Raw genomic sequence first — 56,201 nt, forward strand, 5'->3', positions numbered from 1 at the left:
GGTGCGTCGACCACCTACCTGACCGGCTCGCTGACCGAGTTGGTCCGGCGTCGTGGGGGGGGCCCCCCCCCGGGGGGGGCCGGGGGGGGGGGGGGCCGGCGGGGGGGGGGGGGGGGGGGGGGGGGGGGGGGGGGGCGGGCCCCCCCCCCCCCACCCCCGGGCATCACCTGTTCTGCTTCTCCTGGCACGGCACGCAGAAGCGGGCGTGCGGAAGGATGTCGAGCCGCTCCGCCGGGATGCTCTGGCCGCACTTCTGGCAGGCACCGTAGGTGCCGTCGCTGATCCGGCTCAGCGCACCGGTGATCTGCTCGATGTTCTGGCGGGTGGCCACCAACAGCGCGGCCTGGTTGTGGGCCTCGCCGGGGTCGCCGGTGTCCGCGTTGAGCTCGGTCAGTTCCCGCAGCCGAGCCGTCTGGGTGGCGAAGTCGTCCGCCAGGGACGCTCGCACATCGGCCAGCCAACTCTGGTCGGGAGTACGACGATGATCGACGCTCATGGTCTGCCTTTCAAGGGGAATGGGCGTGAAAAACAAAAAGGGCCGAAGCTTGGATAGCTTCGCCCTGGGGGTCGTTCGGGGTGTGGAACGACTCCGCAGGTGGGCCTCGGCCGGTTTGCATCGGGCTCGACATTGTGTGCGTGGGCGCCGGGTGCGGCGCGCGGACAACCGGCACCCGCAGGTCGGCCTCGACGCGTGTCACCGTCGGCACCTGGACAGCACCGTCCACCGCCACCTGGGTGGCGGCGGGCGAGCGGAAGGTCACCGGCGGCATGCCCCCACCATAGAGCGGTGTTGCGCTAAATCCAACGTCCGCGGTGGGACCTCATTCCGGCCACGAACTGCCGCTTTTCGCCGCAATAGGGCCGTTGCCCGAACCCGGTGGGCACCCTTCGATATCGCAGCGAGGTCATCTTTTCGCGTCCTAGACTGCGGTCCGTGGCGGGGTCTTTACCCTGCCAACCGGGGGGAGAGAATGCCATGCAATCTCGGTCGACGCCGTCCGGGTCTCCGTCGACAACGCAACAGCCCGACAAAACTTCCGGTGGCGCCAACCGCGACATGCCACCGGAATTGGGTACGGATGCTGTCGGCATATTTGAAGGCCGGACCTTCATGTTGTCCAATCCCGCCGGAAACGTACCGGCGGATTCCATCGCTGGTCTCGTACACGACGACACCCGTTACATCAGCCGATGGGAGCTGACCCTCGACGGGAATGCTCCACTCGTCCTCAGCGCGAACCCTGTCGATCCGTACTCGGCGGCGTTTTTCCTCGCGAACCCTGAGGTCGACGGCCTGGCGGCGAACCGGGTCGGCGTGCGACGGGAACGATTCGTCGGCGACGGCATGTACGAGCGGTTCGCGGTGCAATATTTTGGCGTCGAGCCGGTCTCCGTGCGTCTGCGGTTGGAGGTCGGCGCGGACTTCGCTGATCTCTTCGAGATCAAGGGGGCGGGGCGGAGCAGGCTGGGCGACATTCGGCGGACCCACCGGTCAGACGGCTCCACGCTGTGTTTCTCTTACCAGAATTCGCACTGGTCGGCCGTCACGACGGTCGAGGCCGAGCCGCGTGCCGATCGGGTCGAGGGCGACGCACTGGTCTGGGACGTACACCTGGGACGAGGCCAGACCTGGGGTTGTGAGCTGCGGGTGCTGCTGAACTGTCGGGGGAAGGACTACCAGCCGACCAACCGCACCTTCGGCGAGGAGCATGACCCCGGCGCCGACGACGCCGCCTGGCGGTGGAGGGAGAACAAGCCGCACCTGAACGCCGAATCAGACCTGTTGCGCAGCGTCTACCACAAGTCGGCCACCGATCTGGTGTCGATGCGGATCGCCAAGGAGATCCGGGGCGAGCAGGTCGTTCTGCTGGCCGCCGGCATGCCCTGGTTCCTGGCGGTCTTCGGGCGGGACACCCTGATCACCGCCTACCAGAGTGTCAGCTGCGGACCCGACGTCGCCCGGGGTGCGCTGGTCACTCTCGCCGCGCACCAGGGCAGCACCGTCGACGACTTCAGCGACGAGGAACCGGGAAAGATCCTGCACGAGTTCCGCTCCGGTGAGCTGACGCAGCTCGGCATCATGCCGTACGGCCCGTGCTTCGGCGCGGCCGACACCACCCAGCTGTGGCTCATTCTGCTGAACGAGTACTGGCGGTGGACGGGCGACGACGCCTTGGTCCAGCGGTTGCGTCCGAACGCCGACGCGGCTCTGCGGTGGATCGACAACTTCGGAGACCGCGACGGCGACGGTTACGTCGAGTACGCCACCCGCTCCCCCGAACGTATGCGCAACCACTGCTGGCGCGACTCACCGGACGGGGTCCAGTTCGCCGACAGCAGGCTCCCCACCCTGCCGATCGCCACCTGTGAGATCCAGGGCTACACCTATGACGCGAAGCTCCGCGCCGCGCAACTCGCCGACGGGCCCTGGACCGACCGCGCACTGGCGCGACGTCTGCGTACCGAAGCCGCCGAGCTGCGCGAGCGGTTCAACCGCGACTACTGGCTGCCCGAGCGCGGCGGCTACTACGCGATCGGCCTCGACGCCGACAAGCGCCCCATCGACTCGATGACCTCGAACATGGGTCACCTGCTGTGGAGCGGTATCGTCCCGCCGGACCGCGCCGCCACGGTGGCCCGCCAGTTGATGTCCGACGCGATGTTCTCCGGCTGGGGTGTCCGGACCCTGTCCACCGACGACGTGGGGTACAACCCCATCGGTTACCACCTCGGGACGGTGTGGCCACACGACAACTCGATCATCGCCGCCGGACTCGCCCGGTACGGCCACCGCGACGCGGCGAACCGCATCGCGATGGCGATGCTGGAGGCTGCCGCCCACTTCGAATACCGCCTGCCCGAAGCCATCTCCGGGTACGACCGCTCGCTCGGCCGGCGACCCGTGCCGTACCCCACCGCCTGCAATCCCCAGGCCTGGGCCAGCGGGGCACCCCTGCTGTTCCTGCGGACGATGCTCGGGCTCGACGTCGACGACGGGGTCCTCGCCACCGATCCGCATGTCCCCGAGGCGCTGGGGAACATCCGGCTGACCGGGGTCGCCGTCCACGGCGCCCGTGAGACTGTCGAGGCCCCCGCGTCACGGTCGCGCTCCTCGGCCTGAACGACGCGCCTCCTCCTTCGGCCCGGTGGTGGGTCCGGCCGCGGGCGGTGGTGACGGGTCGAGTCAGCCCGGGGCGAGGAGGCAGAACTCGTTGCCTTCCGGGTCGGTGAGCACCCGCCACGGGACGCCCAGGTCGATGGCGGTCGCGCCGAGACTGCGCAGCCTGGCCGCCTCGGCCTCCGGGTCGTCACCGGGGTACGGGCGGACGTCGAGATGGACGCGGTTCCACCCGCTCTTCACGTCGGGTGTACGGACGAACTCCAGGTAGGGGCCGACGCCCTTGGCGGAGCGCAGTCTCGCCCCCTGGTCGGTCACCTCGTGCAGGGTCCAGTCCGTGGCCTCGCTCCAGAACCGGGCCATGGCGCGCGGATCCGCGCAGTCCACCACCACGGCGGCGATCGGTCCGGTGTCCCGGTAGAGCGGCCGGGGGTCCAGCACGCAGAACTCGTTGCCCTCCGGGTCGGCCATGACCGTCCACGGCACGTCGCCCTGGCCCACGTCGGCAGTCGTTGCGCCGAGATCCTTCAGGCGCGCGACCACCTGCGCCTGGTGGGCCGCCGAGGTGGTGGCGAGGTCCACGTGCACGCGGTTCTTCACCGTCTTGGGTTCCGGGGAGACGATGAGGTCGACGCAGACAGCGACGGGATCGGGGTAGACGAAGCCCTCGGGTTCGAGGTTGGTCACGCCAGGTCCCTCACTGGAGACGTCCCAGCCGAGCGCCTGCGCCCAGAAGGCACCCAGCGCGGAGTCGTCCCGAGCCTTCATGTTGATCTGAACAAGCCGTGTCGCCATGCGGCGATGCTAGGGCGTGCCTCGACGTCTCGCTAACCGCCCTGGCCGCCTGCCTGCTCTACCGTCCCGCGCTCGTCCGGAGGCTGCTCCTTCGTCAGGTGGAGAAGCCATCCCTCGCCGGTGCGGATGAGCGCGTATCGCCGGCGGCCGGTGCGGCCGTGCAACGTGAACAGCATCCGGCGGTCGGTGCGATCGTGCTCCTCCCAGGTGCCGATGTCGGCGATCGACTTGTCGACGTCCTCGTAGGTGAGGTGGTCGAGGTCGTGGTCGGGTACGGCGATCGCGAGCCGGTTGTCGCTGGGGCTGTCCGGCAGACCGCGAGGCACCGCCCACGAGCGCAGTACACCGTCCTCCTCGAGCCGCAGATCGAAATGCGGCCGTGGTTTGCGGTGGTCGTGCAGGACGAAGGCGGGTGCCACCCTTCCCATTGTCTGCGTCTGCCGGCCCTTCCGCCCGGCAACGCGACTGCCTGACGAAGCGACGGGATTTTTGCATGGCACGCATATTTGCGCGCCACGCAATTAGTGCTAACGTAGTGGTATGACGGGGCTGCGGGAGCGCAAGAAGGCCGAGACGCGGGCGGCGCTCGGTTGGGCTGCGATCCACCTCACCGCGGAGCGCGGCTACGACAACGTCCGCGTCGAGGACATCGCCGAGGCGGCCGGTGTCTCCCCGCGCACCTTCAACAACTACTTCTCCAGCAAGGCCGAGGCAATCGCCTCCCGCCACCTCGACCGCAGCCTGCGCACCGCCGCCGCGCTGCGCGAACGGCCCGCCGACGAGCCGCTCTGGGTGGCGCTCACCCAGGCCTCGCTGGAGCAGTTCACGCGCGGCCCCGAGGTCGAGGCGATGCCCTCCCCCACCCACGCCCGGTGGGTTGCCGGCGTACGCACCATGCTCGCCGAACCCGCGCTACAGGGCGAACGCCTACGCGCCACCGCCCTCGCCGAGGCCGAGCTTGCCGCCGCAGTCGCCGAGCGCACCGGCACCGACCTCGCCACCGACATGTATCCGAGGCTCGTCGCGGCCGCCGCCAGCGCCGCCGTCGCCGTCGCCATGCAGCACTATCTCGACAGCGCCGACCCACCCGCCCCGATCGAACGCCTCATCACCGACGCCTTCACCCAGGTGGCCGCCGGCCTCCCGGCCCCACCCCGCTGAAGCTCCGCCCTCGCGCAAGACACCACCTCACCCACGTCTCCAGCCGCGTCAGACTCCCGCGGCGGGCCGGCCACGTGCCGCGCCTGCCGTGGCGATGACGCACACACCCCGAAGGGACCATGACCATGATCAATGTCGTCATCGTCGGAGCCGGCCCCAACGGCCTCATGCTCGCCTGCGAACTGGCCCTCGCCGGCGTGCACCCCGTCGTCCTCGAACGCCACGCCGCACCCACCGGCGAGTCTCGCGCCAACGGCCTCGTGGGCCAGGTCGTCCGCCTGCTCGACCGGCGCGGCCTCTACGCGCGGCTCAGCGGTGAGAGCACCCCGCCGATTCCCCAACCGGCCTTCACCTTCGGCGCGTTCCCGCTGGATCTCACGGTGCTCGCGGAGAACCCGCACTACGTGCTCGGCGTGCCGCAAGCCCAGCTCGAGGCCGGTCTCGCCGTCCGAGCCGCCGAGCTCGGAGTCGACCTGCGCCGCGGACACGAGGTCGTCGACCTCCGCCAGCGTCCCGACGTGGTCGAGGTCCATCTCGCCGACGGTACGCAGCTCACCAGTCGTTTCGTCGTCGGAGCCGACGGCGGCCGCAGCGCGGTGCGCCGCCTCGCCGGCATCGACTTTCCCGGTGTCACCAACGACCGGTCGATCTCCCGCACCGCCACGGTGACCGTGCCTTCGTCATCCCTCGACCCCGAGACAGGCGGCCTGCGCGTCCCCGGCCACGGCGTCGTCCCGCCGTTCCAGCACACGCGCACCGCGCGTGGGCTGATCGCCTGGGCCCCGTTCCCCGGCCGCCCGGCGATCCTGAGCACGACGGAGTGGCCCGACACGCCAACGAACGACGAGACCCCGATGAACCTGGCGGAGTTCCGTGCCAGCGTCGCCCGGGTGCTCGGCGCCGACATCCCCCTCGGCGCGCCTGACGGCGCCGGCCTGCTGCGGCGGCTGACCGGCCGCAACACCCGCATCGCCGCCCGCTACCGCGCCGGCCGGGTGCTGCTCGTTGGCGACGCCGCGCACGTGCACCCCGCGATGGGCGGCCCCGGCCTGAACCTGGGCCTGCAGGACGCGGTCAACCTGGGTTGGAAGCTCGCCGCCACGGTGCGCGGCTGGGCACCGCAGGGCCTGCTCGACACGTACGAAAGCGAGCGTCGCCCCGTCGCCGAACGGGTCGTCATGTCCACCCAGGCGCAGTCGGCGCTCATCGGCCCCGGCGACGAGATCACCGGCTTGCGGGAACTCTTCGCCGAACTGCTGCGCAAGCCGGAGGTGACCGGGCACATCGCGGCGCTGATGTCCGGTTCGGACATCCGCTACCCCGCCGACCCCACCGACCCGTTGGCCGGCCGCTGCGCCCCAGACGTGGTCGTACACACCGACCACGGCGCGACACGCCTGGCCGAGCTGACCCGCACCGCCCGGCCGCTGCTGCTGGACTCCACGGGTGCCTACGCCGGGATCGCGGCACCATGGCTAGACCGGGTCGACGTGGTCACCGGCTCACTGCAGGGCACCACGGCGACCGCGATGCTCGTACGCCCCGACTGCTTCATCGCCTGGTCCGCCGGGGACGCCGCTACGCTGCGCGCCTCACTCACCCACCACTTCGGCCTTCCACGATGACCACGAAAACCACCCACCATTGTCAGCGCGCTCAGCGGATGCACTCACCCTTGGGTGTCCGTGGCCGGCAATGGGGCGCGGCCAGTAAGGTACGTCGATGGGCAAGCGCTCGACCCGATCCATGATCGGTGACCGTGCCTCTGTGATCACGTTGGTCCACGGCACGTTCGCACGCGACGCCCCGTGGACCAGGCCGGACAGCGCCTTGAGCACGTCGCTGCGGCAGGCCGGCTGCCACGTCACCCGGTTCGCGTGGTCGGGTCGCAACTCTCATCGGGCGCGAATCGCCGCCGCGCACGGCCTGGCCGAGCACCTGCGGCAGCAGCTCACCGAGCATCCTCGCGCCCGACACTGGGTGATCGCGCACAGCCACGGCGGGAATGTCGCGCTGCACGCCGCCGACCAGGTGCGTACCGCGCAGGGCCGCGCGCCGGTCACCACAGTGACCCTGGCGACGCCGTTCCTGCACGCGCGCTCTCGCAGCATCACCGGTTGGCCGCTGTTCGTCATCGTGCTGTTCAGCGTGCTGCTGCTCTGGTCGGCTTCGGCGACAGCAGTGACCGATCCGCGCTCGCTCGCCGACGCGGCGCTGGTCCTCGGCGGCGGTGTGTTCGCGGCCATCCTGGCCCTGTGCGCCGTCGGCGCGGTCCTGCACCGGCGATCCCTGGGGCCGGGCTGGCGGAGCCGGCTCATCGGCGCGGTTCACGCACCCACGGCTCGGCCCGACGAGATCGTTGTCATCCGGGCCGCCGGCGATGAGGCATCCGGGTTGCTCGCGGCCGGCCAGTTCGTCGGCTGGCTGAGCGCGGCAGCGACCCGACTGCTGACCAACCTGTGGTTCTGGACCATCCTCATCGGGCTGCCGCAGCTCGCGGTTGTGGTGGCCACTCTCGTGGGGCACGGCGGGCGGATGGCGTTCAACCTGCTGATCTACGGGTTCACCGCACCCGGCCTCGTGGTGGTTGCCGTGGTGACGGCGATGGCCGGCTCGGCGGTGGTGTTCGGCATCGACGGCCCGTTCGCCGGTCTGGTCGCGTCCTGCTCGGCCGAGGCAGCCCCGCCCGGCACGGCGACGCTGCTGCAGCTTGAGCCTCGCGCCAGCGCCACCAGGCGTGGCCTCGCGCACTCCAGCCTCTACGACGATGAGCAGGTCATCCGCCACATCCTGTCCGCCGTCCGCCCGTCGCCGCACAACTGACCGAGGGCGCCACTTCAGCGGCCGTTTGGGTCGTACGCCTTCCAGTCCTCGACCGGAGTGAGCGGAACCGGCGCGGGCCGCTCCACCACCGTCGTCAGCTCGATCCGCTGGCCTTCCGTCGCCGAGCGGAGCAGGCTGGTCATCGTTTCGAGTACGTGCAGTGCGACGTCGCCGTCAGCGCGCGGCGGACGCTGATCGTCGGCTCTGACGAGGTCGATCAGGCCGATGCCCCGGGAACCCTTGGCGTAACCGGCCCGCGGTTCGAGAGCGCGCCATTCGGTGCCGCCGAGCGCGAAGAGGCGGACCTCACCGTCGAAGTAGTTCGGATCGGGTACGGCGAGAGTGCCGGCCTCCCCGTGGACTTCGATCGGCGCGGCCGTCGTCCGGACGCCGTCGAAGCTCGTCGTGATGGTGGAGAGAGCACCGTTGGCGTGCTCGAGTACGCCGGTGAGGTGGGTGTCCACCCCCACCGGGATCCGCTCGCCGGTGCGTGGGCCCGAGCCGATGACGCGCTCGGCGCGTAGGCGGCTGGCGGCTCCGGTCACCGCCCGGACCGGCCCGAGCAGGTGGATGAGGGCCGAGATGTAGTACGGCCCCATGTCCAGCATCGGGCCGCCGCCCGGGGCGTAGTAGAAGTCGGGGTTGGGATGCCAGCGCTCGTGCCCAGGCGTGACCATGACGGCCGATGCGGACATCGGGCGTCCGATGAGCCCACCGTCGATTGCCGCGCGCGCCGTCTGCGTACCCGTGCCCAGGACGGTGTCCGGTGCGCATCCGACGCGGACGCCGGCCGACGCGGCCCGTTCGATGGTCGAGCGGCCGTCCGGGAACGTCACGGCGAGCGGCTTCTCGACGTACACGTTCTTGCCCGCGTCGATCGCGCCCAGCGAGACGTCCGCGTGCGCCGCGGGGATGGTGAGGTTGAGTACCGTCTGCACGTCCGGGCGGGCGAGCAGGCGCTCGACGCTCATCGCCTCGGCGCCGGGAATCGTGGCCGCGACCGCGGCCGACCGGGAGGCGTCGAGGTCGGCCACCGCGGCGATGCTCACCTCGGGGTGGTCCGCGAGTGTGTCCAGGTAGGCGCGGGAGATGACCCCGAGACCTACGACGCCGACGCGGTGCGGGTCGCCCACACCATCCCCCTCTCGATGACGGTACGGACGCTCGCGTGCTCCAGCACGTCCAGGCTGTGCCCCGGCGTCGTCACGACGATGCGCCCGGCACCCCACCGCCGGGTCCAGATCGTCGGCGAGGTGACCGGCCGGTGCCACGGATGCCACGCCTGGGTCGGGTGGGTGGTCACGGCCAGTACGTCGATCAGGTCGTCGTGCAGCACCCAGTACTGCTCGGTGACCAGGTCGAAGTCCTCGATTCCCGCGGTGATCGGGTGTTCCCGGCCGAGGTCGGTGACGCGCACCGTGTGCGGCAGGAAGTTGTCCTCCGGACCACCGTGACGCTCACACGGCTCCCGGCCCGGGTGGGTCGCGAACTGGCCGCCCACAAGATGCAGGTATTCGGAGGACGCGCGGAACGAGTCCACGATGCCGCCGTGCCAGCCGGTGAAGCCCGTACCGGCGATGACCGCCGCGCTGAGGCCCGCCACCTGGTCCGCAGTGATCTGCGACATCGTCATGCACTGCACGACGAGGTCGGTCTCGGCCATCTCGGCGGCGTCGCCGTAGATCTCTGTCGACTCCTCGACCCGTACGGCATAGCCGCTACGTTCGAGGAAGGGCAGGAACAACTCGGTCGCCTTGACCGGCTGGTGCCCCTCCCAACCGCCCCGAACCACCAGTGCTCTCGGCTGCGTCACCCTCGCTCCCTCCCACGGTCCGACAGAGCGCCCATCAACGGATCAACCGCTGCGGCGGTTACCCCACTGGCGAGGGCTCTGGACCGAGCCCCGGCCGCCGAGGTGCTGACCCTTTCCATGCGGTTGAGGCGAGGCGACCTTGCCCTTCGCGCGTCGGGCAGCCCGATTCGCGGGAACGGCAGGCGGGTCGGTCTCGGCCGTCTCTGAGGTGTCGGCAGCCACCGGGGGGGCTTCCTGGGCGGGCTCAGGCTCCGGCATCGGGTTCTCCTTGGATTGGTGGGGTCCTACGGGCCGTCGACGGCCGGCGGACGCCGACTGATCGACGCCGGGGTGCGCACCTTGACGGTAGCGCAACGCCAGGCCCACCTGAGTGTCCCCCCGCTCCGATGAGACAGCGTCACCGACTTCCTCCCAGCGCAGCCCGAGCCCCAGGCCGCGACCGCATCGATGCCCCCGTACCTCGATGGTGGTCCTTCCGGGGTAGCCGGGACCGCCGCCCGCCGCTCGGACAACGACGGATTGCCGACATGCAACCCGTCGTTGTCCGGCTCGGGAAGGCCACCGTGGATCGGCCGTCAGGTCGGAGCGACCGTCAGACGGTGGTGCGCGACCACTGCTGGTTGGTGCCGGTGTTGCACGAATACTGCTTGAGGACCACCCCGTCCGCGGTCGACGCGGCCGGTACGTCCACACACTTGTTGCTGTGCCGTGCCCGGAGCTGGAAGTAGCCGCCGTTGGCGACCATCTGGAACTGCTGGTTGGTGCCGGTGCCGCAGGTGTACTGAACGAGCTCGGCGCCGTCGGCGGTCGACGCGCTCACCACGTCGAGGCACTTTCCGCTGTGCCGGCTGACGATGCGCCAGTAGCCGCTGCCGGCGTCCTGGAACTGCCACTGCTGCCACGCACTGCCGCCGTACGTGTACTGGCCGACGCGCGCACCGTTGTCGGTGTTCGGTTGCTGGACGTCCATGGCCTTGCCGCTGTGCCGCACATCGATCCGGTAGAACGTTCCCGTTGAGGGCGGCGGCGTGGTCGGGCCACCGTCGACGGTGTCGCCCCACGCGTATCGGATCCGGTCCGCGCCGGAGGTGTTGCGGACGGTCAGGTTGAGGTCGGTGCCGCTGCCGCTCAGGGCGAACATCGAGTACCAGTCGTAGCCGATGCTGCCGGTCTTGCCGCCGAGGGCGGGCCAGTAGGTGCCACCCATCTGGTTGTCGCGCATGACCTGGGCCATGGCGCGGATGTAGCGCACGAAGTTGTCGGTGCTGCCCGCGTCGGCGTAGTTGCGGCCGTCGTTCATGGGCGCACCGAACTCGGTGGCGACCGCGCGTGAGGCGCAGGTGCCGAGGCGGGTCTGGATGTGGCTACGGAAGGCGTCGTAGGTCATCGCGCCGTAGAAGAAGGCGTAGTAGTGGAAGGACAGCAGCGTCGCGTTGAACCGGCTGTCGTTGCAGATGTCGCGCAGGTCCTGGCTGAAGCCGGTGCCGCCGATCAGCACCCGGCTGGGCACCGCCGAGTAGTGGTAGCTGAGCCAGTTCGCCGCGACGTTGCGCCACTCCGTCGAGCTGTAGCCGTGCGGCTCGTTCATCGGCTCGAAGTACACGTTGGTGTTCGAGCCGTACGTGTTGGTCACCGTGGACCACATCGCGTTCCAGGCGGCGAGGTTCGTGATCCTGCCGCCGGAGGCGGCGCCATCCTCCCAGTAGGCGAGGATGACCTTGAAGCCGCGGGCGGTGGCCGCGTCGATGGCGCCGCGGTAGGCCTCCCACCAGGCCGTCCCCACCGTGTGGGTGTTGATGGGCAGTCGGACCGTGTTGACCCCCATGGTGGACGCCATGTCGTCGTAGAGGGCGTTGGCCTTGGCCCGGACCGTCGCGTTGCTGTCGGACGAACTCAGACCCTGCACGACGAGTGGGCCGGTCTTGAAGTTGTCACCCAACACGGCCCAGTTCATGCCTCGGAACTGGTTGGTGGCGGCGGTGGCCGGCGACGACGCGACGGCGACGATGCCAACCAGCGCCGTCAGCGCGGCCACCAGGGCGGAGAGCACCCGTCGATGTAGTGCCACAGTCGGAACTCCTTGAAGAGGGACCAGGTTCAGCTGGTCACGCGGAAGGTGGCGTCGGCACGGCTCTGCGCGTCGGACACCGGGTCGAGCCGGAGCAGGTAGGCGTAGTGCCGGAGGTAGCGGTCCGGATGGCTGTAGGACTGGAACGACGTCCACGAGGAGTTGGCGAGGCCGGCGATCTGCCGGAAGGTGGCGTCGGCGGCGAAGGTGGCGGTGCCGTCGTTGGCTTCCAGCCGGAAGTCGAACCCGTAGTGGCGCAGGTAGTAGCCCGGGTAGTTGACCGACTGGATGGAGACCGTGCCGGAGCCCACCAGGCCGGGCACCACCCGCCACTGGCCGTCCTGGGCGGGGCTGACGTTCGGGTCGATGCGGACGTCGTAGTCGTAGTGCCGTACGTACCGGTCCTGGAAGTTGTACGACTGGATCCGGTTGACGGCGGTGGCCGGCCAGCGGGCGAGCACCCGGTTCTGTTCGGCAGCGGTCAGGTTGAGGATCGAACCGTGCCGTTTCTTGGTGCCACCCATGGCGTACGAGCCGGAGGCCGGGAGTCGGTAGCTGCCCGGGCTCGACGGGTTGGTGGTCAGGACCGGCAGGTAGCCGCGTCCGCTGGAGTACTGGTCGAGGTAGAGGACCCACTCGTTGCCGGTGTTCATCTTCATCCACATCGGGCCTTCGACCTGGGAGCCGGTCAGCCCGATGCCGGAAAGGTTCCCGAGGCTGGTCCAGGTGCCGAGGATGGAGTTGCTGCCCTCGATGGCGATCTGCCCGTCCCGGGAGGCCCGGACGTAGCGGTAGGCGCCGACGCCGGCCGGCACCTCGACGATCTGGGTGTCGATGATCTCCTGGTTTCCCGGACGGTTCACGTAAACCTGCGGCGTGGTGACGCTGCGGAAGTTCGCTGTACGCGCGTAGTAGATGCGGTGCTTGGTCACCCCGTTGAGCGGGACATTCGTCGCCCAGTAGAGGACGTAGTCACCGGTGGCCGGGTTCCAGATCGCCTCCGGAGCCCAGGCGTTGCGTCCGTCCGGGATCGCGCCGGCGACATTGAGCAGCCACGGCGCCGACCAGTTGACCAGGTCGGTGGACTCCCACACGACAAGGTTGCGGCTGCCGTTGTTGATCGCGGTCGACCAGTCCTGGCCGCAGCCGATGCACAGGTCCGTGGCGATGATCCAGTACCGGTCGCCGCCGGGTGAGCGGACCAGGGCGGGGTCGCGGACGCCGCGGGTACCCACGGTGGACCGCAGTACGAGCCCACCGTTGTTGAGGTCGGCCCAGCGTAGGCCATCGGTGCTGTGGGCGAGGTAGATTTGCTGGTCGGTCGAGGACTCGCCGGTGAAGTGCGCCATCAGGTAGCCGACGGTCGGGTCGAGCGCGGCCGCCTCCTTCGGTGTCGCCGCCGACCAGGTGGTGAACAGCAGGCACGCGGCGACCGCAACCGCACCGAGCCGGGCGAGGACTCTCGACATGTGTCTCTCTCCTTCGCGCGTGGGCGTACGAGTCAGCTAGAGGGTCGGTACGACGGGGCGGATGGTGCCGTCGGTGTTGAACTCCATCCGGTCGATGACGGTCTCGCGGTTGGTGCCGTTGCCGGCGGGCACCGCGAACCGGTGGTAGGCGATGTACCAGGTGTCGCCGCCGGGTGCCCGGACCACGGAGTGGTGGCCGGTGCCCTTGATGCCGACGTCGAGCCGCTTCTGCAGCACCACGCCGCGCCTGGTCCACGGCCCGAGGGGTGAGGAGCCGGTGGCGTAGGCGACCCGGTAGTCCTCGCTGCGCGTGTCGTTCTCCGACCACATGAAGTAGTAGAGACCGTTTCGCTTGAACACGAACGGCGCCTCGTTGTAGCCGGATGGCGTGATGACCCGCGCCTGCGCCGTGTCGAACGAGACCATGTCGGAGTTCAACCGCACCGCCCTGGCGACGCCCTGGCCCCAGTACAGGTACGACTGCCCGTCGTCGTCGGTGAACACCATCGGGTCGATCGCCTGCCCGCCGGAGAACTGGTCGCCGCGGACGAGCGGTCGGCCCAGCGCGTCACGGAACGGTCCGGTGGGGCTGTCGGCCACCGCGACGCCCAGTTGTTTGGCCGTGTTGCCGCTGGCCGCACCACCACTGAAGTACAGGTAGTAGCGGCCGTTGGCGGTGGCCACCGCGGGTGCCCAGGCCGAGTTGTCCGCCCAGGACACGTCCGGACCGTGGTCGAGGATCACGCCGTGGTCGGTCCAGTTGACCAGGTCGGTGGAGGAGAACGCCTTGTAGTAGGTGCCGCCCCAGCTCGCGTAGCCGTCGGTGGTCGGGTACAGGTAGTACCGACCGTTGAGGACGGCGAGGTGCGGGTCGGCGAAGAGGCCCGGGATCACCGGTCCCTTGGTGGTCCTGGGCGCCCAGGGCGCGACGAGGCGGAAGGCGCTGTCCGCCCGGAAGGCGGCCGTGTCCTGGTAGGCGTCGAGCCAGAGCGCGAAGTCGCGGTGCCGGATCCGTCGGTTCGGGTAGTTGTACGAGGCGAGCGCCACCGATCCGCTGACCGAGCCGTCCACGGCGCAGAAGGTGGCGTCGGCCCGGAACGCCGCGTCGCCGGTGTTCGGGTCGACCCGGAGCCGGTAGTCGCGGTGCCGCAGGAACATGCCGGTCTTGGTCTGGAACGAGTAGCAGGTCGGCGACGCCAGACCGTTGACCACGGTGAAGGTTGCATCCAGCTTGGTCTGGTTGGCGCTGCTGGAGGTCACCGGGTCGAGCTGACCGAGATAGTCGATGTGCCTTATGTACCGTCCGGCCTGGTTGACCGCCTCCAGCGAGACGGCGCCGGTCGGCAGCGTGGCGGCATGCGCCGGCCCGTCAGCCACGACCACGACAGCCGCGGCGGCCACGGCGGAGAGCACGAGGAGGGCACGTAGACGCATGGCCGATGCTCCAGACAGAATCACCGTCCCAACCCCTCTCGCAAGATCATCTATGTTAGCGTTAACAAGAGCAGGCGGTATTCGGGCTCAGGCTTGAGCGACCCCGGCCATGGGTGGAGTGTTCGCATGCGTGCCTCTGACGCGTCAAACGATCAGAAACACAATGTGTTCGGTTCGTTAAGCTCGTGTTGCGGACAAGTGTTAGCGATCGCATCTACGAGTGTCAAGGGATCGACCATGGCCGCTCCCCCCGCGACCCGGTCACGCCACCCGTCATCCACAGCCCCGGTCAAACCCTGCCGTGACCCTCCCTGACGACCTTGATCCTCGAGCGCCTCACGCACCTGCATGAGCGCGCGGCCCAGCAGGTTGAGAGCCCTCGCCAACACCCGGGGTCGGCAGAAGCCGGATCGTCACGGTTCAGGCCGATGCCCCAGATCCGGTCGACCGGGCTGGCCTCCACCAGGACTCGCTGCCCGGTAGCCAGCAGAAACGCCCGTAACGCGGGATGCTGATCGAATCTCGCAAGATTGCCGGCACCACGATCGCGAAGCGGTGTTCGCTCCACGTCTGCTGATCGAAGCCCGCGACGCGTCCCCCCAGCACCTTCGCGGCGGCCTCCGCGTCGCCAGGCATGCCCTCGCCGCTGTGACATGTTGCCCACGTCCGGCGGCCACCGATTCCGACGGCCGATACCTACAGTCGAACCATGAGCACCGATGACGTGCAGGTCTGGCTCCGCCGGCAGGGCGCTGAGCAGATCGCTCATCCCGGCGGCAACCTGTACGCCCACCTCCGTCGAGTCAGCGAACGACTCGCCGTGCTCGGCTGCGCCCGTGACGTGCAAGCAGCGGGCCTCACCCACGCCGTCTACGGGACCGACGGATTCGACGTCGCCCTGGTTGATCGGGCCGATCGTGCCGTGCTGAGAGATCTCGTTGGCGCCGGCGCCGAGGAGCTCGTCTATCTGTACGGGGCCTGCGACCGTGGACGCAGTTGGCAGGAGCTGGCAAGGACCGGCGAGGTGTTCGACCGCTTCGCACGTCAGGTGCGGACGCCCGGTGGGACTCAACTTCGGTCGCTCGTGGACCTGAGCATCGTCAACGAGCTGGACGTCATCGAGCACGATCCTGCGGTGGCGGACCGGCACGGGGCCTACTTCCGGGAGCTGTTCGCCTCGTGGACCCCGATCGCCTCGGAGCAGGTCATCCGCGATGCGGAGCGGGTCCTGCGGCCGTGACACCCGAATCGTCGCATCCGACAGCACGGCCCTCCGGGCGCGTACGGGTGCGAGCGGTCTACCCCGGCAGCTTCGATCCCTTCACTCCGGGGCATGTAAATGTGGTCAGCCGGGCGCGTGCTCTCTTCGACGAGGTGGTCGTGCTCGTCGCGGTCAACAGCATCAAGCATCCGGGCAGCGACGAAGAGGAGCGGGCGGCCGCCGTCCGGGCCGTGCTGCCGGTCGAGTGGACCTCGGTCAGCGTTGCGGCGTGGAGCGGTTTGACCGCCACCTACTGTCGTCTCCGGGACGTAGGAGTGATTGTCCGCGGCGTGCGTAACACCACCGACCTCCGGGCTGAGTACCAGCTCGCAGCGATGAACCAGTCGCTGGGTGTACCCACGGTGTTTCTGCCGGCTCAGCCCGAACTGGCCGCGGTGTCGTCGACCGCGCTGCGCACGCTAGGAGCGTGGCGGGCCGAGTAGGGCGGCGATCATCGCTTCGGGCTCGATGGTGGCCGGCCGATCGCTGACCTGCCCATCGCCGAGTTCGATTACCCGCCACACGCCGTCGTCGCGTAGCGCGAGGTCCACGGTGACGAAGGGCAACCCGAGCCCGGCGATCATCGGGGCGACCGGCTCCAGGTCGACCTCGACCGAAGGGAAGTCGTTCGGGGTGTCCGGATGGGGGCCGATCAGGACGCAGTCGCCGTTGACCCACCAGGTGCGTACCTCGGCGGAGGTGAACCGTTCGAAGCGGCGTAGCACGAACCCACCCACGAAGTCGTCCTCGCGCAACTCCAGGAACCGGCTCGCCACTCTCCAGACGGCCACCGCGTCGTCGATCTCGGGGATGAAGGCCGCGTCGTCCCAATAGTGCTTCATCGACTTGGTGTAGTCACGCAGTACCGCCGGCCCCGCCCCGAACGCGACCCGCGCATGGTCAAGATCGGTCTGATCCGAGCCGCGGGTCCACACCGACGCGGGAGTGACCGCCGCCAGCGCCGCGTACCAGCCGGGCAGCTCATGTGCCCGGCGATACTGCTCACCACTGGTTCTCAACACCACGCCGCGCTCGGCGAGCGCCTCGGCGAACGCCGCGTACCGCTGACTGCGCAGCATCCAGCCGCGATAGACCGCGGGACCGCTGCCCGGGACCGAGGCGACCGCCCGACGTACGTCATCGCCCCGCGCCACGGCGTCGTGGTCGACCACCGCCACCTGGAATCCGGCGGCACGGGCCGCCTCAGCCTCGGCCGTGAAGTGCTCGTCCGGATGGCGTGGACGCAACGGGTTGGCGGGAACGATCAGGATCACCTCCGTATCCTGCCCCCGGAAACTGGTTGCCCGTCGCCGGGGTCGCGCCGAAGATCAGTCGATGCCCAGTGACCAGGCGACCCCCGACTTCTCGACCAAGCCCACCCTCACCGGTGAGCGGGTGATCCTGCGGCCCTTCGTCGACGACGACCTGGACACCTTCCGGGCGGCGGTGGCCGACCCCGAGGTGGCCCGGCTGACCGGCAGCCCGGCCGACGACGCTCCCGACGAGGAGCGGTTGCGTTCCTGGTACGGCAGCCGCAACGCGCAGACCGACCGACTCGACCTGGCGGTCGTGGACCGCGCCACCAAGGCCTGCGTCGGCGAGGTCGTCCTCAACGACTGGGACCCCGTGAACCGGAACTGCAACTTCCGTACGCTGCTCACCGCGGCCGGCCGCGACCGAGGCCTGGGCACCGAGGCGGTACGTCTGGTCGTCGGCCACGGTTTCGAGAGGCTCGGCCTGCACCGCATCTCGCTGGAGGTGTTCGCCTTCAACCCCCGGGCCAGGCGGGTGTACGAGAAGGTCGGCTTCGTCGTCGAGGGTGTGCTGCGGCAGGTCCTGCGCGACGGCGACGACTGGGTCGACGCCATGGTGATGTCGATCCTCGCGCCCGAGTGGGCGGCGCACCGGGGACATCCCGAGCGCCGAGGTTCGTAGCCGGCGGAGGGCGAGGGGTCAGCTCTGGATGGAGAACGTGGCGACGACACCGTTGTGGTCGGACCTGGTGGCACCGACGATGTCGTAATCGGTCATCCACATCAGCTGGTACTCGGGCAGCCGCTTCCAGAAGTAGACGTAGTCGATGTGCCGGTTGCCGTGCGTTCCGGTGCCCTTCTCGCCGTAGAGGTTGTAGTTGGAGCGCAGGTTCGGCAGCTCGTTGGCCTCGAAGACCTGCCACGGGAACTTCGCGTACCCGTAGCTCCGGTCGGCGCTGAAGTCGACGTTCAGGTCACCGCTCACGATGACCTGGCCCTCGGCCTGCTTGTCGACCGCCAGATCCTTGAGAGCCTGGAACTGCGCCTCGGCACACCTGGTGCGCGGTAGGTCCTCCGGCCGGCCGGCGGTTTCGATGCTGGCCACCGCGTGGGCGTTGATGTGGGTCACGTTGCGGCCACTGGCCTTGTGCCGGTACTTGACCCAGTTGTTGTAGCGCGCGGGCGGCACCTCGCCCGGACCGTTGGTGTCACAGACGAAAATCGACCCCTTGTCGAGTACGTCGAACATGCTCTTCTTCGCGATCAATGCTTCGCCGGCCTGGTTGGTCCCGCCCGGCGCGTACAACCACCAGCCGTTGTCGGCGGCCCAGCTCTCCAGGTACGCCTTGCGGGCGCCGACCTCGTTGAGACCGACGAGGTCCGCGTTGGACGCGATCAGGTTCAGGTCGTGCACGAAGTCGGCCTGGCTCAGCCCGTAGTAGATGTTCAGCGTCGCCGCCTTGAAGCCCACGGTCGCGGCAGCCGCCGGGGCCGCCGGCAACAGGGCCGCCACCAGCGCGACCGCGCCCGCGAGAGCGCCTAGGGCGCGGGCCGACCAGTGCGTTGTCCTGCGCATCGATGTCCCTTCGCACAAACCGCCGTCGATGGCGGCCAACGCACCCTATCGATTCGAGCCGACGCCAAGAGGAACGCCCGGTAACCAAGGATCGAAAGACCCGGGTCGAACCCTGCGGGGTGCCAGTCGTTGTGGAGCTACGCGAAGGTGAGGCCATCGGATCGGGCGCGCTTGAGCTCGGAGAAGGCTTGGCAGCCGGCGAGCAGGCGGGCGCCGTCGAAGACACGGACGGCTTCCTCTCCACGAGGGATCGAGGTCAACACGGGACCGAAGAAGGCCACGTCGTCGACGACGACCGTCGGGGTGCCGAGGTCCTCGCCCACCAGTTGCTGGGCGCGGGCGGTGCTCGCCCGCATCTGCGGGTCGACGTCGCTGCGATGGGCGACGTCGGCCAGGTCGGCGGGGAGGCCGGCCTCGGCCAGGGCCAGCGGGACGACGGTGTCGAAGTCCTTGTCGCCGGCGTCGTGGATCCGGCGGCCGAGCGCCGGGTACAACCGGGCGAGGGCGGCGGAGCCGTGTTGCGCGGCTGCCGCCACGCACACCCTGGCCGGCCCCCACGCCCGGTCGTTGAAGTCGCGGTACCAGGGCTCCAGGTCGCGATGCTCGTTGACCACCGCGAGGCTCATCACCTCGAACCGCAGGGTGAGGGGCCGCATCTGCGCCACCTCCATGAGCCAGCGGGAGGTGATCCAGGCGAACGGGCAGGACGGATCCACGTACGCCGTGACCACCGGAGCTGACGTTCGCGTCGAATTGTCTTCCATGGAAGACAACTTATCTTCCCCGGAAGGTAAGATGCAACCGTGGATGACGACCGGATCGCCGACATCGTTGGTCAGTGGGGCCGTGAACGACCGGACCTCGACCCCACTCCGCTGCTGATCATTGGCCGGATCCAGCAACTGGCGGCCGTACTCGACGCGGCCCTGCGGCCGCCGTTCGCCGCCGCGGACCTCGGCAACGGTGACTTCGACGTGCTCGCGGCGCTGCGCCGCGAGGGCGAGCCATACACGCTCACGGCGGGCCAGTTGAGCCAGCGGATGCTCGTGACCACCGGAGCGGTGACCAAACGGGTGGACCGGCTGATCGCCCGCGGCCTCGTGTCGCGCTCGGTCTCCGCGGCCGACGCGCGCGGCCGAGTGGTCGGGCTGACTCCGGCCGGCGTGGCGTTGACCGACCGGCTCATCGAGGAACACCTGGCGAACGAGGCGGCCATCCTTCGCGGCCTCAGCGACAGCGACCGCAGAACGCTTGAGCGCCTACTGGCGGCGATGAACCGGACCCTGGGCTCCGGCGCTTTCGGACCTAAGGACGGAGGTCCGGCCGGAGAACGGCCTCGGTCGTGATCGGCCATGGCCCGGACTACCATTCCGCCATGGACGACACCACCCGCGGCGTACGCATCAGACGCGGCGGCCCGGCCGACGCACCTGCCGTACTGGACATGCTCGACTCCGCGGTGGTCTGGATGAACGAGCGCGGCAACACCGAGCAGTGGGGCACGACCCCGTTCTCGGAAAAACCCGAACGGGCCGAACAGGTCGACCGGTATCTGACCGAAAACCTTCCGTACATCGCGGAAGTGGACGGGGCCCCGGCAGCGGCACTGGTGTTGGACTCCGGGCCCGACCCGCGGGTACCGATCGCGCCTGTGGAAGAACCCGAGCGGTACGTCCGCCTCCTGGTCTCCCACCGACGGTTCGCCGGCCGGAGCCTCGGGTCGGTCCTGTTGGCACACGCCGTGGAGGAAACCCGGCGAGCTGGCGTGCGGTTGCTACGGGTCGACTGCTGGGCCGGCGGTGGTGGCGAGTTGGTGGCGTACTACGAGCGCCAGGGGTTCGCGCCCACCGAGACCTTCCTTGTCGGATCCTGGCCGGGGCAGGTGCTGGCCCAGCGAGTCGACTGAGCCGCTCATCGGCTGCCGCTGGAGCTGCATGACGGACGATGGATGCGTGATCGGTGACCGGTGGGGCGTGACCACCAGCGAGACCTTGCGTGCCTATCCCTGCGACGACTTCGTCGTCTCGCCCACTCTCCAGGCGTGGCGGGGAGTGGGGATCGAGGCGCCCGCCGCAGCGGTGTGGCCGTGGATAGCCCAGGTGAGGCTTGCCCCGTACTCGTACGACTGGATCGACAACCTCGGCCACCGCTCGCCTCGACAACTGAAGGACCTGCCCGAGCCCCAGGTCGGAGAGGCACTCACCACCGCCGGAGGACGAAAGTTGGGCAGGATCGTCTCGGTCGACCCCGGCAGAGAACTGACGAGCACCATCATGGGCGCCTTCATGTCCTACGTCCTCGTGCCTCAGGAGCACGACACGACGCGCTTGCTGCTCAAGGTCGTCATGCGGACGACCCGCTGGGCGGCACCCGGGCTGTCCGTCGGCGACCTGATCATGGCTCGGCGACAGCTGCTCAACCTGAAGAAACTCGCCGAGGGCGAGTGGCAAAGTCATTGAGCCAGCAAGGGCCGGTAGCCACGCCAGGTTTCCAGGGTGTGTACGAGAGGACTACCCAGATCCGCCGCGTCGAGGCGTTCCATGAAGGCGTAGAGCAGTGGCGCCCACTGCTGGGGGTCATCCCGCTCGGCCAACTCCCTACAGATCGCGCAGAGCTGGTCGCTGCCACTGGCGTCGAGCTGCATCACGTCGAAGTCCAGCACATCGAGTGCCTGCAGTTCGGCCGCGACCTCCGTGAGGTTTCGCCTCATGATCGAAGTCTACGGCGACCCGAGAAGACGCGTCGTGACACTCGCGCCCGCTTGCCTCATGCGGATGAGGTGCGTGCCTGCGCGGCGGCGCGGGCAGGGGCAGCCTCGCGGAGCATGGTCAGCAGCCCGGGAAAGCGTTGTTCCACGTCGTCGTAGCGGAGGGTGACCAGCCGCCGGATGCCGTCGACTCGCGTGCGGATCAGGCCTGCATCGCGCAGCACCTTGATGTGGTGCGACACCGTTGACTTGCCGATGGTGACGCCGGCCTCCTTGAGGACGTCACTGCCGCACGTCCAGTCCCCAGCCTCGTCGAGGGCACGCACGAGCGTGAGCCGCACCGGGTCGGCGAGCGCGCTGAGCACGACGTCGATCGTCACGGTCTCGATGGCGGGTTCGATCACCTCGGTCACGGGATGAAGCTTAGCCAGATCTTGCGGAAAGTCCGACTCTCGTCGTACTGTTCGATGCAGCTCGAACGGTGCGACGCAGATCGAACATTGGACGGATCATGAAAGCAATTATCTACCGCGATCACGGCGGGCCCGACGTTCTCCAGTTCGTCGAGCGTGACCGGCCCACGCCCGAACCCGGCGAGGTGCGCGTCAGGGTTGCCGTGTCCGGGGTCAACCCGACCGACTGGCAGGCCCGCACCGGCGTTGCCCACCGCAAGGTCTTCCCCGAAATCACCCCGCACCTCGACGGCGCCGGTGTGGTCGACGCCGTCGGTGAAGGGGTTGACCCCGGCCGGGTCGGTCAGCGTGTGTGGCTGTTCATGGCCGCCGCCGGACGGCCGACCGGCACCGCCGCCGAGTTCACCGTCGTACCGGCCGATCAGGCCGTGCCGCTGCCAGACGAGGCCGGCTTCGACGTCGGCGCGTCGCTCGGCGTCCCCGCGCTCACCGCACACCGCGCACTCACCGTCGCCGAGGACGGGCCACGCCGCCTACGCCCCGGGGTGCTCGACGGCAAGGTGGTGCTCGCCGCCGGCGGGGCCGGCGCGGTCGGGCACGTAGTGATCCAGCTCGCCCGATGGGCCGGCGCCACCGTGATCGCCACGGTCAGCGGCCCGGAGAAGGCGGCGCTGGCCACCGCAGCCGGAGCCCACCACACCATCAACTATCGCGAGGGCGACCAAGCCGCCGCCATCCGTGCGATCGCCCCTGACGGCGTCGACATCGTCGCCGAGGTGGCGTTGGGCGCGAACCTGGCTCTGGACCTGGCCGTGCTGCGAACCCGCGGCACGATCGCGACGTACGCCAACGAGGGCGGACATCCGGTCGAGTTGAACGTGGGTCAGCACATGGTGCTCAACACGCGCTTGCAGTTCCTGGTGCTCTACACGGCTGGGCCGCAGGCGCGCGCCACAGCCGTCGAGGACGTCACCGCCGCGATCCGTGACGGCGCCCTACCGGTCGGCGAGGCACACGGCCTGCCACTGCTCCGCTTTCCACTGCGGCGCACCGCCGACGCTCACCGAACGGTAGAAGCCGGCGCGGTCGGCAAGGTACTGGTGGACGTCATGCCCTGAAGTTCACCCAGTCCGCCGCGAGCGGCATGAGCGTGCGCCATGTGTCGGGTCGGGCGGACCAATAATCGGGCGTTTCGCCGGGGTGCGTCCACTAGCGTCCCGCCTCATGGAGAACACCACCGTACGCACTGAACGCCTCGAGCTCCGCCCGGTGCGGGACGAGGACATCGACCGGATCCTGGAGTACCGCAATCTGCCGCAGGTCACGCGCTGGCTACTCCGCACGCAGGTCGACCCTGCGTCCTTCCGCGCGGCATGGCGACGCGCGGCCGCAGACCCCGACGACCACAGCATGGCGGCCACGCTCGACGGCGTGGTGATCGGAACCGTCTCGCTCGACGTCGTCGACGGCATGGGTCAACCCGGCATGCCACCACGGACCGAAGCCCAGCTCGGCTACATCTTCGATCCAGCCTACGGCGGAAATGGGTACGCGACCGAGGCGGTGACCGCGGTGGTGGCGCACGCATTCGACCGGCTGGACATTCGGAGAATCACCGCCGGCTGCTTCGCGGACAACCTCGCCTCGGTGCGAATCCTCGAGAAGGTCGGCATGCGTCGTGAACAGCACGGCGTCGGCGATTCCTGGCACGCCGAACTGGGCTGGGTAGACGGCTACACCTACGCCCTCCTCGCCGAAAACTGGCATCGAGAGGCAACACCGTCGGAGCAGCCGATCGCGTCCATACCAGAGCCGCGGGCGCGGTGAACCACCAGCGCATCGTCGACGGCGCTTGCGCTATCCCGGCCGGGCCGGCCGCGACGAGGCTAGCCGCTGGTGGATTCCAGCTGTTCGAAGGCCAGGCTCCACCAGGACTTCGGGTCGGCGAACGCGGACGAGTCGACGTCCATCAGCTCCTCGCCGATGGCGGCGGCGCGGGCGGCGCGGGCCCGGCCGCCCGGGTCTGTCGCGATGAGCTGCCCGAGCCGGTAGAGGAATTCGACGAACGCGGCGAAGGTGGCGTTGACCGTCTCGAAGTTGGGGGTCTCCAGGTCCAGCATCACGACGGCGCCGGTCAGCGCGTCGAGGCAGAAGAGCAGCTGCGGGTCCTCGGGCGAGCTGCCGAGGACGATGTGGATGCGAGGGCTGGCGTCGCCGATCTCGATCTTCAGCTTGGAGAACAGCTCCAGGCCGGAGACGTCGACGTCGATCGTGAACAGGATCGGCACGTCGACCGGGATGGCCCCGAACGGCGGGAAGACCTCTGGCGTCAGCGGGCCGAGGACGTCGTCGAACCGGTCGAGCGGAAAGTAGATCATCCCGTCCGCGCCCCAGAGCGCCGTGAGCTCCTCATGTGTCGCGGTCAATCGTCCGTCTCCTCGTCCTCGTCGTCGGGCGTGGTCAGACCGTGCTCGTCGAGGAACTCCCACCACTCGTCGTCGTCGAAGCCAACCTCGCCGTATCCGGCGCCGAAGACGTAGTAGGCGAGGAACGAGTCGAGGTCCGGCGCGACGTCGAGGAACAGCTCGCGCATGAACCACTCGTCGGTGGTCTCCGCCGGGAAGTACCAGACCGCGCCGGTGTCGCGTCGGAGCAGCAGCGGCTCGTCGTTCAGCGTGCCGATGACCAGCCACTCGGCGGGTTCGTCGGCGACGCCGGTGAACTCGGGCATCTGCTCGAGGTAGTACTGGATGTCGTCGAGGTCCGTGAGTGCGGGCAGGTCGAACGCACCGGCCAGGATGCCGTTGGCGGTCTCCAGCAGCTCCCGGACCGGCTGCGGTAGCTCGGCGGGAATCTGGTCGGCCGGAGCGCCCTCGTTGATCTGTGCCCACGCCAGCGTCGCCGGCTGGTCCGCCTCCAGGTCGGTACGCAGCTCCGCGATGAGCTCCCGCAGCTCGGGATTCAATCCACTACCTCTATTCGGATCGGTGTGCCATCGGGCAGGTTCTTGATCTGATGCCAAATCTGCCCGCCGACATCCCAGTTTGTTCTGCCGTGCAGAAGCTTCAGATTACTAACGTCGTCGGCGCCGCCGAGTTGCAGCTCCCACACATGGTCGGGCTGCTGCTTGCGAAGTCGGGCAGCGAGGGCGTTCGCCATCTTCTTGTCGTGGGGCCAGTACTTGTCGAAGATCTTCTGCCGGATGCGCTTCTTGTAGTCCGCGGTGATCTTCTTGTCCCGGCCGACCGGGTTCGCCTGCTTGAACAGCTTGCCCTCGTCGCTGAGCTTCTTCAGCGCGTTCATCTTCCGGTCAAACTGGCCGCGGGCGTGGAACGGCCTGCGCTGCACCTTGATCGTGACCTCGGGCAGGTCGTTGTTACGTACCACCGGCTTGGCGGCGGCTTTCTTCACCGCCGCCCGGACGCCCTTGCCAACCCTCGGCTTGCCAGCACCGCCGCGCTTCTTCGAGCTCTTCGGCGCCCTGCTAGGCATCGAGGAGCTCCTGGATCACCTGGTCGATCAGCAGACCGACGATCTCTCGGGTGATGATCTGGAAGATCGGGATCTCGGCCAGCGACGCGCCGAACGTGACGACGGCGGTGGCGATCGCCTGCGCCACCTCGAAGGCGAGGATCGCCAACTGCACGATCACTTGGATCTTCAGCGCGAGGACGATCGCGGCGGCGATGATCAGCCCGGTGCCGATCAACATCGCGGCCTGGGAGTAGTCCGACAGCGTTCCGGGGCCACTCTCCGGGTTGGACCACCACTTCTGGAACGCCTGCACCGACTCGCCCTGATGCTGCGACCAGATGGCTGCCGCAGCCGAGCCGGCCTCGCCGGAGGCGTCGGCGACCGTGCCGGAGAAGTCCAGCCAGGCCTGGCCCATCTCGAACAGCTTTTCCTCGTCGGCCTCGGGCCAGGTGTAGCCGATCCAGCCGAGTGCCGTGATCAGCTCACCCGGCAGTTGGAGTCCCACGCCGTCACCCCAGCATTCCCTGGATGTCCCGCAGCGCTCCCGCGGCGGCTTCCTCGACCAACTCGAAGTTGTCGGCCATCTGCGTCAGGTCGCTGCCGGCCGAGCCGATCTCCTCGGCGGCCACGCCGATGCAGTCCAGAACCCAGGTGGACGCCTCCGTGTACGCGATGCCGATCAGCGAGCCGATGTCGTCGGCGCCCCACGGCTCGCCGTACCCCTGCATCTGTGCCTCGAAGCTCTCCAGCTGCCCGATGAAGCGTTCGGCGGCGCCGATGACCTCATCGCCGCCGGAACGCAGCAACGCGGGATCGACCTCGAAGCCGCTCATCGGGAACCTCCCCGAGCCATCCGCTCCTGCGCGTCCGTGAGCGCCTGCAGGAACGTGCCGAGCCGCGGCACCGCCGTGTCACGAACCTGCTCCAGCTGCTCGGTGAGCTGCGAGAGGTCACCGGAGGCCAGGGTCGGGCCACCGCCGCGCATCGAGTCGATCGCCGCGTTCACGGCCTCCATCACGTGGTCACAGACCTCGGCCGCGCCGAGCCGCATCATCCGCGGGTCCAGCGTCAGCGACTCCAGCCGGCCATCGGCGCCGAACTCGGCACGGACCTGCCCCTCGGCGGACTCACCGACCCGGCGCAGGCGCGCGGCCTCCTCGTCCCCCGGCGCAGCGTTGGTGGCGCGCAACGCGCCAACAGTCGCGTCCAGCATGCGAGCGAACTCCCCGCTCACCGGCTCAGTCACCGACATGCGCCCTCCATCGATCGCGTCCCGAGACAAGGAAAGCGTAGTCAGATCCGGCAAACAGTGTGGACCCGCGAGGCAGGCTATCCATCGAGCACCGTCGACGGTCTCATCCCGCTACCCCGAACGTTCCGTCAGGCGGTGGCCAGCCGGACCATGAACTGGCAGCCGTCGGGGGTGTTGCACACCTCCACCCGGCCTCCGTGTGCCTCCACCAGGCCGTGAACGATGGCCAGCCCGAGCCCTCCGGACGCCCCACCGTCGCCGGGTCCGGGCGTGCGGGCCGGTTCGCCACGAAATGCGATGTCGAACAGCCGGGGAAGGTCGGCCGGGGGGATGCCGCCACAGGTGTCGGCAACCGACAGCCAGGCGTGGTCCTCCTCTCGGCCGGCTTCGATACGTACGGTGCCGTCCTCCGGGGTGTAGCGGACCGCGTTGAGCAGCAGGTTGGCCACGACCCGAGCCAGCTCCGGTTCGCTCGCGGCGACCGTGGGCCATCCCGACTCGCTGGCAACCAGCTTGATCCGGCGAGCGTTCGCCAGCGGGGTGGTGCTGGCCAGCGCGTCCGAGACCACCTCTCCGAGCGGCACCGCCGTCAACGACAACCTCAGCGCTCCCGCGTTGATCCGGGACAGCTCGAACAGGTCGTCGACGAGTCGGGTCATCCGGTCGGTCTCCAGCCGGATCCGTCGGTGGTACTCGTCGACCGTGTCCGGATCACGAACCACCCGGTCCTCCAGGGCCTCCGCCATGGCCCTCAGCCCGGCGAGCGGCGTACGCAGGTCGTGGGAGACCCAGGCGACCAGGTCGCGTCGGCCCTTCTCCAGTTGCCGTTCCCGCTCCCGGGCCTGGTCGCGCCAGACCGCGGCGCGGGCCAGTCGCCGGCCGAAGTGCCCGCCGACGGCGAGGCTGACCACCGCCGCCGCCGCGACGGTGATCAGGACCACCTCAAGGTCGTGCGCGGAGAGGAACATCGCTTCCGCGACCGCCATCACCCCGACCGCGACGGCGACCACCGTGGTGGTGAGCAGCACGCTGAGGTGCACGGTGATCGAGCTGCGTCGAAGGGCGCGGAGCAGCACCGCGCCGGCGAGCCCGATGCCCAGTGCCGCGCCGAGGGCGATCGCGAAGATCAGGAGTACGTCACGCATGGGCCGGCTCGTAGCGGTAGCCGACACCCCAGACGGTCACGATCCGCTGCGGATCGGCCGGGTTGGCCTCGATCTTCTCCCGCAGCCGACGTACGTGCACGGTCACTGTCGAGTGGTCCCCGAAGTTCCAGCCCCAGACCTGCTCAAGGAGTTCGGCCCGGCCGAAGACCCGGGACGGGTGCCGCATGAGGTGGACGAGCAGGTCGAATTCGCGCAGCGTCAGGGCCAGGTCGGCACCGGCGAGACGGGCGGTTCGGGAGGTCGTGTACACCACCAGGTTGCCGTCGGTGAGCGCCTCCGGCCGCTCGGGTGGCGTCCCACCGCCGGCGCGACGGAGCACCGAACGGACCCGCAGCACCAGTTCCCGGGGGGAGAAGGGCTTGGTCAGGTAGTCGTCCGCGCCGAGCTGCAGCCCGAGGATCCGGTCGGACTCGTCACCGCGCGCGGTCAGCATGACGATCGGTACGCCGTCCGGCCGTACCCGCAGCGCCCGGCACACCTCCAGGCCGTTGACCAGGGGCAGCATCAGGTCGAGCACGACCAGGTGTGGTGCCTGCCGCTCCACCGCCGCCAGCGCCGCCGCACCGTCGGCCGCGAGGCTCACCTGGAAGCCGTCGTTCTCGAGGTAGCGACGAATGACGTCGCTCACGGTCTGATCGTCGTCGACCACCAGCACACGCTGTGTCACGAACCTTCCCCGTTCCGACCCGTCAACGTCTCCCCCAGCTGTCCATCGGCCCAGCGTAGCCACGCGCCGGGGTCCTCCCGCCCCGGCAAATCTTGCGAGGTCCTTACGGCTGCGTGCGGAGACCCGCCCCGGCGCACACGAGGTCATACGGTGACCGGAATGCGGATCCTTGTCACCGGTGCGGCCGGATTCATCGGCTCACACGTCGCCGACCTGCTCACCGAAGACGGGCACGAGGTGGTGGCCGTGGACGCGCTCCTGCCCGAGGCGCACGGTGCGACAGCGCCGCCCTGGGCCGAGCGGCACGACCTCGTGGTCGGCGACGTACGCGACAGCGAGCTGCTGACCCGGCTGCTGGCCGGGGTCGACGCGGTCTGCCACCAGGCGGCAATGGTCGGCCACGGCATCGACCCGGCCGACGCCCCCCGGTACGCCGCACACAACGACCTCGGCACGGCCACCCTGCTCGCGGCGATGCACGCCACCGGGGTACGCCGACTGGTGCTGGCCAGCTCGATGGTGGTCTACGGCGAGGGCCGCTACCACTGCCCCGCCCACGGAATCGTCCGGCCCGCAGGCCGTCGGGCCGTCGACCTGGCCGAGGGCTGGTACGAGCCAACCTGCCCTCGCTGCGACCAGGCGCTCTCCCCCGGTCTCGTGCCCGAGGACGCGCCGCTGGAGCCGCGCAGCACGTACGCTGCCACCAAGCTGGCCCAGGAACACCTCGCCGGCGCCTGGGCCCGGCAGACCGGCGGATCGGTGTGGGCCCTGCGGTACCACAACGTCTACGGCCCGCGAATGCCTCGTGACACCCCGTATTCGGGGGTCGCATCGATCTTTCGTTCCGCCCTGGCCGCCGGACGACCGCCCCGGGTGCTGGAGGACGGCCGGCAACGACGCGACTTCGTGCACGTGGCCGACGTGGCCACGGCCAACCTGTTGGCCCTCACGACCCCGGCACCGGATCCCCTGACCCCGGTCAACGTCTGCTCGGGTGAACCGCACACCGTCGGCGAGTTGGCCCACGAGCTGGCGTCGGCGATGGGCGGGCCGGCGCCCGTCACGGTCGGGGGCGGGCGGGCGGCAGACGTACGGCACGTGGTGGCCGATCCGGCCCGCGCCGCCCGGCTGCTCGGTTTCACCGCCCGAATCGGCTTCGCCGCCGGTATCGCCGACTTCACCACCGCGGTGATGCGGGATCCGGCATCGGTCACGACACCGTCCACAGCAGGTGGTTGACGGCGAGCGCCGTGGCGGCCTGGGCCGCCAACCACCACCGACGGTGACCCTGCGGCAGGTGCGCGGTAGCGACCAGCAGCCAGACGGCGAACGGTAGCCAGATCCGCTCCGCCTCGGCCTTGCTGAGCCCGGACAAGTCCGCCGCGAGCACGGCCACCGCCGCCGCGACGGGCAACCACACCGTGGGTCCGGTGCTGGCGATCCGCTGTCGGAGGGCCGCCGCGAGCGGTGGGCGCGGTGCTCGGATCGGCACGGCGGCTACCGCCCGTCGCAGTGCCGGCCCGACCACCGGGCCGGCCGAGAGGAGCAGAGCGGCGAGATTCGCCCAGACCCAGTAACCGTACGGACGTTCCGCCGCCCACCCCTGGTAGTAACGACGCGCCACCAGGTGGTAGCCGTCCAGCCACCAGAACCCGGCGAGGGTGAACACGGCGACGACGGCCCCGGCCGCCGTCGCCGCGAACAGGAGCACGCCGAGGCGATCCCGCGCCCGGAGCAACGCCACGGTCAACGCGAGGACCCCGACCAGGACGAACCCGTACGACAGGTAGAGCGCGAAGCCGAGGAGCAACCCGCCCAGTGCGGCCCCGGGTCGGCCGCCGACCGCCAGCAGCGCCAGCCCGGCGGCGACCACCGCGGCGAAGATCCCGTCCGCGGACGCGCCCACCCAGACCGCTCCCGGAAAGAGCACCACAAACGGCCACACCGCCCGGGCCGCGTCCTCGACGCCGAGCGCCCGCAACGTCACCGGAACCGACACCGAGACGGTGGCGCCGAGCAGCACACAGGCCAGCCCGGCGGCGGTCCCGCCGCCCAGGCCAATCCGATCGAGCCAGACGAAGAGCAGCAACGCCCCCGGCGGATGGGCGGCGGTGTGGGTGGACCACGAATCGGGTTGGAAGTCGAGGATCCGGTCGGCGAAGCCGGACAGCATGATGCCGACGTCCGTAACCCCGGGCACCTCGTGCAGGTACTCGGCCTGCACGGTGAGCCGCTCGGTCAACCCCGCGGACCAGCCGTCCACCAGGGCCAGCGACAGCGTCCAGAGCACCGAGGCGAGATAGCCGACGAGTAGCAGCCGCCGCCACGGCGCGTCGGTTCCCCAACGCGTGCCCCGCCAGACGAACAGCGCCGCGACGAGAAGCGCGGCGGGAGTACCAGGCCCCAGATGAGGCTGCCAGGCGGCGTAGAGCGGCGCCGCGTCGGCGTGCAGCCGTACGCCCTGCTGGTTGAGCAGCGCGCCGACGGCGACGGCGGCGGCGAGCAGGACCACCTCGGCGCCGAGGACGATCAGGTCGGCGAACCGGGGTCGTCCCGGCCGGGTCATCATGGTCATGGTGACGGCCGACGATACGACCTCTGACCAGGGATCCGACAGCCAGACGGTGAGACGTCAGGGAGTCGTAAGATCCGTTGCCGTGTAAGCGATTCGTAAGGACGAACGGCGGTCCGGACAGCCCGGGGCGGGCCTAGCGTCGCCGGTATGCACACAACGATCGACGTGGTGCTGCCCTGTCTGGACGAGGCGGCCGCACTGCCTGCCGTACTGAGCGGTCTGCCGCCCGGCTACCGCGCCATCGTGGTCGACAACGGCTCCACCGACGGTTCGCCGGTCGTCGCGGCCGCGTACGGGGCCCGGGTCGTCCACGAGCCGCGCCGCGGGTACGGCGCGGCCGTGCACGCCGGCCTGCTGGCGGCGGAGGCGGATCTGGTCTGCGTACTCGACGCGGACGGCTCGTTCGATCCAGCGGAATTGCCCAGGCTCGTCGCGGCGGTGCTCGACGGTCGGGCGGATCTCGCCGTCGGGCGGCGTCGGCCGGTGTCGGCGGGTGCCTGGCCGTGGCATGCCCGCACCGGGAACGCGCTGGTCGCCGCGTTGCTGCGGCATCGCGGGGTGCCGGTGTACGACATCAGCCCGATCCGGGTGGCCCGTCCGGCGGCGCTGCTGGGCCTCGGTGTCAACGACCGAGCGTTCGGCTACCCCCTGGAACTGCTGCTCCGGGCGGCCGAGGCGGGCTGGCGGATCCTCGAGCTGGATGTCGCGTACGCGCCTCGGGCCGCCGGCACCAGCTCGAAGGTCTCCGGGTCGGTCCGGGGCACGTGGCGGGCGAGCCGCGACTTCGCCGGAGTACTGCGCGCCGACGTCGGTGGTGGCCGGTGAACGTCCTGCTCCTGGTCGCGAAGGCACCGGTCCCCGGGCTGGCCAAGACGCGCCTCTGCCCGCCCGCTGATCCCACCCAGGCGGCCCGGGTCGCGGCGGCGGCGCTGTTGGACACCCTCGCGGCGGTGCGCGACACCGCCTCGACCATTCCCGTGTTGGCCCACACCGGTCGGTTCGCCGATGCCGAGTACGGCGCGGAGTTGACCACCGCGTTGGCGGGTTGGCATCTGCTCGCGCAGCGCGGCGGCACGTTCGCCGAACGGCTGGCGAACGCCCACGCCGACACCGCTGCGGCGTTTCCCGGCCGACCGGTGCTGCAGATCGGCATGGACACGCCGCAGATCCGGCCGGCCCTGCTCACCACCGCGCTACAGCGACTCGCCGAGCACGAGGCGGTGCTCGGGCCGGCGCTCGACGGCGGCTGGTGGGCGCTCGGGTTACGCGATCCGTCGTACGCGAGCGCGTTACGCGATGTTCCCATGTCGACCGACGACACCGGTCGCCGTACCCTCGCCGCCCTGCGCGGGCACGGCATGGACCCGGCGATCCTGCCCGTTCTGCGGGATGTCGACGACTGGTCGTCGGCGCTGGCGGTCGCGGCCGACCTACCCGGCACCCGGTTCGCGGAGGCGGTCGCGTCGGTGGGCGGTCAGCTGGTGAGCGGACGCCCCCGGTGACGTCGACGATCAGCCTCGGCGGTTTCGGTGTGGCGCTGGGCGGCGGGTGGCCCGCCGACCATGACGGGTACGGCACACCGGTCGCCGGGGTGCCCGCGGCCCAGCCCGACCACTGGCTGGTGCACACCGACGGGCGACGTGACCTGTTGCCGGTGCGGCGCTGGCACGGCCCGCCGGAACCGGCAGTCGAGTCCGTCGCCGCACGCTGCGCCGGACCCACCATCGATCTCGGTTGCGGCCCCGGCCGGCTGACCAGGGCACTGGCCCAGCGCGGCCTCGTCGCACTGGGGGTGGACATCTCCGCCGAGGCGGTACGTCTGACCCAGGGTCGGGGTGTGGTCGCCCTGCGACGCGACGTCTTCGAACCACTCCCCGGCGAGGGGAGGTGGGCACACGCCCTGCTCATCGACGGCAACATCGGCATCGGTGGCGACCCGGTCCGACTGCTACGCCGGTGCGGCGCCCTGATCGCGGCCGACGGAACGCTTGTGGTCGAGGCGCAACCCCCGGGGGCCGGGCTGTGGCAGGGGCAGGCGTACGTCCTGTCCGGATCGTCCGGCGACCGGGAACTGCGGGGACCGGCGTTTCGGTGGGCGCGGGTCGGGGCGGAGGCGGTGGCCCGTACCGCCGCCGCTGCCGGCCTGCGGGTCGCCGACCGTTTCCGGTTCGGTGCACGCTGGTTCGCCGAGTTGGCGCGCCCATGATCCGCCGGCCACGCCTCCCGGTCCCCGGGGACTTCACGGCGCCCTCACACTCACCGCTGGTCGCCGCCCGACTCGGCCTCTGGCTCGGGGTGGCCTTCGGGCTGTGTTTCTGCACCGGACTGCTCAGCCACTACCTCCAGCACCCGCCGGGCTGGTTCACCTGGCCGACCCGACCGGTCAGCCTGTACCGGGTCACCCAGGGCGTCCACGTGCTCTCCGGTGTCGCGGCCGTTCCGTTGCTGCTGGCCAAACTGTGGAGCGTCTACCCCCGGCTGTTTGTCCGGCCGCCCCTGCGCCGGCCGATCCGGTTGTCCGTCCACGCCCTCGAACGGATCTCCGTCCTGGTGCTGGTCTGCGCCGCTTTCTTCGAACTGGTCACGGGCCTGTTCAACGTCGCCCAGTCCTACCCGTGGGGCTTCTTCTTCCCGACGGCGCACTACGCGGTGGCCTGGCTGGTAGCGGGCGCGGTACTGCTGCACGTCGCGGTGAAGCTCCCGGTCGCCCGCACGGCACTGGGCACGCCACTGCGCGGCGGGAGAGCGGTGCGGGCCGGGGCACCGGGGCCTCACGATCGGGACTCGGCGCAGCGGCGCGCGTTCCTGCGTACCGCGGTGGGCGTCGCCGGCATCGCCGTGCTGGCCACCGGCGGGGTCACCGTGCCGTGGTTACGTCGGGTGTCGCCGCTGGCGTGGCGTTCCGCCTCCGGGCCGCAGGGCGTACCGATCAACCGTACGGCGGCTGCCGCGCGCATCGCCGTTCCACCGAACTGGCGGCTGGAGATCGTTTGGCCGGGCGGGCGGAGCACCCTGTCCCTGGCCGAACTGGCTGGCCTGCCGCAACGCACGGCAGAGCTACCGATCGCCTGCGTCGAGGGCTGGAGCGCCTCGGCCCACTGGACCGGCGTACCCGTCGTCGACCTGCTCCGCTGGGCCGGCGCACCAACCGGCCGGCCGGTTCGGGTCACCTCGCTGGAACCCGACGGCCTGTACGCGGCCAGCACACTGCCGGCGGCCCATGCCCGCGACCCGCTGACCCTGCTCGCCCTGCGGATCAATGGCGAGCAGCTGTCGCCGGACCACGGGTACCCCTGCCGACTCATCGCTCCGAGTCGGCCGGGCGTCCTCCAGACCAAGTGGGTGGCGCGGTTGGAGGTGCTGCGGTGAGGGCCGTCCGGCTGCTCCTCCTCGTGCTCGGTGCCGCCGCCACCGCGTACGGCGGTTGGCTACTTGTTCCCCAGCTCGGCACCACCCTGCCGTGGCTGATCGGCGGCCCGGTGCTGCACGACGTCCTGGTGGCACCGCTGGTGGGACTGGTCGGGCTGGCTCTGGGTCGACTGGTGACGAACCGGTTACGCCTGGCCTGGATCGCTGCGGGCCTGATGGCCAGCGCGACGTTGCTGCTGATCGCGGTGCCCCTGCTCTGGCGACCGCCCTCGGCGCCGCCGAACCCGGGCCTGCCGGACCGCAACTACCCGCTGGGGCTCGCTGTCGGGCTGGCTGTTCTCTGGGCCGCGATCGTGCTCGTCCTGGTCGTCGCCACCACCGTCATTCGGCACGTCACGGACCGACGAACCACCCGTCCCTGAGTGGGCCCCACGAGCTCTGCACACGTCACCCGGGAGAGGCACCCATGTCAGCAGCAGGCACCAGCACGAGTGACCGCCCACCGATCGGCGTGATCGGCGGATCCGGTTTCTACGAATTCCTTGACGACGTCACCGAGCACACCGTCGGCACCCCGTACGGACCGCCGAGCGACACGCTGTCCATCGGCAGTCTCGCCGGGCGGCCGGTGGTGTTCCTGCCCCGCCACGGACGCCGGCACACCCTTGCCCCACACCGCATCAACTACCGGGCCAACCTGTGGGCGCTGCGAGCACTCGGCGTCCGCCAGGTACTCGCACCGGGCGCCGTGGGCGGCCTGCGACCGGATCTGGGCCCCGGGACCCTCGTCGTACCGGACCAACTCGTCGACCGGACCAGCGGCCGGGAGCAGACCTACTACGACGGACAGCCAGGCGCGGACGGGCAACTCCCCCAGGTCGTCCATGTGCCCTTCGCCGACCCCTACTGTCCGGTCGGACGATCCACCGTCCTCGACGCCGCCCGCAACGCCGGTTGGCAGCCGGTCGACGGCGGAACCATGGTCGTCATCGAGGGGCCGCGGTTCTCCACCCGGGCCGAATCACAGTGGTACGCCCGGGAGGGCTGGTCGGTCGTCGGCATGACCGGTCATCCCGAGGCGGTGCTGGCCCGCGAGCTGGCACTGTGTTACACCGCGCTGTCCCTGGTGACCGACCTCGACTCGGGCGTCGAGGTTGGTCAGGGCGTGACCCAGCAGGAGGTGTTCACGGTCTTCGCCCGCAACATCGACCGCCTGCGGCTCCTGCTCGGCGACGCGGTGAAGACGCTGCCGGCGGACCAGGGAGCGTGCCCGTGCGGACAGGCTCTCGCCGGTACACCGTCGTAAGTAATCCGAAAGGATTCGCGACCGGTTCGACGGCGACCGCGGCCGTACGCTGCGGGGGTGGGAAAACGGATCTTCCGGTTCCCGGTGGCCCGGGCCGGCCTCGCCGCCGCTGTCGTCGTGGCGGTGCTGGCCCTCTACTGGTTCCAACCGTGGAAGCTGTTCACCGACACCTACGTCGACGATGCGGTCCCCCGCGTAGAGACGACACCGGCCACCCCGGCGCCCACATCGCCGGCCCCCTCGGCCTCGGCAGCCACCCCGGCCGGCAACGAGATCCTGACGGCCGGCGAGTTCGTCACCCATGAGCACCGGACGACCGGCACCGCCGAGCTCCACCGGCTCGCCGACGGGCGCCACCAGCTCGTCATCCGAGACCTGAACACGTCGAACGGTCCGGACCTGCGGGTGTGGCTGACCGACCAACCGGTCATCCGAGGCACCGCCGGCTGGCGGGTGTTCGACGATGGCGAATGGGTCGAGCTGGCCAGGCTCAAGGGCAACAAGGGCAACCAGGTGTACGAGCTCCCGGCATCGGTGGACCCACGCGACTTCCGGAGCGTCTCCATCTGGTGCAAGCGATTCGCGGTCTCCTTCGGCGCGGCGGATCTCACGAGCGCCTGACCGGGCCGTCCCGCAACCTGCCGGACACAGCATTGACATCTGTCACTATGCGATCTAGCGTCGGGGCGAATCGATTCGACGTCGAGCCGGGTGCCCCGGCACCGTCCGGCGGTCGCGTGGTGTTCGGGCGCACGTGTGACCACCATCGATTCGACGACCGACTGGTCCCGCGTGGGCGGCGAGACCAGTGACGGGAACCCGTGTCGATGAGCCGGCCGGGCGCCGTTGTCACCAGTTCGTGCCGAGTGGCGGGAGCCCCTTCATGACAAGACGTAGACCCATCCTTGGATTGCTCGCGACGGCGGCGGCCGTCGTCGTGACCGTGAGCGCGGCGGCACTGGCGGGTGGCTTGAGCACCACCGCATCGGCCGCGAACGTCGCAGCGGCCGCGGCGACCGCCGGGTGCGGCAAGGCGCCCACGTTGACCAGCGGCCAACGGTCCATCCAGAGCAGCGGTCAGAACCGCAGTTTCATCCTGAGGATGCCTGACAACTACGACCGGAACCACGCCTACCGTTTGATCTTCGGTTTCCACTGGAACGGCGGCACCGCCAACGACGTCGACGGCGGTGGGGCCGACGGGGCGGCCTGGTCCTACTACGGGCTGCGGCAGCAGGCGAACAACACCACCATTTTCGTCGCCCCGCAGGGCAACGGCAACGGCTGGGCCAACCCCGGCGGCCAGGACGTCACCTTCGTCGACGACATGATCAGGGTGATCGAGGCAGACCTCTGTGTCGACACGACGCAACGCTTCGCGCTCGGCTTCAGCTACGGCGGCGGCATGAGCTATTCGCTGGCCTGTTCCCGGCCAAGTGTCTTCCGCGCTGTCGCGGTCTACTCCGGCGGGCAGCTCAGCGGGTGCAGCGGCGGCAGCCAGCCGGTCGCGTACATGGGGATTCACGGCATCGGGGATCCGGTGCTCAACGTCTCCGCCGGACGCTCCCTGCGTGACACGTTCGTGCGGAACAACGGGTGCACCGCACAGAGCCCGCCCGAGCCGAGGGCGGGCAGCCTGACCCACATCACCACCACCTACTCGGGCTGCCGGTCCGGCTATCCGGTGGTCTGGGCCGCCTTCGACGGCGGGCACACCCCCGGTCCGGTGGACGGCGGCGGGGACAGCGGAGCCCGGACCTGGACCAAGGGCGAGGTGTGGAGATTCTTCACCCAGTTCGGTAGCACCGACCCCACGACGCCGCCACCGACCACCCCGCCGCCGAGCGGCACCTCGCCCCTACGCAGCACGTCCTCCGGACGCTGCCTGGACGTCAACGGCGCCTCGCAGGCCAATGGCACGGCGGCGATCATCTGGGACTGCCACGGCCAGAGCAACCAGAGCTGGACCTCGACCGCCGCCCAGGAGCTGCGGGTCTTCGGCGGCAAGTGCCTCGACGTCAACGGCGCCGGCACCGCGAACGGCAGCTCGGTGATCATCTGGGACTGCAACGGCCAGTCCAACCAGAAGTGGCGGCTCAACACCGACGGCTCGATCACCGGGGTTGGTTCGAACCGCTGCCTGGACATGGTCGGCAACGGCACGGCCAACGGCACGCGCATCCAGATCTCGGACTGCACCGGCGCGGCCAACCAACGATGGAGCCGAAGCTGAGCCCGGCGAGGCCCCCCGGATGGGGACCGGCCCAACGGACGTTCAACCAGTCACAAGGAGGCTCAACCGTGCCACATCGCAAACTCTCCGCCCCCTGGCTGGGGGCAGTCATGGCGGCCATGGTCCTGATCGCCGTCGCAATGTACGTCGTCACGACCGTCGCACCGGCGGCCGCGGCCACCACTGCCGGCTGCGGCAAGGCGCCCGGGCTGAACAGCGGCACGCACACCATCCAGAGCAGCGGAAAGAGCCGCAGCTTCATCCTTCGGTTGCCGGACAACTACAACAACACCTACGCCCACCGGCTGGCCTTCGGGTTCCACTGGTTGGGCGGCACCGCCAGTCAGGTCGCTTCGGGCGGCACCGACGGAGCCCCGTGGGCCTATTACGGCATGCTCTCCCAGTCGAACAACACCACGATCTTCGTCGCCCCGCAGGGCCTCAACAACGGCTGGGGCAACTCCAACGGTGAGGACGTCACCTTCACCGACGACATGATCCGCATGATCGACAACGCTCTCTGCGTCGACACCACACAACGGTTCTCGGTCGGGTTCAGCTACGGCGGCGCGATGAGCTACTCGTTGGCGTGTTCCCGACCGACGGTGTTCCGGGCGGTCGCGGCAATCGCGGCACCGGGGGCGATCAGCGGATGCAGCGGCGGCACCCAGCCCGTGGCGTACCTGGGGATTCACGGCATCAACGACAACATCCCCAGCGGACGGTCGCTGCGCGACAGGTTCGTCCGCAACAACGGTTGCGCCGCGCAGAACCCGCCCGAGCCGAGGGCTGGCAGCCTGACCCACATCACCACCGCGTACTCCTGCCAGCCCGGCTACCCGGTGGTCTGGGCCGCCTTCGACGGCGGCCACCAGCAGGGTCCGGTGGACGGGTGCGCCGGCTGTGAGAGCGGCGCGCGGAGCTGGGTCAAGCAGGAGGTGTGGCGGTTCTTCACCCAGTTCGGTTCCGACGTGCCGCCCACCACTCCCCCGCCGACGACCCCGCCGCCCGGCCAGCAGAACGTGCTGATCGCGGGTAGCCAGTCCGGCCGGTGCGTCGACATCCCCAACTCCAGCACCAGCAACGGCGCCCGCCCGCAGCTGTGGGACTGTCACGGCGGCACCAACCAACGCTGGACCTACACCGCCAACCGCACCCTGACCGTCTACGGCAACAAGTGCCTGGACGCCAGCGGGGCGGGCAGCAGCAACGGCACCGCGGTCCTCATCTGGGACTGCAACGGCCAAGCCAACCAACAGTGGAACCTCAACTCCAACGGCACCATCACCAGCGCCCAATCGGGGCTGTGCCTCGATGCCGTCGGCTCCGGCACGGCCAACGGGACGCAACTGCACCTCTGGGCCTGCCACGGCGGCGCCAACCAGCAGTGGAGCACGCGCACCTAGTACCCGCCCTCATGTCGGAGACGCGCCGCCCGGGACCTGTTCCGGGCGGCGCGCGGCCGTCAGGCCGTCGGAGCGGCCAAGACCGAGACATGCGCGGTGACGATCCGCCAGGCGACGGGCAGGCACACCTCGCCGACTACCGCGGCGGGTGGTGTCGGCTCACCGACTCGCGGTGGCCACCGGCATGCCCAGCTCTATCCCGGTGCTGGTCACTGCCAGCAGGTAGGTGACGCACGGAGCGGCGGCCTGCAGGGCCAACGTGACCCCGGCGGACTCGGCCGCGCGCTGTGTTCGCAGCAGGGCGCTGATGCCGTGGGCGCTGAAGAAGGTCACCCCGGAGAGATCGAGCGCCAAGCGTGCGGGTCGCCGGGTGATCACGTGTTCGGCCAGCTCGCTGATGAGATGAGCGGTGCTCATGTCCACCTCGCCGGAAACGGTGATCAGCGCCGTATGCCGATCATTGTTCAGGTCCAGCGTCATGATCGGTCTGGCGGGCTGAGCATCGTGCCGAGCGGGTTGAGCGTCGTGCCAATTGGGTTGGGGGCGGTGCCGAGGAGGTTGCGCACGGTGCCGGGTGGGCTGTTCGAGGATGGACATGACGCCTCCCGATTTGGTACATCGGTGAGTCGGACCCTCCCGCGCACTGAAGACGCGGGCGGCGGACCTGGGCGCATGTCTTGACCCGCGAACCACCCTACCCAGCATTTTTGTCGTTGACACCATTCGGGCGGTGGCGGCTCCCGACCCGGCCCCGATCGTGCGGATCCCCGAAGAGTGCCGCCGTCCGGTTCGGTCCGCCAACCTGGGGGTAGGGCCACATGCTGGAAGGGCGGTCGGAGGCGAGGAGGCGACGGTGGCGGACGCGACGGTGTCGGACCTGGTGGTGGCCCGGTTGGCCGACTGGGGCGTGGACCGGGTCTTCGGCTACTCCGGGGACGGTATCGATGGGGTGATGGGGGCCCTGCGTCGGGCCGGTCGGCCGGAGTTCGTGCAGGCCCGGCACGAGGAGACCGCGGCGTTCATGGCGTGCGGTCACGCGAAGTACACCGGCGGGCTGGGCGTGTGCCTGTCGACCCAGGGACCGGGTGCGGTACATCTGCTCAACGGCCTCTATGACGCCCGGCTGGACTCCCAGCCGGTGCTCGCCCTGGTCGGTCAGCAGGTGACGTCCGTGCTGGGTAGCGGCTACCAGCAGGAGATCGACCTGGTCCGCCTCTACGGCGATGTGTGCGCACAGTTCGTGCAGACCGCGTACACCCCGGAACAGCTGCCGATGCTGCTCGACCGGGCGATCCGCACCGCCCTGGCGACCCGGAGCCCGACCTGTGTGATCCTGCCGCACGACGTGCAGACCGCCCCGGCCCCGGACCTCGGCGCGCATGAGCACGGAATCATGGTGACCAACCCCGGGTTGCCGGTGCCGGAAATGCGGCCCCGCGCCGGTGATCTGCGGGCAGCCGCGGACCTGCTCGACGCCGGGGAGCGGGTGGCGATCCTGGTGGGGCAGGGTGCCCGAGCCGCCGCTGGCGAGGTGGTCGAGCTGGCCGAGGCGCTCGGCGCCGGCGTGACCGCGTCGCTGCTGGGCAAGCCGGTGCTGGACGAGGCGCTGCCCTTTCACACCGGCGTGATGGGCCACCTGGGCAGCACCGCCAGCAGCATGTTGATGAACGAGTGCGACACCCTGGTGATTGTCGGCAGCAACGATCCCTGGTCGGAGTTCTACCCGGCACCGGGGCAGGCCCGGGCGGTGCAGATCGACATCGACGGCCGACGCCTGGGCATGCGCTACCCCGTTGAGGTGCCGCTGCTGGGCGACGCCGCCGAGACCATCCGGGCGCTGCTGCCGCTGCTCACCGCGCGGTCCGACCGGAGCTGGCGTCAGCGCGTCGAGGGCGAGGTGACCCGCTGGCGGGACATCGCCCGACAGCGGGCGACGGCTGCCGCCGAGCCGGTGAACCCGCAGTACGTCCTGCACACCCTCTCCGAGCGGCTACCCGATGACGCGCAGGTGGCGGTGGACGTCGGGTCGGTGACCTACTGGTACGCCCGGCACCTGCGGCTGCCCGTCGGTGTGGACGCGCACCTGTCCAGCACCCTGGCCTCGATGGGTTCGGCGCTGCCGTACGGGCTGGCCGCGAAACTCGCCGCCCCGCACCGACCGGTGGTGGCACTGGCCGGGGACGGGGCGATGCAGATGAACGGGCTCGCCGAGTTGCTCACCGTCGCGCACCGCTGGCGGGACTGGGCGGACCCCCGGTTCGTGGTGCTGGTGCTGCACAACCGCGACCTGGCCGAGGTGAGCTGGGAACAGCGGGAGATGGAGGGCGATCCCCGCTTCGTCGACTCCCAGCGCCTGCCCGACGCACCGTACGCCCGGTGGGCCGAGCTGCTGGGTTTGCGCGGCGTCCGGGTCACCAGTCCGGCCGAGGTCGACACCGCGTGGGACGAGGCCCTGTCGGCGGACCGGCCGACGCTGATCGAGGCGATCGTGGACCCGGCGATCCCGCTGCTTCCGCCCGCGCAGCCGTACGAGAAGGTCGCCACGATGTACGAGGCGCTCGGTCGGGAGAACACCGACCTGGGCCGGCGGGCGCTGGCGCACCTGCGCCGCGAACGGGCTACCGAAGGCTTCGACGATCCGCAGTGACCTCGGGCAGGCATGACGAACGGGATTCGGGAGAAGAGGGGGTGAGTGCGCGCGAGGATCGGGGCGGTGACCGCACCGGGTTGTACGGACGGGTGTCGATCCGGCGATGCCGCTGTGGGCGGCACCGCGCCGGCACCGGAAGGAGGACATCGTGGTGGACCGGATCGCGGACCCGTGGGGTGAGCGGACCCCGTACGGGCCTGGGCAGCAGTGGCCGGTGCGGGTGGACCGGTACCTGGCCGACGGCCGGTCCGATGCCGACGTGGAGCGGTGGGTGCAGTCGGCGTCGGTGCTGCACTCCAACGGCGACGCGCTGGACATCGGCGTCGCCGACGGGCGGATCGTCGGGGTGCGTGGTCGGGCCGTGGACCGGATCAACCGGGGTCGGGTCGACCCGAAGGACCTGTACGGCTGGCAGGCCAACCACAGCTCGGACCGGCTGACCCGACCGCTGGTTCGCGACGGCGGTCGCCTGGTCGAGTCGGACTGGGACACCGCGATGGGCCGGATCGTGGCCCGGTCGAAGGAACTCCTCGACGGGCCGGGTGGGTGGGGACACTTCGGCTTCTACACCACCGGGCAGCTGTTCCTGGAGGAGTACTACACGCTGGGTGTGATCGGTAAGGCCGGTCTGGGCACGCCGCACATGGACGGCAACACCAGGCTGTGCACGGCCACCGCTGCGGCGGCGATGAAGGCGAGTTTCGGCACCGACGGGCAACCCGGCTCGTACACCGACGTGGACCACTGCGACGCGATCGCGCTGTGGGGTCACAACGTCGCGGAGACGCAGACGGTGCTGTGGATGCGAATGCTGGACCGACGCCGTGGCCCCAACCCGCCGGCGATGCTGGCGGTGGACCCGCGCGCCACCCCGGTCGCCCGGGAGGCCGATCTGCACCTGGCGGTGCGTAACGGCACCAACGTGGCCCTGATGAACGGCCTGCTCCGGGAGATCATCCGGCGCGGCTGGTACGACCACGCCTACGTCGACGCACACACCCTCGGTTTCGACGAGCTGTGCCGGATCGTCGACGGCTACCCGCCGCGGCGGGTCGCCGACATCTGCGACGTACCGGCCGCCGATGTAGAGCGCGCCGCCGAGCTGCTCGGCACCTCGCAGCGGTTGCTGTCGACCGTGTTGCAGGGCTTCTACCAGTCGAACCAGGCCACCGCCGCCGCCTGTGCCGTCAACAACCTGCACCTGGTTCGCGGCATGATCGGCCGGCCCGGCGCCGGGATCTACCAGATGAACGGCCAGCCCACCGCGCAGAACACCCGGGAGACCGGCGCCGACGGTGACCTGCCCGGCCTGCGCAACTGGGCGAACACCGCCCACATCGAGGAGTTGGCCCGGCTGTGGAACGTGGACGTGGACACCATCCCGCACTGGGCGCCGCCGACGCACGCCATGCAGATCTTCCGGTACGCCGAGCAGGGCTCGATCAAACTGCTGTGGATCTCCGCCACCAACCCGGCCGTCTCGCTGCCCGAGCTGCACCGGATCCGGCAGATCCTGAGCAGGCCGGAGCTGTTCGTGGTGGTCCAGGATCTCTTCCTCACCGAGACCGCCGAGCTGGCCGATGTCGTGCTGCCCGCCGCCACCTGGGGCGAGAAGACCGGCACGTTCACAAGTGTCGACCGGACCGTGCACATCTCCGACAAGGCTGTCGACCCGCCCGGGGAGGCCCGCCCGGACCTGGACATCTTCCTCGACTACGCCCGCCGGATGGACTTCCGTGACCGCGACGGACAGCCGCTGATCGACTGGAGCGGACCGGAGGAGGTGTTCGAGGCGTGGAAGGAGTGTTCGCGGGGCCGGCCGTGCGACTACACCGGCATCACCTACGACAAGCTGCGCGGCGGCTCGGGCATCCAGTGGCCCTGCACCGACGAGCAACCCGACGGCACCGAGCGTCTCTACACCGACGGACACTTCCACACCGACCCCGACTACTGCGAGACGTACGGCCAGGACCTGGCCACCGGTGCGGAGTTCACCGAGGCGGAATACCGGGCCAAGGAACCGGGCGGGCGGGCGTTCCTGCACAGCGTCGACTACCAGCCGTCCCCGGAGGTGCCCGACGAGGAGCATCCGCTGCTCCTCACCACCGGTCGTACCGTCTACCAGTTCCACACCCGCACCAAGACCGGCCGCGCCCCCCAACTCAACCAGGCGGCGCCGGACGTGTGGGTGGAGCTCAACCCCGCCGACGCGGCCCGGGTCGGCATCGTCGAGGGCGACCTGGTCGGCGTCTCCTCGGCGCGCGGCGCCGTCCAGGCCCGTGCCCGGCTCTGCGGCATCCGCCCCGGCGTCGTCTTCCTGCCCTTCCACTACGGCTACTTCGACCAGGATCCCGCCGACCGCACCCCACGGGCGGCGAACGAGCTGACCATCACCGCCTGGGACCCGGTCTCCAAACAGCCCCTCTTCAAGGTCGCGGCCGTCACGGTGACGAAACTCGCCGACGGGCGGGGCGTACCCTCGCCGGCGCCGACGGTCGGCGGCAGCGCACCACCGGCGGACGCCAATGTGCCGCCCACCGTTGGTGGGCCGGCGGCCGAGGCCACCAGCGGGAAGGAGTGAGCCGTGCACCTCGCCCACTACCTCGGTCTCCTGCACCGGGCGCAGGTCAACCTGGCCGACGCGTTCCGGCAGGTCGCCGACGCGCACGCCGAGGAACCCGACATCGAGCACCTCTGCCAGCAGCAGGCGCGGCGCTGCGACGCCCACGCCGAACAGCTGCACCCGTTCGTGGCCCGCTACTCCGAGGACGCCCCCGACGAACCCGACCGGTTGTACTCGCAACTGTTCACCGGCACCCGCACCGGAGGCATCGGCCTCCTGCGGGACCTCCAGGACCTCTACCTGATGGCCGCCGAGTGCGACATCACCTGGACCGTCGTCGGCCAGGCCGCCTACGGTGTCCGCGACGAGGAGCTGCTCGCGGTCGTGCGGCGTTGCAAGGGTGAAACGGCGATCCAGCTCAAGTGGCTGCGTACCCGGATGAAGGCCGCCGCGCCCCAGGCGCTCCTCGTCGCCGACTGACAGCCCGAGTACCCTGGCGGGCCTGTAGTTCACGTCCGCGTACCGGATGTGGCGAATCGGCGTCGAGCAACCGGCGTTGGTCCCGGCACCGCCCAGTTGGGGTCCGTGCAGCGGTCCGCGACACGCGGGCTGCCATCCGCGTGCCCACCATTCCGACCTCTGGTTCCTCGACGGGCGCGCCGGCTGTGAGGACCTGGTGCCGTGACTTACTCGCCGACGGACCCCGCCGACGCCTTCGCCGAACTCGGCCGGATAAAGCTCGGTGAGACCGGCCTCGACGACGTTCTGCAGCGCGTCGCGGAACTGGCCAAACGGGTGCTGCCCGTGCCGGTCGAGGTGTCGGTCACGCTGGTTCGCGGCGGGACCGGGCACACCGCGGCGTTCACCGACGAGCTGGCTCTCGACTTGGACGAGCGCCAGTACGCCCAGGGAAGCGGTCCGTGTCTGGCCGCCGCCGCCAGCGGCGGCATCCTCGCCGTACCTGATCTTGCCGCCGAGGATCGTTGGCCCGACTGGGCGGAGCGTGGCCGCAAGGCGGGAGTCGGCAGTTCCGTGTCGATCGGCATGCCGATCCAGGAGGCGGTCGTCGGCGGGCTCAACGTCTATGCCCGGACCCCGCACGCCTTCGACGATGACACGATCGCCGTGCTGGAGACCTTCGCCGCGTACGCCGCCGTCGCCCTGGCCAACGCCCAGCTCTACGAGAGCACCGCGAACCTCGCCCGCCAGATGCGGGACGCCATGGCCAGCCGCGCGGTGATCGAGCAGGCGAAGGGCATCATCATGGTTGAACGCCGGTGCACCTCGAACGAAGCCTTCAGCATCCTGGCGAAGGTGTCGCAGGACGCCAACCGCAAGCTCCGCGATGTGGCGCAGGCCCTGGTGGACCGGGCAGCCGGAACATCTGCGCGCTGAACCGGCACGGCAACCAAGACCCGGTGGTCCTGCGGCCAGGCCGCCCGCGTCCGGCCGCGGGGGCGGACGGCTACTCCTCCGGGACGCGTGGCCCGACCTCGCCCCGCCTCAGGTGCTCCGCGTTGCGGTCAGCCTCACTGTCGGCATGCGCAGCACCGGAGCCTGGATCCGTCGTTCGACGCCCTTCGGCGTCCTGATACACCGCGCCCGTCTCGAGGGCTCTCTCCTGCTGACTCTGCTCAGGCGTAGTCATGAATTCCCAGCTACCCACCGGCTGCACCAGCAAACGGCTTTCGCAGAATGAACGGCGGCCGAAGCGGGCAGTGATCAGGGCATCACGCGACGCAGAACTCGTTGCCCTCGGGATCAAGCATGACAACATGGCCGAGGACGTCGCCGTACCACTCCTCGCGGACCACCGTCGCGCCGGCGGCAACCAGGTCGGGCACCTTCTGCCGAATCAACCGGGCGCGCTCGGCCATGTCCCCGGAGCCCGGACCGGCCACCCGAATGTCGATGTGCATGCGGTTCTTGGCGGACTTTCCCTCGGGAACCTTGAGGAAGGCGATGGCAGGGCCCCGGCCGTCCGGGTCGACGATGGACGCGTTGTCGGGCTCGTCAAAGCCGGGTTCCTTGACATAGCCGAGGGCCACCGCCCAGAAGGCAGCGATCCGCTGGGGATCGTCGGCATCGCATCCCAAGGTCCAGAGAGTGGCCACCGCGCCAACGTACGTCAGCTATGACACCCTGTCACCGACCCGACCCGGGCGTTGCCCGGCTGAAAACCGGCGGCGTTGGTGCCCTGGCCCTGGGCGCGGCGGTGGTGGCTCAGTGGCCACGGAACGCCTCCTCCAACCACCATGAGCCGCGCGCGGCGCTGACCTTGGCGTCGATCACCATCGGCCGGGTACGGGGACCGGCGAGCCAGTGGCGTAGCGGTGCGAGATCGTCGACGGTCCGGACGGTCAACCCGTCGCAGCCGTAACCGCGGGCGATCGCGGCCAGGTCGGTCTCGGGGAAGGTGACCGTCTCCAACGGGTGCCCGTCCGGGCCGAAGTGGTGCACCTCGGCGCCGTACGCCGCGTCGTCGTAGATCACCACGACCAGGGGTAGCGCCAGCCGGACGGCGGTGACCAGTTCGGTCGCGGACATGACGAAGCCGCCGTCGCCAACCGCCGCGACGGTGAGCCGGTCCGGCCGGGCGACCGCCGCGCCGAGTGCACTGGCCAGGCCGAGCCCGACCGACTGGAACGCCTGTGTGAAACAGAACCCGGCCACGTCCGGCACATCGAGCCACATCGACGGGTAGCCCATGAAGTTACCCGAGTCGACCACCACCGTCCGGTTCGGCGGCAGCAGGTCGTCCAGGGCGGCCGAGAGCGTCCTCGGGTCGATCGCCGCCGGGGCGCCGGCCCGCGCCGACGTACTCTCGTCTGCATACGGGACGGTCCGCCACCGGCCGTGGTCGCGAATCCGTTGCGCCAGATCCGGCGTACGCCACTCCCCGGTCCCAGCGTCCACGGGCCCGGTGGCGCCGATGCCCAGCCGACCGAGCACCGCCTCGGCGACCGTCGCCACCTCGCCGGCCACCGCCAGGTCGATCGAGCGGTTCACCCCGAACGCGGCCGGGTCGTGGTCCACCTGGACGACGACGGCGGCGGGCGGGATCAGTTCGCCGTGCCGGGTGGTCCACATGTTCAGCGTGCTACCCCACGCGACGACCAGGTCCGCCGTGCCGATCAACTCGGCGGCGAGCGGGGTGGCGAAGCCGCCAGCCACGTCGAGGTTCCACGGGTTCCCGGCGAACAGTCCTTTCGCCGCGGCCGAGACCGCGAGCAGCGCGCCGCACGCGTCGGCGAGCCGGGTCAGTGGTTCCCGGGCCGCCCGGGCACCGCGACCCGCGATGAAGACCGGTCGACGTGCGGCCTGGAGCGCGGCCAGCAACGGCTCGACCTGCGGGGCGGTGGCCGGGGTCGGCGCGACCGCGGGGACCGGGCCGGACCACGCTTCGGTCCCGGCCTGCTGCACCTCCAACGGAAGACCCAGCACCACAGTCGCGCCCCGGGCCGCGGCCCGGTACGCCGCGCCCGCGTCCTCGGCCGCGTGCGTCGCGCGTACCCGATGGAAGTCGGCCCCGACCGCGGCGGCGAGCGCCGGCAGGTCGAGAAAGAAGTTCGACCGCGGCGCGGTCACCTCCGGGGCCAGGACCACCATCGGGGTACGGCTCTTCGCGGCCTCGGTGAGGCCGGTCAGCGCGTTGGTGACGCCCGGACCCTGGTGCACCGAGAGCAGTCCCACCGTCCCGGCGGTGCGGGCGTACCCGTCCGCCATGCTCGCCGCGCCACCCTCGTGGGCCGCCGCCACGAACCGGGCGCCAGCGGCGACAAGCGCGTTGGTGACATGGAAGTTGCCGCTGCCGACCACCCCGAAGACGTGCCGCGAGCCGTGTCCGTACAGAACCCGCCCGACCACCTCGGCTACCCGCATCGGTGGCCCGGTCCTACCGTTCGACAAGCGCGAGGACCCGGCACGGGCTACCGGAACCGGAGACGATCGGCAGCGGCCCGGCGATCACCACCGCGCCGGTCGCCGGCAACTGCGCCAGGTTACGGAGCTGCGTCAGGCCGTACTTGTCCTGGCCGAGCAGGAACGAGTGGCACGGGAACGGCGGGTCGAACGAGTGCGCGGCGCCCGCGTCGGTCCCGACCGTCTCCACCCCGACGCCCTGGATCGGCGACTCCTCGGCCAGCCAGCGGGCGCACTCGACGGAGATGCCCGGAGTACGCCCGGCGTTGGCGTACCGCTCCGGGTCGTCGCCGTACGCGTCCCAGCCGGCGCGGTAGAGCAGCCAGCCACCAGCGGGCAGGGCGCCATGTTCCGCCTCCCACGCCTTGATGTGCTCGACCTCGAGCAGGAAGTCCGGGTTGTCGGCGGCGTCGGCGGCGTGGTCGATCACCACCGCCGGGGCGATCAACTGGTCCACCGGGACCTGCGACACGTCCGCGCCCTGCTGTCCGGTGACCCAGTGCACCGGGGCGTCGAAGTGGGTGCCGGTGTGCTCGCCGGTGGAGAAGTTGTTCCAGTACCAGGCCGGCCCGCGGTCGTCGTACCGGCTGATCTCGCTGAGCCGGAACGGCCAGGTCTGGCCGAACTGCTCGGGCAGACCCAGGATCGGAGTCTGGTCCGAGAGCGGAGCGGTGAGGTCGACAACCTGGATCCGGCCGCTGGAAAGAGCGGCGACAAACTCCTGCAGCACCGTCATGCGGCGACGGTACACCCCGTATTCGCTCCACGATGGACTCTCGAACCGCGTGTGTCAGCGGCGCTGCCCACCCCGCGGTCCCGGACCGGCCGGACGGGCTCGGGCGTGCCGAACATCGAACCGTAGCGACGTGCATTGGTAAGGTGCGGTCTGTGTCGACACCGCAACCTCCTGGTGCGGTGCGGACCGCAGCTGAGTTCGTCGCCCGGCTGCGCGCACTGAAGTCCGCGTCTGGGCTCTCGTACCGGACGCTGGAACGGAAGGCCCGGCGTGCCGGCGATCAGTTGCCGGCCAGCACCATCGCGAGCGCGCTCAACCGGCTCTCGCTGCCGTCCGAGGAAATTGTGGCCGCCCTGGTGCGGGCGTGCGGTAGCGACCCAGCGGTAGTGCAGGAATGGATCGAGGCACGCCGTGCGCTGGTCCAGTGGGATCATTCGGCGGCGGCAGGGGTCGTACCCGGACCGGCTCCGGACCCGTCGGGTGCACCGCCGGGTTCCGAGGAATACGTCAGGCACCGCCTCGACGGCTCAGCCGGACGGCAGAGCGCCCCCTTCCTGCTACCACCGGTGGTGTCGCCGTTTGTGGGACGGGACGACGAGGTGGCCGAGGCCCTCCGGCTGCTCGACCCGAATGCCCCGGCCCCGGTGACCCTGCTGGTGACGGGACCGGCTGGGGTCGGTAAGACGGCACTCGCGGTACGTCTCGGGCACCTGCTCGCCCCCCGGTTCCCGGATGGCCAGCTCTACATCGATCTACAGGGCTTCGGCGATGATCCAGCCGATCCCTTCACGGTCCTGGAAGCTTTCCTCCGTGCGGTCGGCGTACGCAGCAGCGCGATGCCCCCTGACCTGACCAGCAGGATCCACCTCTACCGCACCTTGCTGGCGCAGCGCGAGATGCTCATCATCCTGGACAACGCGTTGACGACACGGCAGGTCAGCAATCTGCTGCCGAGCGGCAGACGGTGCGCCGCCATCGTCACCAGCCGGAGCACGCTCGCGGATCTGAGCAGCCGGCGCCTACCGCTGAACATCCTCGACTCCACGGCAGGGCTCGCGTTGCTGCGCGAAATGTTGGGTCGGGGCCGCACCACCGCCGAGTCCGAGGCGGCCCGGTTCATCGTGGAGACCTGCGGCGGCCTGCCCCTCGCGGTGTGGGTGGCCGGAGCCCGCCTCGCCTCCCGACCCCACTGGCCGCTGGCCAAGGTCGCCCGAGCGCTCGCCGACGAGCAGCGCAGACTCGACGAGTTGGCCGTCGGCGACGTTGCCGTACGGGCCAGCCTCGAACTGACCTACCGAGGAATGTCCGCACCGGCACAGCAGTCCCTGCAACTGCTCAGTCTGCTGCCCGGACCGGACTTCGCCGGATGGGCCCTGGCCGCGCTGCTGGACACCAGCCTGCCCCACGCGGAGGCCATTCTCGATGACCTGGTCGAGGTACATCTGGCCGAGGTCGGTCCCATCGGCGCCACCGGTATCCGCTACGGGCTGCACGACCTGGTGCGGCTGCTCGGTCGGGAGAGGGCGGAACGGGAGATCTCGCGGGAGATCCGGGCGGCGGCGCTCGGCCGGCTTGTCGGTGCCAGCGTGTACCTCGCCGACCTTGCCGCCAACATCCTCAGCGCCGACTTCCACGGCATCACGCAGAAAGAACTGATGTCCTGGCGGCTGCCAGCCTCGGACGCCGATCAGCTTCTCGTCGACCCAGTGGTCTGGTTCAACGACGAACGCAGGTTCCTCATCGCGGTGATTCAGCAGGCGCTGGACGCCACCGAGGTCGCGCCCGCCGCCGGGCTGGCCACTTCGTTGACGACGTTCTTCCAGGTCGGCACCCATTTCGGTGACTGGGAACGACTCCAGGGCCGGGCACTCAAAGCGGCCCTGCACTCGGGTGATCGTCGCAGCGCGGCCAAACTTCACCGCTGCCTGGGCGAACTCACCACCATCCTCGATCGCTACCCGGAGGCGCTGTATCACTTCGAGCAGGCCCTCCTGCTCGCCGACGGCCTGGGCCCCGCCTACCGGGCCAGCGCGACGGCCGGGCTGGCGTACGTCCACCGGCTGCTCGGCCAGTATGCGACAGCGGTGCGGCACTTCGAGCAAGCCGCCGCACTCGCCCGCGCGACAGGCAACATCAACTGCCTCGTCTACGCGACCAACGGCATCGGCGTCATCGACCTCGAGCAGGGCCGAATCGAGGCCGCCAGGACCCGGTTCGAGGAATGCCTACGGTTGAGCCGAACCGCCAACTACCGCCCCGGCGAAGCGCAGGCCTTGCGGGCCCTGGGACAGGCTCACCGATTGCTCGGTGACTATCCGGTCGCCGCCACCTGTTTCCGGCAGGCCGTCTCGATCAGCGAAGACCTCGGGGACAGGCTCACCGCCACACACGCGACCTGTTGGCTCGGAGACCTGTTGGTACGACAGGGTGCACACGCGGAAGGACGCCGATTACTAGCGCGAAGCCTCTGGACCTACCGCGAGTTCGGCAACCTGTGGGGTGAGGCTGCGGTGCTGAACGCGCTCGCGGCCGCACAACTCGCGGCCGGCCGGCCGACCCTGGCCCGACGCCGAGCCGAGTCCGCCGTCAAACTTTGGCGGCAGGTCGGCTCCCCGACCTGGCTGGCTGCCGGCCTCGACACCCTGGCCGAAGCACACCGTATGGCTGGAGACATCGTGCTTGCCAACCGGATTCGGGACGAGGCAACGGTTACGCGGACAATCCCCGAGGACACCGGCCCCGTCCCAGGTCCGCCCGCCATCGCGAGTTGGTGAGCTTCCCCGCCAGCGGACCAGGCAGCCGCGACGCCGGCCGCGCAGGTATCGGCGGCACGGCCAGCGCATACGAACGTGTACGAACAGCGGACGCCCGCCGACCGTACAGGTTCGTACAGATCCGTACACCCAGCGACCACTGACGATCCCTCCCACCGTGCTCGAATCATTCCCGTCGACCTATCGGCACTCAGGCCGACATTCGGATGGATCGATCGGGTGCCGACACACTACGGGAGGAACAACAATGGGCCGAAAGCTACGAAGCGTTGTGGCCACGTTGCTCACCACAGCCGTCGCCGTCGTCGCTACCGCAACTCCGGCTGCCGCCGCCGATGGGAAGCAGCTCGCCACCGACGAGATCGGCCCCGGCCCGCTCGTGGACTGGGTCTGCACGAACAGCAGCGCCAACGCCTATGCGTGCTTCGCCCCACACGGGGAGTGGTTCCGTATCGAGGACACCTGGGAGGACGGCTATCCCGTCGTCATCGACTGGCGGTTCTTCGACGACGAGGTGAGCCCAAACGGGGCGATCGTACGACAGGGACGAATCTGGCACACCGCCGGCTATTACGGCGGCCACCGCTACATGAACAAGTCGTTCCCCGAGAGCCAGCCGGGCGTCACCCTCAAGTCCGTGGTGTTCCGCGCCTGCTCGGGTAACTACCCGAGCAACAGCATCTCCTCTGCGAGCTGCTCCGAATGGGTCAGCGTGGGCACTTGACCTGCACCTGATGGTGGCCCGTGTTGCGATGACACGGGCCACCACGCTTTCCGCTCAGGTTCCACTCTAAGGGGGCCCAATTATGGCTGATGGTCGTTCCGCGGAGCGCGACGAGATGGCGCTACCCGCTCCCACCGATCACGAATCGTCGACGGCTTCTCCGACGTCGATCGTGCCGATTAGTCGCCGTACCGCACTCATCGGCGGCACCGCCGCCGCAGTCTCTGCCTTTCTGCCTACGTCACCGGCGAGCGCACGGTCGGCCCCACCGACACGTGGAGCCGCCACAATGGCGGCCGCCGACATCCAGATAGTCTCTCGCGCCCAGTGGGGAGCGAAGCCACCGGAGCCGGATCAGACGTATACCTGGATGCCCTGGCAGGGAGGCGTCGCCATCCATTACAAGGGCAACACCGACGGGTGGGATCCAGCCGCCAATCACAACGACTGCTTCGGGCAGATGCGCGAGATCCAGGACACGGGCATGGAGGGCGAGGGGACCGATATCGCGTACAACTTCGTCGTCTGCCAACACGGCGTTATTTTCGAAGGTCGCGGTATGGGAATCCGCTCGGCGGCCAACGACACAGAAACCAAGGGGGCGAACCAGGACTACTACGCCATCATGAGCCTCATCGGCTCGACGCGGTTGCCCTGGGGCTCCGACGACCAGCCGAGCGCCGCGATGCTGGCCGCCATCCGAAACCTCATCGGCCACCTGCGGCTGGTCGGCAAGGCGGGACCACGAATCAGGGGACACCGAGATCTGGCCACGACCGAATGCCCCGGAATAGCGCTCTACCAGTACGTTACGAACGGCTCGCTGGAGCCGCCGCCGATCCCGCCGAGCCCTCCGGCGCCTCTGAACACCATCCTGCGCGCTCAATGGGGAGCGCGGCCTCCCGCCGCGGTCACGCGGGTCCCCATCACGACACGTACGGGATTCACGGTCCACTATTCGGCGGGAACGAGCGCGACGACACCGCGGCAGATTCAGAACTACCACATGGACAGCAACGGCTGGTCGGACATCGGGTACAACTTTCTGGTCGATGTGGCCGGCCGGGTCTACGAGGGCCGCGGTTGGGAGGTCGAGGGCGCTCACGCGAGCGGGCACAACGTGACGCACCTCGGAGTGTGCTTCATCGGCTCCGACGGTGACGTCACACCGGCCGTGCTCCGCTCGATCCGGTCTATCTACGATCGCGCCAACGCGCTGAGCGGCAAGACCCTCGCCAAGACCTGGCATGGTGGGCTCTCGGGCAACTCGACCGCATGCCCCGGCTCCCAACTCCGGACCTGGGTTCAGGGCGGCATGGTTTCGGACGACGTTCCCGGGATGACCGACTCTCCGCCGAGCAGCGGTGGCATGGGCGGCGGCATGACGTCGGTACGCACGGTTGCTGCCCAGCAGAAGGCGGTCAACGACGCGGGCTACTCGCCGGCCCTGGTCGTGGACGGGTTCTGGGGGCCCAAGACAGACGCCGGTGTGCGCTGGCTACAGGGTCGACTCGGCGTCACGGCCGACGGACTGTGGGGCCCGAATACGGAGGTCGCGTACCAGGCTCAGATCAACGGCAGCGCTCCCGGCGGCGGCATGTCGTCCGTGCGGTCCACGGCCTCCCAACAGCGAGCTGTCAACAACATGGGCTATTCCCCGGCCCTGGTGGTCGATGGCTTCTGGGGTCCGAGCACGGACACCGGTGTCCGCTGGCTACAGGGCCGACTCGGTGTCACCGCTGACGGCCTCTGGGGTCCCGGCACCGAGGCCGCCTACCAGGCCTACTACGACGAGGGCGCACTCCTGGCCGTCGATGGGGATTTCGGACCGGGAACCATTCGGGCCACCCAGCGCGCCCTCGGCACCACTGTCGACGGACAGTGGGGGCCTGCCTCGATCCGCGCCCTGCAAAGCCATCTGAACAACTGGAGCAATGCCGGACTCGCCGTGGACGGTGGGATGGGACCGGGCACGATCAAGGCTCTGCAGCGACACCTCAACACCATGATCGCTGCGGGACTGTCAGTCGATGGGATCTGGGGTTACGCGACCATCGCCGCACTCCAGAAAGCCTTGAACCGCGCACGGTTCTGACGACGGGCGCCCGGTTCGACCATCGAGATCGACAACGCACCGTCCCATCAACACGTCTGCGTACACGGGCGACGGCTGACCTCCAGCCCGCCGAACGAGGTCGCCGCAGGCGTCACGTCACCGTCGACCTCGACCCATGGTCGAGCATCCTCGGTCGCTGGCAGTCGGCATGGCACGATGGCCGTGTCCTGCGCCGCCGGTGGCCGGGCACGACGCTGATGGAGTCGGGATGTCGGAACTGGCCGGCCCGCCGGTGCCAGGGTTGGCGAAACTGTGGACGCACGATCCGGTCACCGCCGGCCCGTATCGGCTGGTCGGCCGGCTGGGCGCGGGTGGGCAGGGGGTCGTCTACCTCGGTGAGGACGACGCCGGTGACCGGGTCGCGATCAAGATGGTCAACGTCGACCTGAGTGACCCACGGGCGCGGTCGCAGTTCGTGAAGGAGATCGCCGCCGCCCGCCGGGTGGCTCCGTTCTGCACCGCGCAGGTGCTCTTCGCCGAGGTGGACGGCGAGCGGCCCTACGTGGTCAGTGAGTTCATCGAGGGCCTGACCCTGCACCGGCACGTCCGCGAGCGCGGCCCGGTGACCGGCAACGCCCTGCACCGGCTCGCCGTCGGCACCGTCACCGCGCTCGCCGCGATCCACAGTGCCGGGGTGGTGCACTGCGACCTGAAGCCGGACAACGTGGTGCTGGGCGAGGACGGTCCCCGGGTGATCGACTTCGGCATCGCGCGGGCGTTGGGCAACACCGAGACCGCGTCCAGCCGGGTCATGGGGACCACCGCGTACATGGCGCCGGAGCGGTTCCGCAACGACACGATCGGTCCGCCCTGCGACGTCTTCGCCTGGGCCGCCACGATCGCCTTCGCCGCCGGTGGTCGGCCGCCGTTCGGCAATGATTCGCTCTTCGCCGTGATGCACCGGGTGCTGCACGACGCCCCCGACCTGCCAGCGTTGCCTCCCGTCCTGGATGAGCTGATCCGGGAGTGCCTGGCCAAGGATCCGGCGGACCGGCCGGCCGCCGAGCGCGTGCTGGTGCGGCTGCTCCGGCAGGACGGCAGGGTCACCGAGCCGCTACGTCGGGAGAGCCTGCTCGAGGTCGGCAACGAGACCGCGGGCGCGCCGACACCGGACCACCCGCTGCCCGAGGTCACGCCGACGGCACCGCAGCCGCGTCCGACGCAGACGCCGACCAGGCCGACGGTGCCGACCCAGGCCCGGCCGACCCAGCCGGCACACCTGCCGGTCATGATGCAGCCGGCACACCTGCCGGTGACAGAGCCTGGCGTTCGCGCTGGGGGTGGTGGCGCGTGGCGGCGGCTGCGTGGTGAGGCCCTTGACGCCTGGGGCATCTCGACCGCGCTCTTCCTCGGTTCGGTTGGCGCCGCCGCCGGC

Annotated in this window: 57 protein-coding genes and 1 pseudogene (1 of these 58 running past the window's edge); 30 read left to right on the forward strand and 28 right to left on the reverse strand. The window is 69.9% G+C overall.

Translation table 11 applies throughout. From position 1 onward, the window contains the following. Window positions 1-163: 163 nt before the first annotated feature. Entirely contained in the window at window positions 164-496 is a 333-nt protein-coding gene (locus ACIBD9_RS19650; protein ID WP_396719496.1) for a TraR/DksA family transcriptional regulator, read from the reverse strand. 561 nt (window positions 497-1,057) lie between these two features. On the opposite strand from ACIBD9_RS19650, the gene ACIBD9_RS19655 reads away from it, so the two are divergent. Beyond that, complete coding sequence (locus tag ACIBD9_RS19655) at window positions 1,058-3,121, forward strand: glycogen debranching N-terminal domain-containing protein (protein WP_396719498.1); 2,064 nt, start codon at window positions 1,058-1,060, stop codon at window positions 3,119-3,121. A 63-nt stretch (window positions 3,122-3,184) separates the two neighbouring features. On the opposite strand, the gene ACIBD9_RS19660 is transcribed toward ACIBD9_RS19655, so the two are convergent. Together ACIBD9_RS19660 and ACIBD9_RS19665 are read right to left on the reverse strand one after the other, a co-directional pair. Beyond that, entirely contained in the window at window positions 3,185-3,913 is a 729-nt protein-coding gene (locus tag ACIBD9_RS19660) for a VOC family protein (protein WP_396719500.1), read from the reverse strand. 32 nt (window positions 3,914-3,945) lie between these two features. Further along, on the reverse strand, window positions 3,946-4,341 hold the full coding sequence (locus ACIBD9_RS19665; RefSeq protein ID WP_396719502.1) for a DNA polymerase ligase N-terminal domain-containing protein: 396 nt from the start codon (window positions 4,339-4,341) through the stop codon (window positions 3,946-3,948). Window positions 4,342-4,453: 112 nt separating this feature from the next. Here ACIBD9_RS19665 and ACIBD9_RS19670 point away from each other — a divergent pair, with 112 nt between their 5' ends. The 3 genes from ACIBD9_RS19670 (at window position 4,454) to ACIBD9_RS19680 (ending at window position 7,897) form a co-directional block, all read left to right on the forward strand. Further along, window positions 4,454-5,074 (forward strand): TetR/AcrR family transcriptional regulator, encoded by a 621-nt coding sequence (locus tag ACIBD9_RS19670; protein ID WP_396719504.1) that lies wholly within the window; start codon window positions 4,454-4,456, stop codon window positions 5,072-5,074. Window positions 5,075-5,193: 119 nt separating this feature from the next. Then, entirely contained in the window at window positions 5,194-6,699 is a 1,506-nt protein-coding gene (locus tag ACIBD9_RS19675; RefSeq protein WP_396719506.1) for an FAD-dependent oxidoreductase, read from the forward strand. Between the two features lie 142 nt (window positions 6,700-6,841). After that, window positions 6,842-7,897, forward strand: a complete 1,056-nt coding sequence (locus ACIBD9_RS19680; RefSeq protein ID WP_396719508.1) for an esterase/lipase family protein — start codon at window positions 6,842-6,844, stop codon at window positions 7,895-7,897. A gap of 14 nt (window positions 7,898-7,911) precedes the next feature. Here ACIBD9_RS19680 and ACIBD9_RS19685 read toward each other — a convergent pair whose 3' ends face one another. From ACIBD9_RS19685 to ACIBD9_RS19710, 6 genes and pseudogenes are all read right to left on the reverse strand, one after another. Next, a complete protein-coding gene (locus ACIBD9_RS19685) occupies window positions 7,912-9,030 on the reverse strand; it encodes a Gfo/Idh/MocA family protein (RefSeq protein ID WP_396719510.1) in 1,119 nt (372 codons plus the stop codon). Continuing rightward, complete coding sequence (locus ACIBD9_RS19690) at window positions 9,000-9,710, reverse strand: ThuA domain-containing protein (protein WP_396719512.1); 711 nt, start codon at window positions 9,708-9,710, stop codon at window positions 9,000-9,002. Before ACIBD9_RS19690 ends, ACIBD9_RS19685 begins: the two co-directional genes overlap by 31 nt. Window positions 9,711-10,302: 592 nt before the next feature. Continuing rightward, complete coding sequence (locus ACIBD9_RS19695; RefSeq protein WP_396719514.1) at window positions 10,303-11,778, reverse strand: RICIN domain-containing protein; 1,476 nt, start codon at window positions 11,776-11,778, stop codon at window positions 10,303-10,305. A gap of 29 nt (window positions 11,779-11,807) precedes the next feature. After that, complete coding sequence (locus ACIBD9_RS19700; RefSeq protein ID WP_396719516.1) at window positions 11,808-13,247, reverse strand: glycoside hydrolase family 43 protein; 1,440 nt, start codon at window positions 13,245-13,247, stop codon at window positions 11,808-11,810. A gap of 36 nt (window positions 13,248-13,283) precedes the next feature. After that, complete coding sequence (locus ACIBD9_RS19705; RefSeq protein WP_396719518.1) at window positions 13,284-14,681, reverse strand: family 43 glycosylhydrolase; 1,398 nt, start codon at window positions 14,679-14,681, stop codon at window positions 13,284-13,286. Window positions 14,682-15,010: 329 nt separating this feature from the next. Then, window positions 15,011-15,296 (reverse strand): annotated as a pseudogene (locus ACIBD9_RS19710) (NADAR family protein); the annotation flags it as partial. A gap of 94 nt (window positions 15,297-15,390) precedes the next feature. On the opposite strand from ACIBD9_RS19710, the gene ACIBD9_RS19715 reads away from it, so the two are divergent. Further along, window positions 15,391-15,921 carry a DUF6817 domain-containing protein gene (locus ACIBD9_RS19715; protein ID WP_396719520.1) on the forward strand — a complete coding sequence of 177 codons (531 nt, stop codon included), beginning with the start codon at window positions 15,391-15,393 and terminating at the stop codon, window positions 15,919-15,921. Between the two features lie 47 nt (window positions 15,922-15,968). Next, window positions 15,969-16,385, forward strand: coding sequence for a pantetheine-phosphate adenylyltransferase (gene coaD, locus ACIBD9_RS19720; RefSeq protein ID WP_238658552.1), 417 nt, complete (start codon window positions 15,969-15,971; stop codon window positions 16,383-16,385). Here the strand turns inward: coaD and ACIBD9_RS19725 are convergent. Then, window positions 16,362-17,216, reverse strand: coding sequence for an ATP-grasp domain-containing protein (locus ACIBD9_RS19725; protein ID WP_396719522.1), 855 nt, complete (start codon window positions 17,214-17,216; stop codon window positions 16,362-16,364). The genes coaD and ACIBD9_RS19725 overlap by 24 nt on opposite strands. Before the next feature lie 61 nt (window positions 17,217-17,277). Between ACIBD9_RS19725 and ACIBD9_RS19730 the strand changes: the two genes are divergently transcribed. Then, the gene (locus tag ACIBD9_RS19730) at window positions 17,278-17,877 is read left to right on the forward strand and encodes a GNAT family N-acetyltransferase (protein ID WP_396719524.1); all 600 of its coding nucleotides are present in this window, start codon (window positions 17,278-17,280) and stop codon (window positions 17,875-17,877) included. 18 nt (window positions 17,878-17,895) lie between these two features. Here the strand turns inward: ACIBD9_RS19730 and ACIBD9_RS19735 are convergent, their stop codons facing one another. Further along, window positions 17,896-18,771, reverse strand: coding sequence for an endonuclease/exonuclease/phosphatase family protein (locus tag ACIBD9_RS19735; protein ID WP_396719526.1), 876 nt, complete (start codon window positions 18,769-18,771; stop codon window positions 17,896-17,898). Window positions 18,772-18,908: 137 nt separating this feature from the next. Then, complete coding sequence (locus ACIBD9_RS19740; protein WP_396719528.1) at window positions 18,909-19,535, reverse strand: disulfide bond formation protein DsbA; 627 nt, start codon at window positions 19,533-19,535, stop codon at window positions 18,909-18,911. 39 nt (window positions 19,536-19,574) lie between these two features. Here ACIBD9_RS19740 and ACIBD9_RS19745 point away from each other — a divergent pair, with 39 nt between their 5' ends. From ACIBD9_RS19745 to ACIBD9_RS19755, 3 genes are read left to right on the forward strand one after another with little or no spacing between them, the layout of a single operon-like run. After that, window positions 19,575-20,117 (forward strand): MarR family winged helix-turn-helix transcriptional regulator, encoded by a 543-nt coding sequence (locus ACIBD9_RS19745; RefSeq protein ID WP_396719530.1) that lies wholly within the window; start codon window positions 19,575-19,577, stop codon window positions 20,115-20,117. Window positions 20,118-20,146: 29 nt separating this feature from the next. Continuing rightward, window positions 20,147-20,677: a GNAT family N-acetyltransferase gene (locus ACIBD9_RS19750; protein WP_396719532.1), complete on the forward strand. Its 531-nt coding sequence runs from the start codon at window positions 20,147-20,149 to the stop codon at window positions 20,675-20,677. Between the two features lie 28 nt (window positions 20,678-20,705). Then, on the forward strand, window positions 20,706-21,230 hold the full coding sequence (locus tag ACIBD9_RS19755; RefSeq protein WP_396719534.1) for a polyketide cyclase: 525 nt from the start codon (window positions 20,706-20,708) through the stop codon (window positions 21,228-21,230). Here the strand turns inward: ACIBD9_RS19755 and ACIBD9_RS19760 are convergent. Further along, window positions 21,224-21,481 (reverse strand): hypothetical protein, encoded by a 258-nt coding sequence (locus ACIBD9_RS19760; RefSeq protein WP_396719536.1) that lies wholly within the window; start codon window positions 21,479-21,481, stop codon window positions 21,224-21,226. The two genes, ACIBD9_RS19755 and ACIBD9_RS19760, sit on opposite strands and share 7 nt — an antisense overlap. A gap of 56 nt (window positions 21,482-21,537) precedes the next feature. Next, complete coding sequence (locus tag ACIBD9_RS19765) at window positions 21,538-21,891, reverse strand: ArsR/SmtB family transcription factor (protein WP_396719538.1); 354 nt, start codon at window positions 21,889-21,891, stop codon at window positions 21,538-21,540. A 98-nt stretch (window positions 21,892-21,989) separates the two neighbouring features. On the opposite strand from ACIBD9_RS19765, the gene ACIBD9_RS19770 reads away from it, so the two are divergent. Together ACIBD9_RS19770 and ACIBD9_RS19775 are read left to right on the forward strand one after the other, a co-directional pair. Continuing rightward, a complete protein-coding gene (locus tag ACIBD9_RS19770) occupies window positions 21,990-23,009 on the forward strand; it encodes an NADPH:quinone reductase (protein WP_396719539.1) in 1,020 nt (339 codons plus the stop codon). Between the two features lie 106 nt (window positions 23,010-23,115). Beyond that, window positions 23,116-23,718 (forward strand): GNAT family N-acetyltransferase, encoded by a 603-nt coding sequence (locus ACIBD9_RS19775; RefSeq protein WP_396719541.1) that lies wholly within the window; start codon window positions 23,116-23,118, stop codon window positions 23,716-23,718. A 59-nt stretch (window positions 23,719-23,777) separates the two neighbouring features. Here ACIBD9_RS19775 and ACIBD9_RS19780 read toward each other — a convergent pair whose 3' ends face one another. The 8 genes from ACIBD9_RS19780 to ACIBD9_RS19815 all read right to left on the reverse strand — a co-directional run bounded on the left by ACIBD9_RS19780 (window position 23,778) and on the right by ACIBD9_RS19815 (window position 28,450). Then, the gene (locus tag ACIBD9_RS19780) at window positions 23,778-24,317 is read right to left on the reverse strand and encodes an SUKH-4 family immunity protein (protein WP_396719543.1); all 540 of its coding nucleotides are present in this window, start codon (window positions 24,315-24,317) and stop codon (window positions 23,778-23,780) included. Then, window positions 24,314-24,856: an SUKH-4 family immunity protein gene (locus tag ACIBD9_RS19785; RefSeq protein ID WP_396719545.1), complete on the reverse strand. Its 543-nt coding sequence runs from the start codon at window positions 24,854-24,856 to the stop codon at window positions 24,314-24,316. The genes ACIBD9_RS19780 and ACIBD9_RS19785 overlap by 4 nt, the downstream gene beginning before the upstream one ends. Further along, the gene (locus tag ACIBD9_RS19790) at window positions 24,853-25,383 is read right to left on the reverse strand and encodes an endonuclease (RefSeq protein WP_387174817.1); all 531 of its coding nucleotides are present in this window, start codon (window positions 25,381-25,383) and stop codon (window positions 24,853-24,855) included. Before ACIBD9_RS19790 ends, ACIBD9_RS19785 begins: the two co-directional genes overlap by 4 nt. Continuing rightward, window positions 25,376-25,870, reverse strand: coding sequence for a hypothetical protein (locus ACIBD9_RS19795; protein WP_387174819.1), 495 nt, complete (start codon window positions 25,868-25,870; stop codon window positions 25,376-25,378). The genes ACIBD9_RS19790 and ACIBD9_RS19795 overlap by 8 nt, the downstream gene beginning before the upstream one ends. Before the next feature lie 4 nt (window positions 25,871-25,874). Beyond that, window positions 25,875-26,198, reverse strand: a complete 324-nt coding sequence (locus ACIBD9_RS19800; protein ID WP_387174820.1) for a hypothetical protein — start codon at window positions 26,196-26,198, stop codon at window positions 25,875-25,877. Then, window positions 26,195-26,617, reverse strand: a complete 423-nt coding sequence (locus tag ACIBD9_RS19805; RefSeq protein ID WP_396719547.1) for a YbaB/EbfC family nucleoid-associated protein — start codon at window positions 26,615-26,617, stop codon at window positions 26,195-26,197. Before ACIBD9_RS19805 ends, ACIBD9_RS19800 begins: the two co-directional genes overlap by 4 nt. A 128-nt stretch (window positions 26,618-26,745) precedes the next feature. Beyond that, entirely contained in the window at window positions 26,746-27,762 is a 1,017-nt protein-coding gene (locus ACIBD9_RS19810) for a sensor histidine kinase (RefSeq protein ID WP_396719549.1), read from the reverse strand. Beyond that, window positions 27,755-28,450 (reverse strand): response regulator transcription factor, encoded by a 696-nt coding sequence (locus tag ACIBD9_RS19815; RefSeq protein WP_396719551.1) that lies wholly within the window; start codon window positions 28,448-28,450, stop codon window positions 27,755-27,757. Before ACIBD9_RS19815 ends, ACIBD9_RS19810 begins: the two co-directional genes overlap by 8 nt. 159 nt (window positions 28,451-28,609) lie before the next feature. Here ACIBD9_RS19815 and ACIBD9_RS19820 point away from each other — a divergent pair, with 159 nt between their 5' ends. Continuing rightward, on the forward strand, window positions 28,610-29,689 hold the full coding sequence (locus ACIBD9_RS19820; RefSeq protein WP_396719553.1) for an NAD-dependent epimerase/dehydratase family protein: 1,080 nt from the start codon (window positions 28,610-28,612) through the stop codon (window positions 29,687-29,689). On the opposite strand, the gene ACIBD9_RS19825 is transcribed toward ACIBD9_RS19820, so the two are convergent. Next, window positions 29,661-31,025, reverse strand: a complete 1,365-nt coding sequence (locus ACIBD9_RS19825) for a hypothetical protein (RefSeq protein WP_396719555.1) — start codon at window positions 31,023-31,025, stop codon at window positions 29,661-29,663. The two genes, ACIBD9_RS19820 and ACIBD9_RS19825, sit on opposite strands and share 29 nt — an antisense overlap. A 147-nt stretch (window positions 31,026-31,172) precedes the next feature. Here ACIBD9_RS19825 and ACIBD9_RS19830 point away from each other — a divergent pair, with 147 nt between their 5' ends. Genes ACIBD9_RS19830 through ACIBD9_RS19860 form a run of 7 tightly spaced genes read left to right on the forward strand, consistent with a single transcriptional unit; the run spans window position 31,173 to window position 36,321 of the window. Continuing rightward, window positions 31,173-31,850, forward strand: a complete 678-nt coding sequence (locus tag ACIBD9_RS19830) for a glycosyltransferase family 2 protein (protein WP_396719557.1) — start codon at window positions 31,173-31,175, stop codon at window positions 31,848-31,850. Beyond that, the gene (locus ACIBD9_RS19835; protein WP_396719559.1) at window positions 31,847-32,527 is read left to right on the forward strand and encodes a DUF2064 domain-containing protein; all 681 of its coding nucleotides are present in this window, start codon (window positions 31,847-31,849) and stop codon (window positions 32,525-32,527) included. Before ACIBD9_RS19830 ends, ACIBD9_RS19835 begins: the two co-directional genes overlap by 4 nt. Then, window positions 32,524-33,231, forward strand: a complete 708-nt coding sequence (locus tag ACIBD9_RS19840; protein ID WP_396719561.1) for a class I SAM-dependent methyltransferase — start codon at window positions 32,524-32,526, stop codon at window positions 33,229-33,231. The genes ACIBD9_RS19835 and ACIBD9_RS19840 overlap by 4 nt, the downstream gene beginning before the upstream one ends. After that, entirely contained in the window at window positions 33,228-34,394 is a 1,167-nt protein-coding gene (locus tag ACIBD9_RS19845; protein WP_396719563.1) for a molybdopterin-dependent oxidoreductase, read from the forward strand. Before ACIBD9_RS19840 ends, ACIBD9_RS19845 begins: the two co-directional genes overlap by 4 nt. Beyond that, the gene (locus ACIBD9_RS19850; RefSeq protein ID WP_396719565.1) at window positions 34,391-34,816 is read left to right on the forward strand and encodes a hypothetical protein; all 426 of its coding nucleotides are present in this window, start codon (window positions 34,391-34,393) and stop codon (window positions 34,814-34,816) included. The genes ACIBD9_RS19845 and ACIBD9_RS19850 overlap by 4 nt, the downstream gene beginning before the upstream one ends. Window positions 34,817-34,860: 44 nt before the next feature. Continuing rightward, window positions 34,861-35,700, forward strand: coding sequence for an S-methyl-5'-thioadenosine phosphorylase (locus ACIBD9_RS19855; protein ID WP_396719567.1), 840 nt, complete (start codon window positions 34,861-34,863; stop codon window positions 35,698-35,700). A 57-nt stretch (window positions 35,701-35,757) separates the two neighbouring features. Beyond that, the gene (locus tag ACIBD9_RS19860) at window positions 35,758-36,321 is read left to right on the forward strand and encodes a DM13 domain-containing protein (protein ID WP_396719569.1); all 564 of its coding nucleotides are present in this window, start codon (window positions 35,758-35,760) and stop codon (window positions 36,319-36,321) included. A 228-nt stretch (window positions 36,322-36,549) separates the two neighbouring features. Here ACIBD9_RS19860 and ACIBD9_RS19865 read toward each other — a convergent pair whose 3' ends face one another. After that, window positions 36,550-36,765 (reverse strand): hypothetical protein, encoded by a 216-nt coding sequence (locus tag ACIBD9_RS19865; protein WP_396719571.1) that lies wholly within the window; start codon window positions 36,763-36,765, stop codon window positions 36,550-36,552. A 37-nt stretch (window positions 36,766-36,802) separates the two neighbouring features. Here ACIBD9_RS19865 and ACIBD9_RS19870 point away from each other — a divergent pair, with 37 nt between their 5' ends. Both ACIBD9_RS19870 and ACIBD9_RS19875 read left to right on the forward strand, forming a co-directional pair. After that, window positions 36,803-37,933 (forward strand): ricin-type beta-trefoil lectin domain protein, encoded by a 1,131-nt coding sequence (locus tag ACIBD9_RS19870; protein ID WP_396719572.1) that lies wholly within the window; start codon window positions 36,803-36,805, stop codon window positions 37,931-37,933. Window positions 37,934-38,001: 68 nt separating this feature from the next. Beyond that, complete coding sequence (locus ACIBD9_RS19875; protein ID WP_396719574.1) at window positions 38,002-39,339, forward strand: ricin-type beta-trefoil lectin domain protein; 1,338 nt, start codon at window positions 38,002-38,004, stop codon at window positions 39,337-39,339. Window positions 39,340-39,498: 159 nt separating this feature from the next. On the opposite strand, the gene ACIBD9_RS19880 is transcribed toward ACIBD9_RS19875, so the two are convergent. Continuing rightward, window positions 39,499-39,936 (reverse strand): STAS domain-containing protein, encoded by a 438-nt coding sequence (locus tag ACIBD9_RS19880; protein ID WP_396719576.1) that lies wholly within the window; start codon window positions 39,934-39,936, stop codon window positions 39,499-39,501. A gap of 256 nt (window positions 39,937-40,192) precedes the next feature. On the opposite strand from ACIBD9_RS19880, the gene ACIBD9_RS19885 reads away from it, so the two are divergent. The 4 genes from ACIBD9_RS19885 to ACIBD9_RS19900 all read left to right on the forward strand — a co-directional run bounded on the left by ACIBD9_RS19885 (window position 40,193) and on the right by ACIBD9_RS19900 (window position 45,950). Further along, window positions 40,193-41,986 (forward strand): thiamine pyrophosphate-requiring protein, encoded by a 1,794-nt coding sequence (locus tag ACIBD9_RS19885; RefSeq protein WP_396719578.1) that lies wholly within the window; start codon window positions 40,193-40,195, stop codon window positions 41,984-41,986. A 151-nt stretch (window positions 41,987-42,137) separates the two neighbouring features. After that, window positions 42,138-44,573 (forward strand): molybdopterin oxidoreductase family protein, encoded by a 2,436-nt coding sequence (locus ACIBD9_RS19890; protein ID WP_396719580.1) that lies wholly within the window; start codon window positions 42,138-42,140, stop codon window positions 44,571-44,573. A 3-nt stretch (window positions 44,574-44,576) separates the two neighbouring features. Continuing rightward, window positions 44,577-45,035 (forward strand): hypothetical protein, encoded by a 459-nt coding sequence (locus ACIBD9_RS19895; protein ID WP_396719582.1) that lies wholly within the window; start codon window positions 44,577-44,579, stop codon window positions 45,033-45,035. A 201-nt stretch (window positions 45,036-45,236) separates the two neighbouring features. Continuing rightward, a complete protein-coding gene (locus ACIBD9_RS19900) occupies window positions 45,237-45,950 on the forward strand; it encodes a GAF and ANTAR domain-containing protein (RefSeq protein ID WP_396719584.1) in 714 nt (237 codons plus the stop codon). A 335-nt stretch (window positions 45,951-46,285) separates the two neighbouring features. Here ACIBD9_RS19900 and ACIBD9_RS19905 read toward each other — a convergent pair whose 3' ends face one another. The 3 genes from ACIBD9_RS19905 to ACIBD9_RS19915 form a co-directional block, all read right to left on the reverse strand. Further along, entirely contained in the window at window positions 46,286-46,669 is a 384-nt protein-coding gene (locus tag ACIBD9_RS19905) for a VOC family protein (RefSeq protein WP_396719586.1), read from the reverse strand. Window positions 46,670-46,778: 109 nt separating this feature from the next. Beyond that, window positions 46,779-48,437: a thiamine pyrophosphate-binding protein gene (locus tag ACIBD9_RS19910; protein ID WP_396719588.1), complete on the reverse strand. Its 1,659-nt coding sequence runs from the start codon at window positions 48,435-48,437 to the stop codon at window positions 46,779-46,781. 13 nt (window positions 48,438-48,450) lie between these two features. Beyond that, window positions 48,451-49,212, reverse strand: coding sequence for a cyclase family protein (locus tag ACIBD9_RS19915; protein ID WP_396719590.1), 762 nt, complete (start codon window positions 49,210-49,212; stop codon window positions 48,451-48,453). Between the two features lie 179 nt (window positions 49,213-49,391). On the opposite strand from ACIBD9_RS19915, the gene ACIBD9_RS19920 reads away from it, so the two are divergent. The 4 genes from ACIBD9_RS19920 to ACIBD9_RS19935 form a co-directional block, all read left to right on the forward strand. After that, entirely contained in the window at window positions 49,392-51,986 is a 2,595-nt protein-coding gene (locus tag ACIBD9_RS19920) for a tetratricopeptide repeat protein (protein ID WP_396719592.1), read from the forward strand. Between the two features lie 247 nt (window positions 51,987-52,233). After that, window positions 52,234-52,710 (forward strand): hypothetical protein, encoded by a 477-nt coding sequence (locus ACIBD9_RS19925; protein ID WP_387174878.1) that lies wholly within the window; start codon window positions 52,234-52,236, stop codon window positions 52,708-52,710. Between the two features lie 289 nt (window positions 52,711-52,999). After that, window positions 53,000-54,805 (forward strand): peptidoglycan-binding protein, encoded by a 1,806-nt coding sequence (locus ACIBD9_RS19930; protein WP_396719594.1) that lies wholly within the window; start codon window positions 53,000-53,002, stop codon window positions 54,803-54,805. Window positions 54,806-55,034: 229 nt separating this feature from the next. Next, on the forward strand, window positions 55,035-56,201 hold the 5' portion of the coding sequence (locus ACIBD9_RS19935; RefSeq protein ID WP_396719596.1) for a protein kinase. Its footprint extends 120 nt past the window's final position; 1,167 of the gene's 1,287 nt are visible here — the first part of the coding sequence; it begins with the start codon at window positions 55,035-55,037; its stop codon lies off the right edge, out of view.

This window comes from Micromonospora sp. NPDC050784, assembly GCF_044456765.1.
GTDB classification, from domain to species: Bacteria; Actinomycetota; Actinomycetes; order Mycobacteriales; family Micromonosporaceae; genus Micromonospora; species Micromonospora foliorum.

Bases quoted from the DNA above. Each gene is read 5' to 3' on its own strand.
- ACIBD9_RS19650 (WP_396719496.1), bottom strand. From the start codon at position 496: ATGAGCGTCGATCATCGTCGTACTCCCGACCAGAGTTGGCTGGCCGAT.
- ACIBD9_RS19805 (WP_396719547.1), bottom strand. From the start codon at position 26,617: ATGTCGGTGACTGAGCCGGTGAGCGGGGAGTTCGCTCGCATGCTGGAC.
- ACIBD9_RS19845 (WP_396719563.1), top strand. From the start codon at position 33,228: ATGATCCGCCGGCCACGCCTCCCGGTCCCCGGGGACTTCACGGCGCCC.
- ACIBD9_RS19735 (WP_396719526.1), bottom strand. From the start codon at position 18,771: ATGCGCAGGACAACGCACTGGTCGGCCCGCGCCCTAGGCGCTCTCGCG.
- ACIBD9_RS19865 (WP_396719571.1), bottom strand. From the start codon at position 36,765: ATGGACCGTTGGCCGCTGGTCAACGTGGGCGCCTTGCCGCACCCGGCG.
- ACIBD9_RS19800 (WP_387174820.1), bottom strand. From the start codon at position 26,198: ATGAGCGGCTTCGAGGTCGATCCCGCGTTGCTGCGTTCCGGCGGCGAT.
- ACIBD9_RS19740 (WP_396719528.1), bottom strand. From the start codon at position 19,535: ATGGAAGACAATTCGACGCGAACGTCAGCTCCGGTGGTCACGGCGTAC.
- ACIBD9_RS19880 (WP_396719576.1), bottom strand. From the start codon at position 39,936: ATGTCCATCCTCGAACAGCCCACCCGGCACCGTGCGCAACCTCCTCGG.
- ACIBD9_RS19655 (WP_396719498.1), top strand. From the start codon at position 1,058: ATGCCACCGGAATTGGGTACGGATGCTGTCGGCATATTTGAAGGCCGG.
- ACIBD9_RS19750 (WP_396719532.1), top strand. From the start codon at position 20,147: ATGGACGACACCACCCGCGGCGTACGCATCAGACGCGGCGGCCCGGCC.
- ACIBD9_RS19820 (WP_396719553.1), top strand. From the start codon at position 28,610: ATGCGGATCCTTGTCACCGGTGCGGCCGGATTCATCGGCTCACACGTC.
- ACIBD9_RS19665 (WP_396719502.1), bottom strand. From the start codon at position 4,341: ATGGGAAGGGTGGCACCCGCCTTCGTCCTGCACGACCACCGCAAACCA.
- ACIBD9_RS19755 (WP_396719534.1), top strand. From the start codon at position 20,706: ATGACGGACGATGGATGCGTGATCGGTGACCGGTGGGGCGTGACCACC.
- ACIBD9_RS19925 (WP_387174878.1), top strand. From the start codon at position 52,234: ATGGGCCGAAAGCTACGAAGCGTTGTGGCCACGTTGCTCACCACAGCC.
- ACIBD9_RS19660 (WP_396719500.1), bottom strand. From the start codon at position 3,913: ATGGCGACACGGCTTGTTCAGATCAACATGAAGGCTCGGGACGACTCC.
- ACIBD9_RS19730 (WP_396719524.1), top strand. From the start codon at position 17,278: ATGCCCAGTGACCAGGCGACCCCCGACTTCTCGACCAAGCCCACCCTC.
- ACIBD9_RS19715 (WP_396719520.1), top strand. From the start codon at position 15,391: ATGAGCACCGATGACGTGCAGGTCTGGCTCCGCCGGCAGGGCGCTGAG.
- ACIBD9_RS19825 (WP_396719555.1), bottom strand. From the start codon at position 31,025: ATGACCATGATGACCCGGCCGGGACGACCCCGGTTCGCCGACCTGATC.
- ACIBD9_RS19705 (WP_396719518.1), bottom strand. From the start codon at position 14,681: ATGCGTCTACGTGCCCTCCTCGTGCTCTCCGCCGTGGCCGCCGCGGCT.
- ACIBD9_RS19810 (WP_396719549.1), bottom strand. From the start codon at position 27,762: ATGCGTGACGTACTCCTGATCTTCGCGATCGCCCTCGGCGCGGCACTG.
- ACIBD9_RS19670 (WP_396719504.1), top strand. From the start codon at position 4,454: ATGACGGGGCTGCGGGAGCGCAAGAAGGCCGAGACGCGGGCGGCGCTC.
- ACIBD9_RS19790 (WP_387174817.1), bottom strand. From the start codon at position 25,383: ATGCCTAGCAGGGCGCCGAAGAGCTCGAAGAAGCGCGGCGGTGCTGGC.
- ACIBD9_RS19760 (WP_396719536.1), bottom strand. From the start codon at position 21,481: ATGAGGCGAAACCTCACGGAGGTCGCGGCCGAACTGCAGGCACTCGAT.
- ACIBD9_RS19930 (WP_396719594.1), top strand. From the start codon at position 53,000: ATGGCGGCCGCCGACATCCAGATAGTCTCTCGCGCCCAGTGGGGAGCG.
- ACIBD9_RS19870 (WP_396719572.1), top strand. From the start codon at position 36,803: ATGCCTGACAACTACGACCGGAACCACGCCTACCGTTTGATCTTCGGT.
- ACIBD9_RS19915 (WP_396719590.1), bottom strand. From the start codon at position 49,212: ATGACGGTGCTGCAGGAGTTTGTCGCCGCTCTTTCCAGCGGCCGGATC.
- ACIBD9_RS19700 (WP_396719516.1), bottom strand. From the start codon at position 13,247: ATGTCGAGAGTCCTCGCCCGGCTCGGTGCGGTTGCGGTCGCCGCGTGC.
- ACIBD9_RS19775 (WP_396719541.1), top strand. From the start codon at position 23,116: ATGGAGAACACCACCGTACGCACTGAACGCCTCGAGCTCCGCCCGGTG.
- ACIBD9_RS19855 (WP_396719567.1), top strand. From the start codon at position 34,861: ATGTCAGCAGCAGGCACCAGCACGAGTGACCGCCCACCGATCGGCGTG.
- ACIBD9_RS19770 (WP_396719539.1), top strand. From the start codon at position 21,990: ATGAAAGCAATTATCTACCGCGATCACGGCGGGCCCGACGTTCTCCAG.
- ACIBD9_RS19910 (WP_396719588.1), bottom strand. From the start codon at position 48,437: ATGCGGGTAGCCGAGGTGGTCGGGCGGGTTCTGTACGGACACGGCTCG.
- ACIBD9_RS19675 (WP_396719506.1), top strand. From the start codon at position 5,194: ATGACCATGATCAATGTCGTCATCGTCGGAGCCGGCCCCAACGGCCTC.
- ACIBD9_RS19830 (WP_396719557.1), top strand. From the start codon at position 31,173: ATGCACACAACGATCGACGTGGTGCTGCCCTGTCTGGACGAGGCGGCC.